This window comes from Mycobacterium simiae (assembly GCF_008370645.1).
GTDB lineage: Bacteria > Actinomycetota > Actinomycetes > Mycobacteriales > Mycobacteriaceae > Mycobacterium > Mycobacterium simiae_A.
This window is the reverse complement of record NZ_VTZN01000006.1, coordinates 1-54,561: the sequence shown is the minus strand read 5'-3', so window position 1 is coordinate 54,561 and position 54,561 is coordinate 1. Positions and strand designations below refer to the sequence as shown.

The following is a 54,561-nucleotide window of genomic DNA, read 5'->3' as shown; positions in this document are numbered from 1 at the left end:
CCTTTCCCACGAAGCTGGAGGGGCTCAATTGGAGTTACTACTACTGACCTCGGAGCTATATCCCGACCCTGTCCTGCCAGCGCTGTCGCTGCTTCCGCATAACGTGCGGACTGCCCCGGCGGAGGCCTCGTCTTTGCTGGAGGCTGGTAACGCGGACGCGGTGCTCGTCGACGCGCGCAACGACCTTTCGGCCGCGCGCGGTCTGTGTCGGCTACTAAGCACGGCAGGCCGGTCCACGCCGGTATTGGCCGTGGTGAGCGAAGGCGGGCTGGTAGCGGTGAGCCCCGACTGGGGGCTGGACGAGATCCTGCTGCCCACCACCGGGCCCGCTGAAATCGACGCCAGACTGCGCCTGGTGGTTGGCCGTCGCGGTGGCCTGGCCGACCAGGATAGCGTCGGCAAAGTCAGCCTGGGTGAGCTAGTTATCGACGAAGGTACCTACACCGCTCGGCTGCGCGGACGACCGCTCGACCTCACCTACAAAGAATTCGAGCTGCTCAAATACCTGGCCCAGCACGCCGGGCGGGTGTTTACGCGCGCGCAGCTACTGCACGAGGTGTGGGGATACGACTTCTTCGGAGGCACTCGCACCGTCGATGTGCACGTACGTCGATTACGGGCCAAGCTCGGCCCCGAGCACGAAGCGTTGATCGGCACGGTACGTAACGTGGGGTACAAGGCGGTGCGGCCCGCGCGCGGCCGGGCCCCAGTCGCCGAGCCCCATACTGACGAGCCGGAACCTGATAGCTACCAGGAACCGCTGGTTGATCCGCTGCGCAGTCAGTGACGTCGCCGCAGTGGCGCTTAGCACTGACTGCCGACGAGCAGCGAGCCGTGCGCCAAATTATCTCGGCTGCAACAAGATTCGACGCGATAGCACCTGTGGGCGAACAAGTGCTGCGTGAGTTGAGTCAACAAAGCACCCGTCATTTGGTGATCACTGAGCCGGCCGGTGACGCGATCGTCGGCTACCTCAACCTCAGCCAGGAACGTGGCGCCGATCCAGCGATGGCGGAGATGGTGGTGCACCCGCAGGCCCGACGTCGTGGTGCGGGCACCGCGATGGCAGCCGCCGCATTGGCAATCACTCATGGGAACAACCGATTCTGGGCGCACGGCACACTGCCAGCTGCTCGTGCGCTGGCGGCCGGGCTGGGTCTGGCCCCGGTGCGCGAATTGGTGCAGATGCGGCGATCGCTACGCGATCTCGGTGACTCCACGATCCCCGACGACCTGCGGATCCGCACCTACGCCGGCTCATCTGATGACGCCGAGCTGTTGCGGGTCAACAACGCCGCTTTCGCGTACCACCCGGAGCAGGGCGGATGGACCGAATTACAGCTGGCTGAGCGGCGACGCGAACCGTGGTTTGATCCGGCGGGCTTGTTCTTGGCGTTCGACGCTGCGCCAAACGCCGCGGCGCGGCTGCTTGGTTTCCATTGGACCAAGGTCCACCCGGACCACCCCGGGCTGGGAGAGGTTTATGTCCTGGGTGTCGATCCGTCTGTCCAGGGCCGCGGTCTCGGCAAGGTCTTGACGTCGGTTGGTCTGCACTGGTTGGCGCAGCGGCTGGCCGGCCCGCAGGTCGTCGAACCTACCGTGATGCTGTATGTGGAGTCCGACAACACCGCTGCGATACGGACCTACCAGAACCTGGGCTTCGCTATCTTCAGCATCGATACTGCCTACGCGCTCGCTGCCTCCGCTTAGCGGTTGCGAGCAGCTCATCGCAGGCCGGGTTGACGTCGCCGGGTCGGACTCGCCTCAGGTCGCCGAACAAATCGGGCCGCCGCTGACCGCTGCAACGGGAATCCAGCTTGGGGCCTGCCACTGGTTTTCGGGCCAATTGCGTTGGTGTACAACCTGCTTGCCGTCGAAAAAATTGGTCCTCGATGCCGATGCGTTGGCAAAGATCTTCAGCGGCTTGATCCGGACTTGGGACGACCCAGTATAGAGTCAAGGAGCGCCCGGTCGCCGCTATCAACGCCCTGGACTGACCAGCTGGCCGTCGAAACACTGACTGAGTCGACGAAGAGGCTGAAGCGGCTGCGAGACAAGATATTTCGACGACTGCTTTACGGGGTGCTCGATTTGATGACGGTGACCGTGTGTGGCGGTTTCGCTCTGGGCTTGGCGATGCGGGCGGGCCCGGGGCGTCGCGATCTTCCAGCATCAGAACGCGGCGGACGGGTTGCCGGGCTGGCGGGAACAGCTTTCTGCGCGGACTCGTTTACTTCATGGGTGCGGGCGAGACACCCCGCTGCGGATACTTGGTTATGCACAAACGATGAACTTCACCGTACTCAGCGAGTTCATGGGCTCGCTTGCCGGCATGATGTATGACCGGACAACGTTCAAGTGCCGGCATCGACCGGGTCGACACTGATCTTGATAGTGGTGATGATCAATATCGGCGCCGGAGTAGTCGCCAGGATCGTCGTCCCCAGGAAGTCGTAGGAGCACGAAGTGGCTAAGCGGTTAGACCTCAAGGACGTCAACATCTACTACGGTGTGTTTCATGCCGTCGCTGATGTCTGTTTGTCTATCCTGCCCCGCAGCGTGACGGCATTCATCGGTCCCTCGGGCTGTGGCAAGACCACGGTGCTGCGTACGTTGAACCGGATGCACGAGGTGGTGCCCGGTGGCCGGGTCGAGGGCACCGTCCTGCTTGACGACGAAAACATTTACGGCCCCGGCATCGACCCGGTCGGGGTGCGCCGGGCAATCGGAATGGTTTTCCAGCGGCCTAACCCGTTTCCCGCGATGTCGATTCGAGACAACGTGGTCGCCGGGCTGAAGTTGCAGGGCGTGCGCAACCGCAAGACGCTCGACGAAACCGCCGAATACTCGCTGCGGGGTGCCAACCTGTGGGATGAGGTCAAAGACAGGTTAGACAAGCCCGGCGGCGGATTATCCGGTGGGCAGCAGCAGCGGTTGTGTATCGCGCGGGCCATCGCGGTGCAACCCGACGTGTTGCTGATGGACGAGCCGTGCTCGGCGCTGGATCCCATTTCTACGATGGCGATCGAGGATCTGATCAGCGAATTGAAGCAGGACTACACCATCGTCATCGTCACCCACAACATGCAGCAGGCCGCGCGGGTGAGCGATCAGACGGCGTTCTTCAACCTGGAATCGGTGGGCAAGCCGGGCCGCCTGATCGAGATCGACGACACCGAGAAGATCTTTTCTAATCCGACCGAGAAGGCCACCGAGGACTATATCTCCGGTCGCTTTGGCTAACCGCTATCGCGACTGTGGCGTTGTATCGTCGTCCGGGAACCTCCCGGTCGCCTGAAAGATTACGCGCCGTGCCACCTCGACGGCGTGGTCGGCGAAGCGTTCGTAGAAGCGGCCTAGCAGCGTCACGTCGACCGCGGCTGCCACCCCGTGCTTCCACTCACGGTCCATCAGCACCGAGAACAAGTGTCGGTGCAGATCGTCCATCGCGTCGTCTTCCTCGCGGATCCGGGCGGCTTTCTCCGGGTCGCGGGACAACACAACTTCCTGCGCGCTGTTGCCCAATTCGACTGCGACTCTGCCCATTTCGGCAAAATATCCATTGACTTCTTCCGGCAAGGCATGCTGCGGATGCCGGCGCCGGGCGATCTTGGCGACGTGCAGGGCCAGCGCACCCATCCGGTCGATATCCGCGACCATCTGGATAGCGCTCACAATCGATCTCAGGTCACCGGCGACCGGCGCCTGCAGCGCCAGCAGAACGAACGCGCTCTCCTCGGCCCGGGCACTCATCGTCGCGATTTTCTCGTGGTCGGAGATCACCTCTTCGGCCAGCACCAAGTCGGCCTGCAGCAGGGCCTGGGTGGCCCGCTCCATGGCAATGCCTGCCAGTCCGCACATCTCACCAAGCCGCTCGGATAATTCCGAAAGTTGGCCATGGTAGGCGGTGCGCATGTGCTATAGCTTACGTTCTCGGTGCTGGATACGCCGGCAAGCGTTGCCTGAAGCCCCTACTCGCAGGTGGTGTCGGCAGCGTTGGTGACCGTCAGGTCCTCAGGCAGCTTGGTCGGCGGGGTCGTGGAGTTGCGGCTGATTTGCATGTTTACCGAGGATCCGCTGGGCGGGGGAGCGGTTACCGCACGGAAGTCTGGGCCAATGACCACCTGAACCACGTGTCCGATCCCGGTGACCCGCTCGACTCGTGAGGTGCCGAACGCTGTGGCAACGGTGGCGGCGGCTTGTTCATTGCCGGGGGAAAAGAACACCGTCGTGGTCGGTAACGCATTAGGGTAGTCGTCCGGCGTCATCACGTTGAAGCCGTTTCGCGTCAGCTGACTGGCGGCGGTGTTGGCCAGACCGGTGGTGCTGGTCCCATTGGAGACCTGGACTGTGACCTCCTGCGGCGAGGTGGTGATCACCTGCTCGTGCTGGACATCGCTGGTTGGGTTGGCTGGGGGCGCCTTCTTGGTCGTGGATGGCGCCGTCGTAGGGGTGTTCCCCAGAGTCTGAGCGTTCTGGTCGTTCTCCAGTGGCAGCGGGTCGTCGTTGATGATGGCCGAAAAGAGTGCCTTCATGTCGGTCGTTCGGGGCGGCTCGTCGCCGTTCTGGTCGGTTACGCCGGTGGGCACGGTGACGAATGTGACGTGGCCGGCCGCCATATGCTGCAGCGATTGGCCGAGTTGGACCAAATCTTTGGTTTTGACGTTGTCCACGTAGCTGTTCCCGATGAACATGTTGACGACGTTGTTCAGCTTGTTCAGATTCAACAACGTGTCTGCGGAGATCAACGACCGCAGCAGCGAGGACAAGAACAATTGCTGGCGTTTGATGCGGCCGTAGTCACCATTGCTTTCGGTGGTGACCTGCCGGGCTCGCACGTAGTTGAGCGCGGTTTGCCCGTCGATGACCTGGCGTCCGGTGTGAGCCAGCACCGTGCCCAGTTCGTAGTCGCGTAGCGGCGTGGTGGTGCATACCTCGACGCCGCCGAGGGCCTCGACCATCCGCGCGAAGCCGACGAAGTCGACGGCGATGAACCGGTTGATGCTCAGCCCGGACAATTTCTGGATCACCTTGACCAGACATTTCGGGCCCCCGAAGGAAAACGCCGAGTTCAGCTTGGTCTCGGTGTAGACCATCCGAGAACCCCACGTCCCCCTCTTCTCGTCGTAGATAGGCCCGTACTTGCCGGTGTCGGGGTTCCAGGCCTCGCACTGGATCGGAGTGATCGCCAGGTCGCGGGGAAACGACACTGCGACCACCCGTTTGCGGCTCGCCGGGATGTTGACCAGCATCACCGTGTCCGAACGTGCGCCGCCGGCATCCGCGGTGTCGCCGGCTCCGATGTCGGCGTTGGCGCCCGCGCGCGAGTCCATGCCGACGAGCAGAAAATTTTCGTCGCCGTACTGCGCGGTGGGGTCGACGATGTCACCCGATTGCGGGTCGAGTGCACTTACCGTGTTCAGCCGGTCGTTCTTGGATGCGCTCCACTGCCACGCCGCGCCGGTCAGGGTCAGCGCCAGCACCGCAAATAGTGCCGCCAGTGACCGCCCGGCCAGTAACATCGGGCGTCGGCCTGATTTCCGGGCCTGTTTGGGGGCCTTAGGGGCCTTGAACGCTGTAGGGGTTGATGCCTTCCGGCGCGGCTGGCGCTGCATCTGCTTCGGCGCAGCTGACTCGCTGTCGGGTTGCCCGTAGCCTGACCCAAGGTCGGGAATTTCCGAGAGAAGCTCTAACGCGTAGGCCGGCGTAGCGATGACCTCGGTGTCCAGCAGGTCCTCGGCGTCGTCGGGGACTTCGAGGTGGTGGTCGGAGGCGGGCTCCGGCGCGCTGTGGTGTTGTGCGGGATGGGCGGGCGCGGGAGCGCCCAGTTTGGCGATGAGGTCGGCGACGCTGACACCGCCGTTAACGTGACAGCCGACGCGCACGGGGCGGTCGGTGTCGTCGGTGCCATCATCGGTTCTGCGGGCTGCCGTCAGGTCGCCGCGGGATGGACCACGTGACCATCCGAGCAGCCCATCGTCAGTCGACGGCGCGGCGCCTAGCGCCGGTGGCACGTCAACGGTAGGCCGTTGATCGTCGCTGCCTATGTCGGACGCGCGCCGATGAGTGGCGTCTTTGTCGCCGTCACTCATGTCCTACCGGCCTCCGTAGGTTTGATCCGGGCGTCAGCTGCCCGCGCGCACATCAGCGCAGCGCAGCAAAGGTCAGCGCCGCGCAGTGCAGTAAGGCCCACATCGTACTTACTTATCGGCGGAGACGCGATTTCAAGAACGTCTCGGTTCAACCACCAGAATGCGCGATGTCCGCGCCGTGCGGCACCTGGCAGTCGTCGGGGTCGTCCAGCCATCCTTCGGGAAGCGCCACTCGCGCGGGTGAACCCTGCCGACCGCGCGGGCCATTGCCCGCGTGGGGGAACGGGATACTGCGGTCCAGCCGGCCCAGCAGCTCATCAAGTTGTTTCAATGTGGTGACCAGCGCTAATGCTCGTCGCAGCTCGGATCCAGCCGGGAAACCATGCAGGTACCAGGCGATGTGCTTACGGATATCCCGCATGCCCTTGTCTTCGCCGAAATGGGCTGCCAACAGTTCGCCGTGCCGGCGAATGATGTCGCAGACCTCGCCGAGCGTGGGCGGGGTGGGCGCCGGGCTGTCGGTAAAGGCGGCCGACAGCTCGGCAAATAGCCATGGCCGCCCCAGACACCCGCGGCCGATGACAACCCCGTCGCACCCGGTGGTGGCCATCATGGCCAGTGCGTCACTGGCGTCGTAGATGTCGCCGTTGCCGAGTACCGGAATCGTCGTGACGTGGCGCTTGAGCGTGGCGATCTGCTCCCAATCGGCGCAGCCGGAATAGCGCTGCGCCGCCGTGCGGGCGTGCAGCGCGATCGCGGCGGCGCCTTCGGCCTCGGCGATGCGGCCGGCATCCAGATGGGTGGGATGGGTGGCGTCGATGCCGATCCGGAACTTGACTGTCACCGGAATGTCGGTGTCTTCGGTGCCGCGCACGGCCGCGGCAACGATCTGGCCGAACAGCCGACGCTTGTACGGCAGGGCCGCCCCGCCGCCGCGCTTGGTCACCTTGGGTACCGGGCAGCCGAAATTCATGTCGATGTGATCGGCTAGACCTGCGTCGGCGATCATCCGCGCGGCCAGGTAGGTGGTGTCAGGGTCGACGGTGTAGAGCTGCAGCGAGCGCGGCGACTCGGCTGCGGCAAACGTCGTCATGTGCATGGTGACCGGATGGCGCTCGACGAGTGCGCGTGCGGTCACCATTTCGCAGACGTATAGTCCGCTGACCGTGCCGACCTTGGATTGCTCTAATTCACGACACAGGGTTCGGAACGCGACGTTCGTCACACCGGCCATCGGAGCCAGCACAACCGGGCTGGCGAGCTCGATCGGGCCGATGCGCAACGACCACTACCGCCCGGTCATCTTCAACGTGCCCTTGGTGCTGAGCACCTTACGGGCTGTCATCCGGTCCGCCATGCGGGCCTGGCGCTGCAGGTAGCGCTGCTTGGACTCCTCGAACTTGTCGCACTCGGCTTCGAGCTCCTCCATCAGGACGGCGAGGTCGTCGCGCATCCAGGCTGCCTCGCCGGTGAAATCCTCGCGCTCGAAAATGCGCCATTTCTTCAGCACTGGCTTGACGACCTCGTCGAGGTGGATGCGGATGTCATACACGCCGCCGACGGCGATGATTACGGCCTTGCGGCGGAATTCGGGAACCAGGAAGCCGGGCATCTTGAAGTGCCGCAGAATCAGATGCAGCGACTTCATCGCCTGGTTGGGTGCGAGGTCAAACGCGGCCTCGCTGACGTCGCGGTAGAAGATCATGTGTAGGTTCTCGTCGGCCGAGATCTTGGCCATAAGCTGGTCGGCCACGCTCTCGTTGCAGGCCTTGCCGGTGTTGCGGTGCGAAACCCGGGTTGCCAGCTCCTGGAAACTCACGTAGATGACCGAGTCGGTCACGCTTTCGGCGAAGTACTCGCCCTGATGGTTCTGGCCCGGGCTGAAACCCCGGTTGACCACTTCCAGACGAAGCTTCTCCAGCTCCACGGGGTCAACAGATCGGGTTACCACCAGGTAGTCGCGCAACGCGATGCCGTGCCGGTTCTCCTCGGCGGTCCAGCGGTTGACCCACTGACCCCAGGCGCCGTCCATGCCCATGTTCATCGCGATCTCGCGGTGATACGACGGCAGGTTGTCCTCGGTGACCAGGTTTTGCACCATCGCGACCTGGGCGACGTCGGAAAGCTTGCTCTGCTCGGGGTCCCAATCCTGGCCGCCGAGGGCGTAGAAGTTCTTTCCGTCCGACCAAGGGATGTAGTCGTGCGGGTTCCAGTCCTTATGCATGCTGATGTGGCGGTTGAGGTATTTCTCAACGACCGGTTCAAGTTCGTGCAACAGCTGTAGGTCCGTCAGCAGGGCTGACATGGCACCCTCCAGTATCTGTGTCTAATAGTTGCAGTCAATATATCTGTGTCCCTCGGTATCAACAAGTTTGCGCACGGCGCGCTGGCTTTTGACTGCCTAAAGTTGGGGCAACGTCAATCGTGCGGCCCGGCCGCAACCGGCTGCTGGGGCTCGCGCGCTTCGCGGTGTGGCACGTAGGTGGCGGCCGTGCTGAGCAGCATGTCGACGCAGTAGTCGATGAATTGCTTGCGGGTGGCTCCTAGCTGCCCATTCAAGTACGCGGTGAACAGGCCGGTCAGGGCTCCGATCAAGCTGGTGGCGACTAGTTTTTGCAGCACCGGGTCGGCTATTCGGGACAACTTCTGCTGCAGCAGTTCGATGAAACTGGGCATCCACTCGGCGCCGGATCGGGTCAACACCGGTTCGACCGTTGGTGCCAGGAGTAGCACGCGCCCGCGCACCGGGTCGTCGACCATCAGCGCGACGAATCGTTCGACGGCCTCGCGGGGAGTGTGAGCCGACATGAGCGTCTGCATCGCCCGGGTACACACGTCGTCATATACCGCGCGCACGAAATGGTCCCGGTCAGTGAAGCTTTCGTAGAAGTAGCGCTCGGTGAGTGCGGCCTTGCGGCAGACCGCGCGCACGGTCAACGCCGTTCCGTTCTCCGCGCCGAGTAACTGCACTCCGGCGGCGATGAGATGGTCCCGACGTACGGCGTGGCGATCTTCTAGTGGGACGCCGATCCAGCGACCCCTTTTTTGACCGGCCTGCACATCGCTCCTAAGCTCAAAGTGACAACGCGTGTAGTCAGAATTGCTGACGTCGCCCTAGCTGCCGGGAAAGCACCAGTGACTCAAGATACGTCTGCTTCGTGCCCCATGACCAGCACTGAGGTGTGGCCTCCTGGCCGCACCGAGGTGGCCAGCGGCTGTCCGGTTTCGCCGCTGGGCTATCGAGCACCGCCCGAGCCGCTCGGTCCGGATTCCCTGACGTGGCGGTATTTCGGTGATTGGCGCGGCATGTTGCAGGGACCGTGGGCGGGATCGATGCAAAACATGCACCCCCAACTGGGTGCGGCGGTCGAAGAGCACTCGACTTTCTTTCGGGAGCGTTGGCCGAGGCTGCTGCGCTCGCTGTACCCCATCGCCGGCGTTGTCTTCGACGGTGAGCGGGCCGCAAGCACCGGCGCCGAGGTACGCGACTATCACGTGGACATCAAGGGGGTCGACGCACAGGGGCGTCGTTATCACGCGCTGAACCCGGATGTTTTCTACTGGGCGCATGCCACGTTCTTTGTCGGGACGTTGCACGTCGCCGAGCGGTTTTGTGGTGGCTTGACCGACGCGCAGAAACGGCAACTCTTCGACGAGCACGTCGCGTGGTATCGGATGTACGGCATGAGCATGCGGCCTGTCCCGGCATCCTGGGAGGAGTTTCAGGCTTACTGGGATCACATGTGCCGCAACGTGCTGGAAAACAATTTCGCGGCCCGCGCTGTGCTGGATTTGACGCAACTACCGAAACCTCCATTTGCCCAATGGATTCCAGATAGGTTGTGGGCCGCGCAGCGCAAGCTATTGGCCCCGTTCTTCGTCTGGCTCACGGTCGGCCTCTATGATCCGCCGGTCCGAGAGCTGATGGGTTACCAGTGGTCGCGCCGGGACGAGTGGCTGCACCGCCGCTTCGGCAACGTCATTCGTCTCGTGTTTGCCGTGGTGCCGCGCCGATACCGCAAGCACCCGCGCGCCCGGGCCGGGTGGGACCGTGCGCACGGGCGTATCCCGCGGGAGACCCCGCTGGTGCACACTCCGGCGCGCAACCTGCCCCCACTGGACGAACGCGACAACCCCGCGCACTACTGTCCCGCGGTTTGACGCGAAGCGTCAGCCGTGGGCGTGGCTGTGTACCTCTTCAAGTCCACGCTGATGTACGTGCCCGTGGGCGTGCTGGGTGCCGTCGTCGTGTGAGTGCGCGTGTTCGTGTGTGACGTGCTCGTGCTCATGGCTGGTGTGTGCGTGGCTATGGGTCAGGTCGCCGTGCGTGTGGTCGTGGACGTGGGGCGTGTCGTGGCTGTGGTTGTCTGGCATGATCGTTGCCTCCTGGGTTGTGGTGTTGTATTTGCTATCCAGCGTCTGAAGCCTCGACAACCGCCTTTAGTTCACCGTCGCCGCGGTGGTGTCGAGGCACCCCGGGACCGGCGTGCTCGGCGTTGCAGACGGCGTCGATCACAAGCTGACGAATGTGGTCGTTTTCCAGGCTGTAGAAGATCGTGGTTCCGTCCCTGCGGGTGCGCACCAAACGCGCCATCCGCAGCTTGGCGAGGTGCTGGGAGACTGACGGGGCCGCCTTGCATATGTGCTCGGCCAGTTCGTTGACCGACATTTCGCGGTTGGCCAGCGACCACAGAATTTGTATGCGGGTGGCGTCGGCAAGCATCCGGAACACTTCGACCACCAGACCAGCCTGGTCGTCCGGCAACCTCGTTGGTTGATTAGTTGCGTTCATACGCAGGTATTAGCCCAGACTATTGGTGGGTTGTCAAGATGCGAGCTGAGCTATCCGGCGGTGCCGGCGGCCGCCCGGCGATCTCCGCCGTTGCGCTGCTGCCATAGCCGGTAAACGTCCACGGCGGCAGGGCGCGGGTCGTAGCGCATCGGCAGCCGCCGTTGCTGCCAGTCTTTGGCGAACTCGTCGTAGAAGGTGGCGAGCTCGAAGTACTTGCGGTCGTCGACGTAGTGCGGTTCGTAGTCGTCGCGCGTCGTCAGGAACACCACTTCGTCGGGTGAGCAGTAGTACAACGAGCCCAGGCACATCGGGCACGGGTGGGCTAGCACATAGATGGTAGTGCCAACCAAGTGCTCGGTGCCGAGCTTTAGGCATGCCGCGCGGATGGCAAGGATCTCAGCGTGGGCGGTGGGATCGTTGGTTTGGGCTACCTTGTTGGCGCTCTCGGCGAGTATCTGGCCGTTCTTGACGATGACGGTGGCAAACGGGCGACCACCCTCGACGACGTTGTGGCGGGCAAGATCGATGGTGTGTTGGGCGAAGTCGGTCACGCTTGGCAACAGTAGACCGGAAGCGGCCGTGGATCTTGTGGTAGTAACTAGGTTAGCTATCTTTTCGTTCGACGAAGGAGCAGTGTGCGTGCGCACCGACGGTGATCGATGGGATCTTGCGACGAGCGTCGGAGCGACGGCAACCATGGTGGCAGCTCAGCGGGCGTTGGCTGCCAGCCCGGAGTTCGCGTTGATCGATGACCCGTATGCGGCGGCGCTGGTGCGCGCGGTCGGTATGGATATCTATACCCGGCTGGTCGATGGACAGATTCCGGTCGCGGCGGATTCCGAATTCATTCCAGAGCGGATGGCCCGTGGGATGGCTTGCCGGACCAGATTCTACGACCAGTTCTTCCTGGACGCCGCCCGCGGTGGGATCGCCCAGGTGGTCATCCTGGCATCCGGGTTGGACGCGCGCGCTTACCGGCTACCGTGGCCGACAGGCACTGTTGTCTACGAGGTTGACATGCCGCAGGTGATCGAGTTTAAGACCTCGACGCTGAGCAGTCTCGGCGCCGAGCCGACCGCCGAGCGCCGCACCGTTGCGGTCGACTTGCGCGACGACTGGGCTGCCGGGCTGCAGGAGGCGGGATTTGACCGGCGGGCGTCCTCGGCATGGAGCGCCGAAGGGTTGCTGGTCTACCTGCCCAATGATGCCCAGGACGCGCTGTTCGACCGCATCACCGAGTTAAGCGCGCCGCGCAGCCGGCTGGCGTTCGAATTCGTGCCGGATACCGCGATTTTCACCGATGAGCGGTGGCGCTCCCATCATGACCGGATGCGTGAACTCGGGTTCGAAATCGACCTCAACGAGCTGGTGTATCACGGTCAACGCAGCCACATCACCGACTATCTGTCTCGCGCGGGCTGGCAGATCTCGTCGCAGACCATCGCGGAGGTGTACAAAGCCAATGGCTTTGACTATCCCGACGACGAACTCTCACGCGCCATCGCGGATCTGACGTATATCAGCGCCGTCTTGGGGCGCTACTGACGCAGCAGCTCTTCTTTGAGGCGGCTGGTGATCAGGTCCTGGAACACTTCGCGAGCGGGGCCGTACAGATCCTTGAAGGTTGATACCAGCGCATCGCGATTGTATTCGGGAATGGAGCCCCCGACGGGTGTCCAGAAGCTGTCGATGTCCATGAGGAAGAAGGGTCCGGTCTGGGCCGGCGTGACGCGGCGCAGGTGATAGTTGGCGTCAAGCGCCTGGCCCACACCTGGGCCGTAGCGCACGATCAGCGACTTCCCCGGTTGGGCTTCTCGGTAGACCGCGGCACCTTGCCACTCCGTCATCGACAGGCCGCCCGGGGCAATGCGGTAGGGCCCGAGTAGCTGCTCGTCGATCCAGTTGGTCCAGTTAATCCGGCCGTCGATACCGGCCGGGACGCGAATCTCGAGGACGTACCGCAGGCCGATTCGTTCCACCCCCACGATCGACGAAACCTGCGCGCGGGCATCCGCTACCCGCAGCACGGTGTCGCAGAAGGTCTCGAAGTCGCTGTAAGCGCTGGTCTCGACAACGATGGCCTGGTTCTTCAGTGAGGCGGAAATCGTGTTGTCGCGGTTGCCGTAGCGGATGAAGCGGTCCGCGATGGGGGTCGGAGCGGCTCCAGGTGCAGTCATTCCCCAACTCACGTCTTGCGCCTGCCGTTCGATCGGCAAGTCGTCGATGAGCAGGTGCTTGAGTTCCCGATTCGCTGATTCGGTGAGGGAATCCGTTGCCGGGTGCCGGATTTCCATTGTCACCAGGGCGACGGGTGCGTTGGGTTGGATTCCATCCTGGTTCATCTCGGGAAGCATAGCCGGAGCATAGCCAAGTGGTGTGCGGTTCTAAACGGGGCCTAGCAGTGCGTCGAGTACGGCTGTATGGCCGGGGCCCGAGGGCAGCGGTCGGCCGGTAGGGCACAAAGGCAGCCTTGGCCAACCAGCTCTCGAGCGTCCGCCGCGGCAATGTCGCGTTTCGGTGCCCCCAGTAGGACTCGAACCTACGACCTGCGGATTAAAAGTCCGTAGCTCTACCAACTGAGCTATAGGGGCAGCGGAGACCCAGGATACTGCGTTGCCAGGTGGCGCTCGTTTGAGGATTCGGCCCGCGGTGACCTAAGCTGGCGTGGCTCCCAATGATGATCACGTTGCGAGTGCCCCGGAGAGATTCGGTTCTGGCCCCCTTCGTCTAGACGGCCTAGGACGCCGCCCTTTCAAGGCGGTAACGCGGGTTCGAATCCCGTAGGGGGTACCTGCTGCGCGGTACCGTGGAGCCAGCAGCACAGCAAGGCCCTGTGGCGCAGTTGGTTAGCGCGCCGCCCTGTCACGGCGGAGGTCGCGGGTTCGAGTCCCGTCAGGGTCGCCAGCACGGCGAGGCACATGCTGCCTGCCGGCTTCCGGCCAGGTAGCTCAGTCGGTATGAGCGTCCGCCTGAAAAGCGGAAGGTCGGCGGTTCGATCCCGCCCCTGGCCACCACGTTTGACCTGCATAGACACGGATTATGCACTCGTTGGTTGGTTAGATTCGTCCGGTTCTTGTCCGGTCTTCGGTGGTTGAATCTCAGTTGCGTGAAGCTGATCGAGGTTGGTTGCCACTTGGTCTAGTTCGTCGGCGTACAGATCGCTATAAATATTCGCGGTGACGGTGGGCGTGGAATGACCCATTGTTTTCTGGACGTAACGCAGGTCTGCCCCCGATTTACGGGCCAGGCTGGCATACGTGTGGCGTAGCTCATGGATAGTTAGCGGAGCCAGGTCGGTCTTCTCAAGGGCTTTGTTCCAGTGCGTGTGTCTGCGCCAATTGTTGGAGCGCAGCATTGCGCCGTTGGGTGAGGTGACGGCGGGCTCGTCAGGTCCCCGCCCGGTGATGCGCCCCTTGAAGATCTCGACGACGACTTGGGGGAGCGGGACGGTTCGGATGCCGGCTCGGGTCTTGGGCGGCCCGATGACAATGCGGCCCTCAACCTCGGGTGCGGCCCTTCGGACGAAGAGACGGCGGGCGCCAAGGTTGATGTCCTTGACGCGGAGGCCGACGAGTTCGGACCAGCGCAGGCCGGTGTAGGCGAGGATGGTCACGACGTCCCCCTGATCGCCGCAGGCGCTGGCTAGTCTCTGGACCTCCTGTGCGGTCAGGTAGCGATGACGATCCCGCTCGGGAATGCGGCCCGCTGAGACGCCAAGAACGGGGTTGCGGTGGATGCGGCCGTCCTGGTGGGCGACGTCGAGAATCGAGCGCATGAGACGCAGGGTGGACACTTTCGCCCACGGGCCGACCGTGAGGCCGTCAACGAACGCTTGCACGTCGGCGCGGGTGATTTCATCGACGGCGATGTGGCCGAACCGCGGGTTGATACGCAGTTCCCAGTGCTGGGTGTAGCCGCTCCAGGTCTTGGGCGACACCGCCGGTTTCTTGGAGTCGGAGAACTGCGTCCAGATCCGCTGCAGCGGTGTGCGACCGAGGCGAGGGTCGAACCGACGGGCACCGAGGGCGGCTTCGTTGTCGCGTTCGGATTTGAACGCCTTGGCTTCGCGCAGCGTCGGGAACGTGGCCGATGTTTCGACCCAGCCGGATAGGGCGTCGGGGTCGCGGATTAGATAGCGGACTTGGTAGCGAGGCTCCCCGGCGGCGTTCAGCCGTTTACGGATGCCACGTGGCGTGTTTCCGGACATTAACGGCGCACCTGCTTGAGCCAGGATCGGACTTCGGCGCAATCCCAGCGGCGCACCCGCTCTGACAATGTGTAGCAGGGCGGCCCGATCTGTTCTCCAGTCGTTTCGCGGAGTGCAGCCCAGCGATTGAGCGTCGCGGCTGACACGCCGAGGAGCGCTGACACCTGATCCGCGGTCAGCAGCTCAGGAAAGTTGCCTGCGGCGACGAGTGCCTCCCTTAGGCCTTGAGTGACCATCGCTTCACCTCGCTGCGCGGATCGAGTCGAACCAGGCTCGTGTACGCGGCAATCCGGCATCGGTGTCGGCTTGGCCGCCGGTGATTCCCCACAGGTCGAATGCCCACCGCTTCATGGCGGAGATCTTGGTCTCACCGCAGTGGTGGAGTTCGGCGTCGTCGCCCAGGATCAGGGCGGTGCCGATGACTTCGCCGCACGACCATCGATGCCGATACTCGTCCCACCCGTGTCTGCCGACGAGGTAGGCACGGTGGATCAGATCATCGGCATGCCGCGCCAGCTGATCCTTATCGGGTGGTTCGAAGATGGACCAGCCGTCACTCATCGCGCTTACCTCCGGCAGTCTGCTTCCGCCCGTACTGCCTTGCAGTGGAGCGGATTTGGTCATCGCTCCAGAAGTCGGAGCGCACCTTGGTTACTTGGCCGTCCTCAGCGATCACGTAGCCGGTGCCCGGTCGCTCGGGGCTGATCCGGTGTGCGGGGGCCTTGTCAGCCATCCCGTCGCCGAGGACCATCGTCACTTCGTCGCGGGAACGCAGTCGGAGCGCGATGGTCTGCGTGAATAGCCCCCGCATCGGAAGGACTTCTTTTCGTGGGTCTTGTAGAAACGCCGCCACGACGATTCCCAGCGCACGGCCCTTGGTGAGGATCCGTGACAACGAGGCGACGGCTTCTTTGCGCAGGGCCGGGTCACTCATGTACGCGGTCACTCCGGCCAGTTCATCGATCAGTACCACCACAAGGGGCGAGGCTTTGGTGGGAATGTGGTCGCGTACGCGACCGGCCATTGCGTTGCCACGCTTGTCCATCAATTTCTCCAACGACGCAAGGGTTTTCACGGCGTCGGCTTCCGTGGTGGCGACCTTGATGAACAGATCGGACCCCACTGACAATTCGATGCCGTACTTCAGATCGATTCCCACCGGGCGAACCACGCCGGCGGCGACAGCAGGACTGAGCCCAGCGGCAATGCTCCAGAACACGGAACCTTTGCCGGCTCCGGAGCAGCCCACGGTGAGGGTGTGTCGGCCGCTCAAGGGCAGCGTCCAGACTGACCCGTTTTCGCATCGGCCGAGCGTGACTCGCGTCGTCGCAACAGCTGTCGGGAGAGTGGCGTTACCCACCGTCGACAACTGTTCCCGCATGACCAGTTCGATCCGAAGCGTCCCGGGGGAGATGACAACCGACCGCGCCGAGTGTGCGCCCGCAGCGTCGCGGATCGCTGGAACCGCGCGCTCCAAGTCGTCGACCGTCTGTCCCATTCTTGCCCGTACCGTCAGATGCAGAATGTTTCGAGACACGCTTGTTCCCAACAGCTTTGGATGAAACCACCGTGTCGACGCGACTTGCCGTCCTTCCTTGTCGCGCCGGGTGACCTGCTCGGAGGCTGACAAGCCGCAGCGCTTGCACAGCCGCTGCCATGAAATGTGTGCCCAGAGTTGCCAGCGCAGCAGCCGGGCAGGTGTTGCGAAGCGTTCCTCGTAGGTCTCCGGTGAGTGCAGCCGCCAGTAGATCTGGGCTATTTCGGCAATGATGACGACGACCGCCATGCAAAGGGCGAAGCTGGTCAGTAAGTGCAGCAGGTGGTCGAACCGCAGCGGGGTATCGGGATCGATGGGTGTGTACGGGTCGGGGTTCATGCGGACTCCCGACCTGAGTTGGATGTCGTGGACGCCGCGGATGGCTTGCCCGGCGCCTTCATGTCCGTGGCTCGAAACGACCATGCGATCCGCGAGAAGGCGCCCGACTTTTCGATGTATGGCAGGGCGGTCAGTCCTTCGAAAACCACAGGGGTGAAAGGTGTTCCGCTGGAATTGGTGGGTGCAATGGGTTGCACCGATGCGGCGAACTTCACCGTCACCGTGCGACTGCGCTTTGGTGCTGTTGGATCTCCGTCGAGCACTTCGACCTGCCACATCGGTATACCCGTGTCGCGGTCCCTCGCCTGTATGCGGTTCTCGCCCGAAGACTTGTCGAAGTCGATCATCGGCGTCACCTCGGACACGACGAACGCACCGCATGAGAACACCTGATCGTGCCCGATCTGGAGCCATTTGGGGATGGCCATGTTTCACTCCCTTGTATGCATGCTTTGGACCGTCACCGGCCTGGGGTCGGTTCTTATGGCTAGACATTAGCTAGTCATAAACTAGACAATAGCAGTCCGCTTGACTAGGCGCAGCAGTTTCGCCGTCAGGTGGGATAACGCGGCAATGTCCAGTAAGAAGTCACCGTGATGGCTGCGAACACACAGAATTCGCTCCCGCCAATGTGCGGGGCGGCGTCTTGGATGCTGGGATCAGAGCGGACGGTAGTGTTTAGTACGGTCTAGCTTTTGACTAGCCCAGCGCTGGTCCGAGGAGGGCTTATGTTGCAGTTTGGCCAGATTGACCGCCAGGTGGATACGCCTCCGTTCGAACAGATCGCGCAGATGTTGCGACGTGCAATTACGTCGCGCCAACTGGCGCCTGGTGAGCGCCTGCCTACAGAGACGAAACTCGCTGAGCAATTTGGCGTCGCGAGGATGACCGTCAGGCGAGCAGTGCAGGAACTTCGTGATGAGGGCCTTCTAGTGCCGGCCTCACGCCGTGGACTCGCTGTCAGGGCGATGCCGTCGATCAGGGAACCGTGGCCTCAGGAACCCGGTTACCCCACCGAAGCGACAATGCCAAATTTCAATCTCTGGGGAGATGTCGCACCGCTGATCGCCCAGACCGAGAATATCCGTACACGGATGTACGTCTTGTCCGGCGATCTCCACACCGACGTTGGATGGCTGGCGGGTGATCCGGTAGTAGCGGCCGCTCTCCTTGGAACTCTTGCCGGTATCGGATTGGCAGAAGCGGACGTACTAGGTGCTCTGGCGGCGCGCCTCCACTTGCATATCCCCGATCTCGATCAGGCTAACGAACTCGCCAGCGCAGTAAAGGCTGCCGGGCAAGCGTTTACAGAGGCTTGCGGTGCTGCGCAATCTGCAGCGGACGCAATACGGCGCTACGGGTTGGCAAACTCGGACTTGCCCACTGCGAAAACACGTGAACCGTCGTCGCAGGTCGACGGCGAGCCTGACCTGCGGTCAGGAGGAGTCTGAGTTCCGGTCTACGACTCGCGTGCATGTCCCAGTCGATCGGCGAGTCAGCGATCTCCGGGAGGCCGATCCGCTGAACCGGGATGGTCTGATCCTCAAGGGCGTCCTCGGCGTTCTTTCCCCACCGGTCGGTTGTCGAGATAATGATCCGGTTGGCGAACGGGTTCTTACCCGACGCGGTGAATAACGAGTCGATGTCCTCTTTGCGTAGCGTGTGCGTCGCCTCGTAGAACTTGCACTGGATCGCCGTGTATTCACCACTGTCACGCTAACGGGCAACGAGATCAATTCCGGTGTCGGGCTTACCTTTCCGGCCAGGCCAATCTATCCACCGCCACACTTCGTCGTACTGCTGCGACGACAACGGGTCCAGGTCGAAGTAGCGGACCATCAGTTTCTCGAACTTGGTCCCGCGTTCTGAGTTCGACGGGGCCTCGCGGAACGCCTCCATCACCTCGTGGATCGACCCCATGCTGTGTGCTCCCTCGGCTATCGACGTGTGCGTCAGAGAGCCTAGGGGGCGGAGGCGATCGAGACTGACGGTTCAAGGGGCACGCGTGTCGCAAGGTATGTCGGCGCAGATCGCTAGCCTGCTGCGATGGCAGCCAGCAGCATCGTACCGTTCGGTCACGGGTCGATCGAGAACATCGCGAGGATCATCGGAGAGTTGTACTCCGGCCCTGAGTTGACACGGCTCCTCGCTTCGGTGGGGATGCCGGACTCTCTCGGCGAGGGCCAGACGAAGTGGAAGCGCCTTGCCGCGAGCATGCAGGAGCAGCAGTACTCGCAGGGTGACGGCCGACCGGTCCTGGCTGTCGTCATCGCGGCGATGAAGCCCGAGATTGTCTGGGACCGCCAGGCCAAAGCCGCGGTGGCCCGAGACGAGCTGAACCAGGTGCTGTCGCTCTCGGGCTACCGGGTGCGCGCAAGCGGGACCATCGGCCCCGCTGAGAAGGCCACCACGGCATCGGAGGCATCCGCCCGGAGCGGGCGCCTTCGCACGCTCCTAACAGAACGCGGCGCACACCCGGAGGTTCTCCTCCACTGCCGGACCGAGCTGCTCAAGACCGACTACTACGAGGCCGTGTTCGAGGCCGTCAAGGGACTCGGTGCACGGCTGCGGGAGAAGTCCGGACTCGATGAGGATGGGCGTCCGCTGGTGCAGGCGGCGCTCCGCGGAAAGCAGCCGCGCGTCATGCTCACGGACTGCTCCACCGTCACCGAGCGCAACGAGCAGGAGAGTGTCGCGCTGTTGGCCGAAGGTGTCTTCGCCGCGTTCCGGAACCCGGCCGCCCACGAGCCCAAACTCGTCTGGGAGGTGAGCGAACAGGACGCGCTCGACGTGCTGGGAACCCTGTCGATGATCCACCGCCGCCTCGACGGTGCACGCAGCAGAACCCGCTGACCTCGCAGCATGGACGTCGGAGCAGTGTCCCACCCAAGCGGATCTCCGGTGACGGCGCGTCGCCCGGTGAAGTCCGGTGTGCGGCATAGGCTTCTAGACGCGTATCCATGGGTTGAGAGGGCAGGGCGCAATGACTGCATCGACACGATCTTCGGGATCGACGGCCACTTCACCCGGACCGGAAGCTAGCGGCTTCTGCTCAAGCTGTACGCGGCGCTGATCGTCCCGGGCAACCACGATGGCGACCGGAACAGATGCTGGATTGCTGGAAAGCCCTAGACCGCAGTCTGTCTACAAGCACGCGATCCTCGAGCAATACGTCATCAGGTTCGCGACGATGACGGCGAGCAGGCTGAATCCGAAGCGGTCGGTACTCTTCGATGGGTTCGCTGGCCGTGGTCGCTTCGAAACCGGCGAAGCAGGTTCCGCAGAGCACATGATGCTCGCCTCGCAAAAGGTCAAGGCCACGACCCGGATCGATCTTCTCCTGGTTGAGAAAGATCCGAAGGACTACGAATCTCTCAACACGGTGGCCGACGAGTACCGCGCCCGCGGTATCCACATCGACGGCTACAACGGTGACTGTGGGGATCACATCGACGAGGCTTTGCAGCTGGCCGCCGCGGCCAGTCTGTTCGTCTTCCTCGACCCTTGCGGCGCCGTGCTTCCGATGGACTCCATCAGGGGCATCCTCCACAAGCGGGGCAACTGGCCGCGGACAGAGGTGTTGCTGAACTTCAGCGCGGACCTGATCCGACGAGCAGGTGGCCAACTGAAGAAGGGCCAACTAGACCTCGGCGGAGTCGCGAAGGCAGATGCCGTGTGCGGCGGCGAGTGGTGGCGAGACGTCGCGTTGCAGGCCTACGCCGCCTGCAACGGGAAGAACTGGGAATCAGCCGCAGAGGCCGTAGCCATGGAGTACGCTGGGCGGCTCGCCGGCGGAACGGGGTACGGGTTCGTCGTCGCACCGGTGCGGCGGCAGGTCCACCACCAGCCGGTCTACTACCTGATCTTTCTCACCCAGGATCCCCACGGCTTCTGGGTCTTCGGTGTCGCCGCTGCCAAAGCTCGCGAGAAGTGGATCGACTTCCTCGGGCCGGACCCAGACGAACGAGAAGGGATGCTGTGGGACACCGTGGCCGACCAGATCGAGAGGGAACACTCCAAGGCGATCGCACACATCACCGACAACCTGCGGCGACTGACGGAGGACGGTAAGCCGAAGGCAGTCGTCCGTCACGTCAAGGGGGTGTTCGGGGATTTCTACGGGGAGGCCAAGGAGACCGCGTTCACGGCAGCGGTTCGGGCGCTGGTGAAGTCTGGTGAGATCGAATTCGAAACGAAGGGTCAGAAGCCCCACCAGCACGTCATCCGCAAGGTGGTGTGATCTACCCCGTAGCGGCCTCGGGCATCTCGTCCCACAGCTGGCCTTCGAGTTCTCGACCGGCAGCCTTCGGGGTGCGGCCGCCCCACTGCTTGAAGAAGAACGGGACCTCGGCCTCGGTGCACGCATCACGGATGCCCTGCGCCCACGACAGCTGCATGGGCCTGTACCTGGGTCCCGACTCGCCGCCGGCGATCACCCAGCCGATGCCGGTGAGGTCGATTCCGTCGAGCGGCCCGAGCAGCGGCTCGCACGACAGGAACCGGACGGCGGCTGGCACCTCGCGGAGATGATTGACGCGCGGCAGCGCCTCGGCGTTCTCCACCGACACGCCCATCCAGAGGTTGTCCGGCCAGTCCAGCTTGTCGGCCACCCGCCGCAATCGGAGACTGCGCTTCGTGAGCACCTGGTAGGTGTTCTGCGGGGTTTCTCGGCAGACGTCGAACACGTCGCGGATGAAGTCGATCGGCACCCGAGCATGGAAGAGGTCGCTCATCGAGTTCACGAACACCACTCGGGAGTTGCGCCAGCGCCGCGGCTCGTCGAGGGCCTGCGGGTGCACCGTCACGCCGAAGCCGGGGCCGGAGGTGCGCGGGTCGCCGTCCTGCTGGTACTTCGCCGAGCCCATCGCCTTGAGGCGCTTGGCCAGCGTCATTGCGTAGCAATGGTCGCAGCCTGTAGACACGCGGTCGCAGCCGGTGACGGGGTTCCAGGTGGCCTCGGTCCACTCGATCGCCGAACGGTCCGCCATCGCACGCTCCCCTCAGCTGCGGCTCCAGTCGTTGCCGCCACTCTATGGTGTGGTACCGATGTGTCGGGCGAGACCATTGTGGCCGGTGTGTCGCACGTGACTCCGGCCGGGGTCTACCGGGCCGGTTGGATGAACAGCGGCCGGTGGAACTGCTCACCGTCGGGGTGGTCGAACCGCTCCCAGCCGAGTGACTCCCAGAACTCGTTCGACTCCTCGCTGTAGGCGAACAGTCGTCGGTCCGGGTGCCGGTCTTCCAACGCCTGCACCGCCCTGGTACCGACACCACGGCCACGGGCGGCGGTGGCCACCTCGAAGAACTGGATCTCCAGGCGCTCCGGACCAAGCTTCGGGACGCCGAGGTACTGCGGGTTCACACCGCCGGGATCGTCGAGCTCGGCGCGGGCGACTTCGGAGCCGCCTTCCAGCACCTGCACGAACCACGGCTCATCAACGGCGTAGTACCGCGGTTCATCCCACCAGCGCTCGTTCTCGTAGGGCACCTCGAAGTCGAACGGAGGGAGCCAGGAGTACTTGCTTGCACCACCGCGGCGATGATCGACCAGCGTCAGAGTCACGGCTGTCAGTCCTGCAGCTCGTAGGGGACCGAGGAGTAGTACCGGTCGAACTCGTCGTACTCCGCGATCCCGCTGAGCAGCCGCGCCACCGCGAGGCCGTACTGCGTGATGCGCAGGCCCTGGTGCCCACTGCCGAGCGGCACGATTCCTCGGCCGCCGTCGACGTGCACGTAGTTCACCCGGTCCACCAGCGAGCCGCGCCAGAAGAAGTCGGCGATGCTGATCTCCCGGATCTCGGAGTCGGGGAAGTTCTCCGACCACTCGAACTTGAGCTTGTGCTCGTGCTGGCTCTCCGGCATCCCGTACGCCACCGTGAGGTCGATGTCCGCGCGGTACACGGCCACCTCGACGTGGCTGTCGTGGTCGATGCCCGAGGTGCCGTCGGCGGGACTGCTCCACGCGCCGAAGCGGTCACGGTACGTCGGCCCCGACAACTTGATGCGCTGCCACTCGGCGGGGCGCGAGCTGGCGATGAGCGTCTGCAGTTCGTCGAGCCTCATGGGTTCCTCCCTGGGTGTAGCGGTGTTGTCGGCGTCACAGTAGGCCGGGGCACCGACAACCCCACCGGGCTCGCGCGGCGGGCCGGATGTGGCGCGAGAAGCGCCTCCGGATCGAACTGCCGCCCAACGGCAGGCTGTATGTGGTGTTCCGTGTCTCGGCGCGGATCGGGCTGCCGCCGGAGGAGCCGGAGAAGAAGCCGAAGCGCAAACCGGAGGACTGAACGGCTACTTTCGGCTCCGCTGGTTCCCACTCCGGCGAGCGCTACGTCCTCGACCTGTGCGACGAGGCGCTTGGCGTACCCGGGACCCCGCAGGCGAGGTTCGACTGGCTGCGCGGTGACCCCTCGCCGTCGCGGCCGCGCGGAACGCCGCTGCCCGTCGACGGGTACTGGCCGGACCTCGGGCTCGTCGTCGAGTTCCAGGAGGAGCAGCACTCGCAGCCATCTCTGTTCTTCGACCGTTGGCAGACCGTCTCCGGGGTCGGCCGTGCCGAGCAGCGGCGCCGCTACGACGAGCGCTAGCGCACCGAGATCTCGGACCACGGGCTGCGCCTCGTGCTGATCGAAAAGTCCGCCTTCACCGTGAAGTCGAAGCGGATTGCCCGTGACCGTGCACGGAACCTCGCGGTCGTCTGTGGGCACCTCGGACCGGGTTGAGTTTGAGTTCGTACCCGCTTCGATCCCGGCTCTGGCCAACACGTTCTACCTGCATAGACGCGGGTCATGCACTCGGTGGATAGTTCGATTCGTTCGGTTCTTGTCGGCCTTCGGTGTGTGAATTTCAGTCGCGTGAAGTTGATCGAGGTGCTCAGCCTGGTCACCGGGACTCTTCTGTCAGCAGCGGCAGCAGGATCTCGGCGGCCTCGGTCATGTTGTGCCGTGTCACAAGCAGCGCGAGGATCTGTTCCGGCGTCTGCGGCGGGTTGGTCCGGCGATTCGACATCTCTCGCAACGCACGCACTCCTGCATGCGGGTGCGCCGACACCGTGTTGGCGGCGAACTGATGTGGGTGCACGGTCTCGATATCGGCTTCCACGAGAACGGTTGCGGTGCTGAAGCCGGCCCGGCGATCGTCGGTGACGATGGCGTCAGCTTTGCCGATGATCGCGGCGTGGGCGACGTGGCCGTCATCGGGATCGTTGAGCCCGTAGCTGTACTCCCGGTCTTTGGGGGCTTGGATCTCCGAGCCTGGAAACGCCTGCTTCAGCTGATCGAAAAGGTGCTGTCGGCGACCGGCGCTATCGCTGATCCCGCGCTTGTCGTGCAGGCCGGCGAGTACGTAGTCCAGCTCGAAGAGAATCCCGGACCCCCATACGGGTGAGTACGCCTCCTCAGTGGCCAGCTGCAGCAGGAAGTCGCGCTGAAGGTTCGGCACAAGGGCGCAGGTGTCGAGGACGGCGCGATACACGTTGGCGAGTCTTTCAGACTTCGCGGACGGTCAACGCTTGCGCTTGGCCTCGGCGAGCAACTCGGCGACCTCGTCGGCGTCGGCATCCGCGAACTCCGCCGAGCTCTCGGTGATGAACCGGTTGCGCCGGGTGTGAAGCTCCTCGCGGTAGGCAAAAACATCGGCAAGCCGCAGCTTGCGCCGGACCGCGCCGGGCACGTGCGCGTGCAATTCTCCGTTCTCGATGAGGCGAACTACCGTGGGACGGCTCAGGCCGAGGATCTCGGCGGCCTGCTGGGTGGAGATTTCCTGGTCGCGGGTCAGGATGCTGATCGACTGACCGTGGCTGAGGGCGTGGGCGGCACGCTTGAGGACCTCGTGAAGCTGTTTGGTCAGTTCGACGCGGTCGTGTTCGCTCGCACCGGACAGAAAGAAGGCAGGCTCAGGAGAGGTCCCATGACGGGCCTCGTGCGCCTCGATGAAGCTGAGGATATCGGCGAGCCCATTGGCATCGGCCGGAACCGGGTTAACAATCTCCGCGGAGGCGCTGCTCATGGGTCTCACTTCCTTTCATCTCACCGCTGGAACTCGACCAAAGAGTAGCAGAGTTACGAAAGTTACGAAAGGATGAGGTGTCGGCCTATGTCCGGTCGGTCTGCAGGCTATGTCTGGTGGGTCTGCAACGCAGCGGCAAGCTGCACGGCAAATTCCGGCCCGTTGTTTACGAGTGCGTACCCGCCGGCCAGCCCACCTTGGTTGCAGAGCGTTTGTCGTCGCCGAACACGCCGATGCACGACAGCTCCGGTTTTATAAGCGACGCGCGGGACCACGCGAACGGCCGTGCGCGGCACCACAGCAGTGGGGAAGCGGATCGTCGAGTCGCCGTAAATCGCCTGGCTGCGTGACCACCGCCGCATGATTCGGCGGGCAGCCAGGTATGCGTCCTGGGCGACCTCGACGACGGCAAGGGCTTTCTTGAGTCCGTACACACCCCAGAACCGGCCGGGTCCGCGTCCAGGATGCCGCCACAGTTCGGGAACTGTGTGCTGATATTCCTTGTCGCCGTGCAGGTTTGGCGACGAGTGCTTGGTGAAGTAGATCGCCAACCGTTTCGGGTCGCAGGCCCGCAGCCCGCTGCGCACGTCGATGGCGGTGCCGGCCAGTCGGTGCCGCGCCTTCTGCTCGGTGTCGGGATGGTCGACAACCTGAGCCCACGCATCAGACAACCACTGCGCGAAACCTCGCCCCGAGCGTCCCGGCGACATCGGCGGCGCCATCCACAGGTGAATGTGCGGAGCGCCCCGGCGCTGGAACTCCAACTTCCAGATGTATCGGGCCGGCTCACTGTATTCTCGTTGAAAGCGTTTGCGCCACAACACCATATGCCGCTTGACGCTGGCGCCATCGGGCGCGACGACCTCCCAGTGTCCGGGGTAGGTGAGTGTCACCATGGCCGGGACACGGCCGGACTCGACGAGAGGGCTGTAGTCGAGCTCGGCGAAGGTGCGGCACATTGCCGACCGCGATTTGCGGGACCACTCGGTGATGACAGCGCCAGTGCAGCGGTGGTCGGTCGCCGAATTGCTCCGTCGTGTCGAAGACACGACGGCCTGATCATCGTTCCCGCCTATGCGGGCGATGTCATCCCTGATCTGCAGCTTCGCGTCGTCAACGTCACGTTGGTGACGACCGACGGCCCGCTCGGCGGCTTTCTCGGCCCGCACGGGATTGGTCCACCCGAGCCGCACTACGCCGGGACCGACGGTGATGCGAAAACGTCCCGATTCGGGTTCGGTGCCTCGACGGTCAGGACCGGAAGCCCACGGCGCTGCCGGCTCGAACAGTGCCGCAGCCGTGGTGACCATCTCGGGACTTGGAAACCGCAGCCCCAATGCGTCGATCGCCCGTAGCTCGCCGGCCGCGACCCCCTCGGCAAGCGGGTCGCGGACACTTTCGGCACATATAACAAGCCCGCCCGGCGCGGCGGGATTGAGGCCTGTGCCGCGGTCGACGTCCGGCCGACCACTGCCGCTCTCGCGCCCTGCGGCCTGGGCGGCCTCGGGCGCTCGCGACCTACCGTCAACCGAGGCACCGGCAGTACCGTGCCGCAAAGGCGGGTGTTGTGATGCCGATGTCGAGTCCCGCGTCGAGGGCGTCGGTACGGCGGCTGACGATGCGATGCTGGGCATCGGGATGCCTGCTCCCCGGAGCCCACGACGCTGCCCACAACGCAAGTGGCAGCGCGGAAGCTCCTGATAGGGAGTGCAAGCACCGTGTCCGGTTTATGTCCGTTCGTCGGACAGACTGAAAACGTCAGCCCTGCTCAACGCGGCGCATAGGGCACACGGAAGCAGTTAAACCGCAGGTCAGCGGCTAATCCGTCCGCCTGAAAAGCGGAAGGTCGGCGGTTCGATCCCGCCCCTGGCCACGGGGAAAACCCCTTCTGAACGGCGTTTTCAGATTATTACCCCGTAGGGGTATTGGGCTTCTGCTCATCCGATGTGTCACGCGATGTCACAAGACCGCCGAGCGTCGCCGCGGCCTCCGCGAGCATCGAAGGGGAGGAGTGGGCGTAGGTGCGAAGGGTGAAGCTGGCGTCGGTGTGTCCCAGCCAAGCCGCGATCACGGCCAACGGAACGCCGCGCTGGTGCATCAACGTCGCGCACGAGTGCCGAGCGTCGTGCAGTCGGACGTGAGGGAGACCGGCCGCCTTAAGAGTGCGCGACCAATACTTGTAAAGCGTATCCGGGTGATACGGGCTCCCGAACTCGTCGGCGACCACGTGGCCCTGACCGATCCACTTGCTGCCCGCCGCCAACTGCTCTTCCCGGCTGCGCTGCCGTGCCCGGCGAAGGATCGGCAGCAGCTCGTTGGGGACCGGCAGCACCCGCCGGCCTGCGTCGGTCTTGGGATCGGACTCAGCCGCTCCACCGGACACGGCCACCCGATTCGCGGCCACCGCTAGGGTCGGCGGCGTGGAGCCCAGATCAATTCCCGACCACCGCAGCGCCGCGATCTCGCCGCGCCGCAAGCCGAGAAGGGCTAAGTGCACGAACAACTCCAGTCGTTGCCCGGACATGTTGGCGAACAACGTCTCGACCTGCTTGACGGACAGCGTGTGCATCTCAGGCTTCACGGTCGGCAATGGGCGGACCAGTGCGGGCACGTTGCGGCTGACCACTCCCTGATCCACTAAGTCCTGCCAGACCGACCGCAGCCGTGCCAGCATGGGGTTGATACTGGTCGCCGCCCACGCACTACGGGTCTTCTTGCCCTTGAGCTTCGTCGGTGCGTTCCAGGTGCCCGTCTCGCTGGTGCCTTCGACCAAACTGCGGACCACCGTCTCGATATCGGACTTCGTGATCTGCTGTACGGGTTTGGCGCCCAGCGCGTCGACGGCCGGGCGTAGCGCCGTGATGTAGGCACTGCGAGTCTTGGAGCGCAGACGCTGGTCTACACCGAACTGGTGGCGCTGTTCCGTGAGGCTCGGTTGCGACGCCAGGTCATCATCGTCACCCACAACGCCAACTTGGTCGTGAACGCCGACGTCGATCAAGTGATCGTCGCCTCCTGCACCAAGCACGGGGGCGGCACGCCACCCGAGTTCTCCTATGTCAGTGGCGGCCTCGAAGACAAGGTGATTCGGGATCACGTCTGCAAAATCCTTGAGGGTGGCGAGACCGCCTTCAAGGAGCGGGCGCGGCGCTTGCGCGTATCGCTGAGCCGCTAGTGTCGTGAAAGCTACGGAAATGGAGTTCCCCCGGGAACTCGGCTAGGCCGTGGCCCGCGAAAAGTCGGTGCGGCGTGCGACCCATGTCCGAATACGGACCGATGCTGGCTCTGTCTATTCGGGGCCGAGGGCAAAGATGGGATCTAGATAGGAGGATACCAGGTTGATCTGGTCGTCGAGGTTCTCGTCGCAGACGGATTCCAGATTCTCCTTGCGGCGCCATGCGGCCCATTTGGCTTGTGCGACTGCGCCGTAACCGGCCAGGTGTGGTGCGACGGGTTCGAGGGTGACGCCGCGGTGGCGCGCGACGGCTCGAGCCGAGCGGAGCAGCTCTTCGGGGTCGATGCTTTGGCGAGCCAGTGCGACGATGTCGACGTAGTCTCGCCAGCGAGTGCTGGTGATGCCGCGTTCGAGGATGGTGACGCCCTTCTCGGCGACGGTGGTCTCCGGGGCGTAACCGAAGAGCGTGATTGGCTCGCCAAGGATCCGCTCGATGGTCACCTGCCGCGGTGGTGGCACTATCGGATCGCCGGTGGATACGTCCCAAACTGCGATACCTTTCCACTGGCCGATGGAGGCGGCGACTCGTACGCGCAAGCCGGGGTAATCGGCGTGCTCGCGGATCTCCTGCACGTTGATCGTGTCGATGTCGAACACCACCCCGTCATCGACATCGATCGCGGCGATGTCACGGACCACCTTGGCGAGATGCTCGGCAGTGACGTCCGCCGCGACGGCGTTCGCGTCGGTGTCCTTGGTGGGTCGCCGTACCCCGTAGGCGGCCAGCAGAATTCCGCCTTTGAGGACGAAGTCGCCGGCATGCGAGGTACGGGTGAGTCGATCCAGGAACGATTCGAGGGTGTGCCGGATTAGGTACTCCTGCGTAGGAGCTCCGGGTCCGATCTTCGCCGCTGTGGCTCGACGAGCAAGGGCCTGGATCTGGCGGAACACCCCGTCGCTGGAGGTCACCCCAGGATCTCCAATGCCTGAAGGACAGGAGATTTCGCTCGGGGTAGTCGGGATGCGATCTCGATCAGCCGGGCCGGTTTGCCGCCGCGACGTAGCCACTCCCGCAGCGCATCGCGCGCTAGTTCGTATCCGACTTCACCGCGCAGGCGGAATGCGTCGGCAATCGACCGTTCGGGGGAGTAGATCCCGATCGTCTGATCTGATCCGGGGATGGCGATATCTTCGCGTCCGATCTCAAACGTGGCCCGGTCGAATTGATGCCACGCGATCGCGCCCGTGCTGACCGGTGTCCTCGCTCCGCGGTTGATGGCGACATCCAGCTTGGCGGGTATCGCATCGGTCAGATCATGATAGGCGAGCGCGGAGGTCAGGCAGATCGTCGCCTCCGGGCGACGTGTCGCGGCCTCGATCTGGTCCCAGTCGGTGGCTGACGCCTTTGCAGGAAGGTAGATGCCGCGGGCGATGCGGTCCAACCGGCCCGCGCGTGCACCGCGGTAGAGTCCGCTGCGTGACAGGCCGGCCTGGCTGGCAGTGCTCGGCGTCAGGGCTTCCACGACACCACCTCCTTTACCTCGGAACCTTTGATACGGAACGTTTACAGATAATGTTACCTGTAGACGGTTCGTGTCGGCGTGAGTCAGGGACCAGCTTGGGACCACACGCTATGCGCGATACGGAGCGATCTGCGCTTTCGTGAACGATGAGGAGCCGTTGAAGCCCGATGTGTCACAAAGATGTCACTAGAGCGGCACCCCCACCGATAGTCCAACGCACTGAAATCACAGGTCAGAGGAGTGGGGCACAGTTCGGCGACCTGGGGAAACGTGTCCGCCTGCGAACTGAAAAGCGGAAGGTCGACGGTTCGATCCCGCCCCTGGCCACCGGTTCTGAGCCGCGGCGGTACGCCTCCGACGCCGGGCAGTGTGCCCGATTCGGGCCGGTCACCGTCGCCGACGCGGATCGCCGGCTTGCCGCCCTGGCGTGCTTGTTACAGCCAAAAAGCGCGGTAGGCGGCCCTGAGCCGTTACGGCGGGGCTCGCCCACTGGAGTGGTTCGGCGTAAATCCGATCGAGGTCCGCCCCGCGGTCTGTTGCGCCAAGCGATGGCGAAGCGCCGCACGGTCTGTTTCGTCTGCGGTGTTAGCAGCTCAGCAGAGGACATCGAGCAATCTCCCTCGGCTAATCATCACCAGCTCGACTATGAAGCGGCGCGTAAGGTCGGACAACCCCGGGGCGGCGGAAACCAGATCCCTAACGGACTTAGACTCCACCGCCAAGATCCGCTCACGCCGGTAGTCGCGGGTGCTTGGCTCGCACAGTGCCACCGCAGATCCGGCCAGTTCGACCAGCGTCTGCCATCGGGTGCCTAGGCGATGCTCGAACCGGCCCGCGTAGCCGTATCTCGCCCAATCTGCGATCGTTCCCCCGTGCAGGTGTTGAGCACGCGCCGTGTCGGTCAGCGTGAACCCGAGGCTGGCCGCGTGATCAAACGACGGACACAACGCTTCCGTTTCCATCGCTCCCGGCGGCGGCACGACGACAGCCCAGTTGCGATCATGACGGTCGCCGTGAGCGATCAACGCATCGAATACGAAATATCCGGCAAACGCGTCGAACGCGCCGAACTGATTCGGCATCGCTGACTCTGGCGGCACGGTGAACCGCCTGAGGGCGTGCCGAATGTTGTGAACGCTGTGCCACGCTGTCCTGGATCATGCGGGTCATAGTCGGGCACGACCTCGGGCAGCAACACCTGCCCTGCCTGCAGCTCCCAATTCGACAACCGCTCGTCCTCAGCCAGAGCTCCACGGACGCCGTTTCGGACAGCCAGTTCGACCGGGGCCGCCGGCACTCCAATCAGCCGCGCCACCTCGCTGCCAAGCTTCTCCACGATGTCTGCGCTGAGCGAGCGGTCGCGTTCGGGCCGGGCCGGCTTGAACAGCCAGGTGCGCTCTCGCCATGGATGCTTGAGCCAGTCGGGTGGATACTGACCCTGACTTTAAAGACCCGGGATGGACCAGTCATCGGCAGAGATGACTGACCAAGGAGCGAGCATGGGGTCATTGTGCCTCGCGTGAGCCTGGAGACCGGTCGCTGTCTCCGGCGGTGTTCACTAACGGTTAAGTCGGTGTCAGTGACGTGGTCGGCACCAGCGGCTGACAACACCCGTTACTCCGCTCGAGGTCCCTGCCGCCGAAGCCGCAAGCTGGGATGCGAGCGCTGGGCCGTCGTTCACGAGCAGGTAGCTAGCCGCAAGTCCTGCTACGACCGCGGTGGGAAGCGACGGGTGCAATCGCCCTAGCCAGCCTTGGACCTTGACCAGCGGCGCACGATCCGCCGAGTTAAGCGGTACCCGTCTTGAGCGACAACTACAATCGCGGTGGCCCGCTGCATCCGTGCACGCCCCAGAACCGGCCTGGGCCCCGGCCCGCCCGCCGCCAGGCGTCGGGGATGATGTGCTGGATTCCTTGTCGCCCAATTGATTCGGTGATGAATGTTTGGTGAAGTAGATCGCAAGCCGTTTGGGGTCGCAGGTGCGCAATCCGTTGCGGATGTCGACGGCCGTGCCGGCGAGTTCGTGCCGTGCGCGTTGCTCGGGGTCGGGATGGGCCGCGATCTTGGCCCAAACGTGCGAAAGCCACTCCCGGAGCGGGCGACCCAATCGGCCGACGGCATGCCGAGGAGCCATCCACAGGTGAATGTGCGGGGCGCCCGCGGCGCCGGAACTCCAGCTTCCAGATGTATCGCGCGGTTCACCCCATTCGCGTTGGAATCGCTTGCGCCACAGCACCATGTGCCGCTTCACACTGGCCCCGTTAGGGGCGACGCTTTCCCGGTCGCCGGGGTAGGTCAGCGTGACCATCGGCCAGTGGGTCAGACATGTCACGGCTGGCCTTGATGCATGAGCCAGTCGGACACCCCGGATCGTCCTACAGATCGTGCCGTCGTCAAACTAGCTTAGTAGCGGTTTCAGCATCGGTGCGACGGCCGTGCCGTTGAAACCCTGGGATGAGTATTGGCACCTGGCGGCGGTACTGGCGGTACTGATCGCCGAGCGCCGCGATTAGATCATGTTCTTCTAGTTGTAGTGCAATGAGGATGTAGCCGGTTGTCGCGAGCGCGAAGAGCAGGTGCCCTGCGGTCATCCTGGGCGCGGCCCAGAAAGCGATAATGAACCCCAGCATGAGAGGGTGCCGCACGACTCGGTATAGCAGGGGGGCCCGAAATGCAATGTGGGTGTACGGCTTTGCGTGCCACGCCAGATATACGTGTCGAAGTCCGAATAGATCGAAGTGATTGATCATGAATGTCGACGCCAGGACCGTGGCCCAACCCAGCCAGAACAGCACCTGTAGTCCGATCCGCCCCGGTGGCCACGTCACGTTCCAGACGACCGCGGGCATCGTCCGCCACTGCCAGAACAAGATGAACAGGACCAGACTCGACGCCAACACGTAGGTGCTGCGTTCAACGGTTGTGGGCACGAACCGTGTCCATCGACGCTTGAACGCCGGTCGTGCCATCACGCTGTGCTGAACGGCAAACAGCGCGAGCAGGACTACGTTGACGACAACCGCCTGCCCGGTCGACGCTGCGACACCGTTGTCGATGCTGCGCGGCACAACAAGGTTGCCCACGAAGCCAATGGCGTATAGGAACGCCGCCAAGAAGATGAGATAGCAGGTGGCGCCGTAAGCGATGGTGAGTAAGCGCTTCATCATGTCCTCCGTTTTCCGTTTCCTACGGTTTCGGGCTGCGACCACTGCCGCGTCGATGTCTTCGGATGGCCTAGCGAACGTTCCAGCGCGCCAGCCAATCTCGCTCCTCTTGCGCCTTCTCAGCGTGATACGTCGGTGATGGGTCACGCAAAGCGATGTGGGGTGCGGGCGGGGTGAGGAAATTGCCTTCGCCCTTAGCGGCCAGACCGCCGCCGATCTCCACGTAACAGGCGCCCTCGCCGGTGAAGCGGATGTCGGGCGCGTCGTAACCCAGATGCCGGGCCACCTGGTGCGCGACTACTTCGGATTGGGCTTGCGCGAAGACCGCCGCCTTCGGTAGCGGTTTGCCGTTGGGCAACATGAGTGCGGTGGTGTCGCCGATCGCCCACACACTCGGCATGCTGGTGGCGAGGGTTTGCGGATCGACAGGGATCCAGCCGGTAGGGCCGAGTCCGGTCGACATCACCGCTGCTGCTGGGGACTGGTGTGGCGGAACCACCGCGAGATGATCGAACAATTCGGTAGTACCGTCGGCGAATTCCACGACGCGGGTATCCGGGAGGATGCGAGTCGCGGACTTACCACCATGGAAACCAATACCTTTCGCTTCCATCATGGCGACTAGAGCGTTGCCGACATCGGGACCGGCGACCGGCATCGGGAGCGCATCCGGGGTGAATGCGTCAACTCGCACCGCGCCGCTGGAGTACTTAGCGCCAAGTTGGTCGGCGATCAGGAACGCTGCCTCGAATGGTGCGGCCGGGCATTTGAACGGCACTCCGACGACCAGCACGATTACTCGCCCTGATTCCAGTGCCCCAATCCTGCGGTGCAGATCCGCGGCGCCGTCGAGGGTGTAGAACTGACCCGCTACACCCGATTCGAAGGCCTCCGATAGGCCTGGCAAGGCCGAGGCGTCGAGGGCGGCGCCGAGGGCAATCACCAGAGCGTCATAGCGGATCGGGCTCGCATGCTGGCAATGCACCGTCTGTTCAGCGTCGTCGATGCGATCGACTTCCGCGGTCACCATCTCCACACCGGGAAGCGCGGCCGCCGTGGGTCGTACCCGCACCTGGTCAGGGGTGCGCCAGCCGCGCATCACCCACAGCAGCGACAACCCCAGGCTGCCGGTAAAGCTGCGGTCGATCAGCACGATTCGATCTTGGGCGGGCAGTACCTTGCGCAGCCCCGCGGCCGCGCTCAAACCTCCCACGCCGGCGCCCAGGACGACAACTGTCTTGCTCATGGATGGTCACTTCCTGCTGAAGTTGGTCAAACGTTGATGATCTGGTGGGACCGTTCCTCGTGGTACGATCTATACACTATTCCAAAGATTATTGGAGAAGCAAGATGGGAATGCCACCCAGTTCTAAGGCGGCACTGTTCGACGAAATCGCGCGGGTCGGTAAGGCGCTAGGCAACGGGCGGCGGCTGCAGATCCTCGACCTGCTCGCTCAGGGCGAGCGCCCGGTCGAATCGATCGCCAACGCGACGGGGATGAACCTGACCACTGCGTCGGCGAACCTGCAGGCGCTCAAGACCGGCGGTCTGGTCGAAGCCCGCCGCGATGGCACCCGCCAGTACTACCGGCTCGCCGGAGACGATGTGGCCCGGCTTTTTTCACTGGTGCAGACCGTCGCCGAGGCGCACCTGGCCGATGTGGCCGTCGCCGCCGGTGCGGTGCTTGGTTCTCCCGAAGACGCGATCACCCGGGAGGAACTGATCCGCCGCCTCGACGCCGGCGAGGTCACGCTGATCGATGTGCGACCGCATGAAGAGTACTTGGCCGGGCACATTCCCGGCGCGATCAGCATGCCCCTCGCCGAGCTGGCGGACCGACTAGCCGAACTACCAGCCGGTCACGAGATCGTCGCCTACTGCCGTGGCGCATACTGCGTCATGGCACCCGAGGCCACTCGCATTGTGAAAAGCTCCGGACGCGGGGTCAAACGCCTCGGCGAAGGCATGCTCGAATGGCGCCTTGCCGGACTGCCGGTAGAGGAACCCAACGGGTGGGCAAGCTGACACGTCATCCCTCGGCTAGGATCACCGAACGACGACGCGGGTTGACCACGTCAAGCACGAAGTGCCCCGGGGGATTCCGGTGGGGATACTGCTCAGCGAGGTTTCGTCATGGTGACTCGCCAGAGACGACGCGGCAGGGCTCCTTCTGCGAAGGCATGCACGTCGTTGAGCGTCCAGCCCTCGGTCAAAGCATCGACCAGTTGTCGGGAGAAGAAGTGCACAACGAAGCCACCGTGCTCGAAAACATCGTCTCCGTGCGCATTTCCGGCACCATGGTGGGCGTCGCCGGTGTGGCGCACGGTGTAAACGAATGTCCCGCCCGGCCGAATCACGCGCCGGACCTCGCTGACAAGGGCGTGTATCTCCTTCGTCGACAGGGCCATGCACAACGCCATGTGCGCGAACACCGCATCGACGGCCTCGCTTTCCAGGGGAACGGGTTCGCGCAGGTCGTGCACGATGGTCAACAATTGCCCCGCTAAGCTTTGAGTTTCAGCAACTCGGCGGATTCGTTCGATCGCAACATCACTGAAGTCTATGGCCAGCACCGTGAAGCCCTGTCTAGCGAAAAATAGGGCGTCACGGCCGTGACCGGCCGCCAACTCTAGGATCCGCTTGGCGCCAGCCGCCTTGAACAGGTTCGCTGCATACACCGCCGGCGCTGACGGCGCAGACCCGTATATGTCGGGGTGTGCTCGATAAGTGTCTTGCCAGTGTTGGCGTTGAAGTGCGCATAGATCGGACTGTTCGTGCGGCATGCGGTGGGACCTCCCCTCGTGTGACGCATCAACGGTTGGCCGTGTAAAGACAACAGCCAATAACTGTCCGGTGCGTGGGCGATGTCGGCGATGAGGTCGTCGGCATCTTTCCAAACCAACCGGCAAGCGGATCATGCGGTCACTGATGCCCCGCTGAGCATGGTCTGGAGTTCCGGACTGCTATTATCCAACTATCATTGGAATATTGTAGAATCTAGTGTACCGGCTCCCACGAATGCAACTTGGATGGCCAGCCTGGCATGCGGGATGACAACTAACTGGTGCAGTCAGTGCGACGAGGCAACGCCAAACGGCAGCCGCTAGTCGCTTGCCAGCGCGATCGGTATCGGGCCGCTGTTCGTGCCCGGTGGGTAGTGGCGGCGTCTGGGCTAGTCGCGAACGCTCTTAGGCGCGACCATGCGCTCGATCAGACCGAGCTTGAAGCTTGCTGAGCATTCGATGACGAATGGGCGATCGGCCACTTTGGTGAGCGGCCGTTGCGGAAATGCTCGTTTGCCATCGGCACCGTTACCACTTCGAGCGCGTGCTGCACACCGCTGGCGATGCGAGATGAGCTGGCGATGTGGGCCACCAGGATCAACTTTCCGCCGGGCATCCATACCGGGGCCATGTATTGCGCACAACCCGAAGGTGCACACCACCGTGCCGAAGGTGGCGTCGGTGAACGGCAGACGGCACGCATCGCCTTGTCGCAACTCGATTTCGCGGTCTAGGTCGCGTGCACGGACTGCGGATTGCCGAAGAGCATGCGCTGCCGAACCGCATTTCGCGGCCATAAGAGCGGGATTTCTTGTCTCAGTATCGATGCCACCGCTCGGTGCGATCATGCGTGTTGACCACTCCGTTTCCCCTATCGCTCGTGTTGATGGGTATTTCGCAGCAGCGCCGGTAGATAGTGTTGGGCGACTCGAACTCTCCGGGCGATGGTAATGCGAGCCCCGTGCTTCGGCACGTTGGTGATGTTGCGTACTCGCCCGCGTTCTGCCCGGTTGCCGACAGCTGGCGTAAGGGTGTAGCGGGTGAGGATTTCGCGTAGCACGGTGGTGCCCTCCATGAGTGAGAACCCGGCACCGATGCAGCGGCGGACCCCGCCCCCAAACGGCAGCCAGGTGTTGGGTTCGACCTCGTTGTCAAGGAATCGCTCGGGCCGGTAGATGCCCGTGTCCAGGTAGCTGTCCGGGCGCTGGTGGGCCAGCAGGATGGAGGTGTTGACGACGGTGCCCGCGGGTAGGTCCCAGCCGCCAATGACTTGGTCGCGGGTGAGTTTGCGTGCGGTGGAAGCTATTACGGGGTGCAGCCGCATGGCTTCTTTCAGCACGGCTTCCAGATATGTGTCGTCGTTGTCACGGGCTGCCAGATAGGCGCGGTGCTGGATATCGGGATGGCGGGCTAGCTCATGCAGCGTCCACGCCAGGGCTGCCGCGGTGGTTTCGTGTCCTGCCAGCAGTAGCGTCACCAGCTGATCGCGCAGCTCGGCGTCGGTGAGGGGCGCGTCATCGCCTTGGTGACCGGCTTGCAGCAGCCTGGAGAGCACGTCGCTTCGCTGGCTCAGGTCGGCCGCTCGGCGGCGGCGGCCAATTTCGGTGTACAGCACCGCATCGATCTCGTTCTGGTTGTCGCGGAACCGCTTCCACGGTCCGAAACGGCCCAGCATCGGGAACACCCAGCCCAGCAGCATGATTGGGCTAACATCGACGATCCGGTTCAGCCTCGGCGCAAGCTGATGACGAGTGCGAGCATCGGTAACACCGAACACGACGCGCATGATGACCTCGAGGGTCAGTGCGTTCATCCGATCCAGCGCGCGAAGTGCGGTGTTGGGCTGCCACTGGTCGACCTCGGCGCGAGCCAGGCTTGCGACCAGGCTGCGGTAGCCACGCAGCGACGCACCGTTGAACGCCGGCATCAGCAGCCGACGCGCACGGGCATGCTCCGCTTCGTCGGTGAGCAGCACCGAATGCTCACCCATCACCGGTCCAAGGATCTGGTTGCCTTCACCGGCGTGGAGGTCACGCGGGTCGGCCGCGAAGATCTCTTTGATGTGTTCGGGCCGGTTGAACACCACCAGGTGGTCGGCATAGGGGGGAACGCGCAGCGAGAAAACATCTCCGTAGCGACCGGCCATAGCCGGAAGAAACCACGCACGATGGCGCTGGAACAGCACGCTTTGCACGGCCGCGGGCCATCGCGGACCGGGCGGATACAGCGATCCCATCGATGCCTCCCTGGGTCTACTGCGCCCAACACGTAAACGAATGTTTTATTCAAACGTTTGTTTACCAGGTAGGCTAGCGACATGCAAGATGCCGCCGATGACACGAGTAGCAAGGACCGCCTACTCAGGGGCGCTCTGACGTGCATTGCGGAGCAAGGCTATGCCGCAACCTCGTCACGCGACATCGCAAGAGCGGCGGGGGCGAACGTGGCCTCGATCAACTACCACTTCGGCAGCAAGGAAGCACTCGTCAATGCGGCGTTGAGCCAGTGTTTTGGGATGTGGAACCAGCGCGTCGAGCAGGCCTTCGAGGCGGCAGCGGGTCTGGCACCGCGTGATCAATTGGGCGCCATCTTGCATGCCGCGATCGATTCGTTCGCCGATCTGCGGTCGTCGGTGCACACGTGCGTTGAGTCGTATGCGCCGGCGCTGCGGTCACAGGAATTGCGAGAACGGCTCGCGGCGGGATATGCGGGAGTGCGTGATTCTGCTGTTCGGCTTGCGACCCAGCACAGGGGCGATGCGAGTATGTCGGCGCCACAGAACTTGGCCGCCATCGCGTCGGTGCTGATGGCGGTTTGCGACGGCCTGATGTTGCAATGGGTCGCGGACCCAGCGGCCACTCCGAATGCGGCCGAGACACTCGATGCGCTCAGTGCGCTAGGAATGCTGGCATCGATGGGTGCCAGTCAGTCTGCGGATTAGGACGCCGCCGCGCTGTGTGACGAGATGCAGTTCGCCCTCCGTGGCGGTTTGACGAACTGGTCAAGAGCGAAACAGGCTCGGTCTGCCACGCTCCCAGTGCGTCGTAATGGTCCTGCGTCATCTCAATGTCCACACCCGGGAGCGAGCTCGGGAATCAACCCGAGATTCAGCGCCACGTTCATGGTGTTGCCATAGCTGCGGCCAGGGTGGGTGTCAACGGCAAGGACGCCGTCGTGGATGTGGTTCCGCAACTGCTTGCAAAGCCACGCATACGCTCGCAGCCGCTTCACGTCCGCCAGGAGTGGCTCGTGGTACTGCGTTCGGACTGCGTTGTCGACGAAGGTCCGCGAGTCGAGTCAGCCCGAGCCTTTCCGAACCACGGACAGGTCGATCATCGCTTGCTAAGCACCTCCGCAGATATCGAAAACTGCCGCAAGATAGAGCAATTCACGGTCGAACGCTTCAGCGGCGGTCTCGGCAACAGCTTCCTTGCGCGTCCAGTCCAGAGGGTTCCCCAGTCATAGAGATTGACGATGGTCGCAGTCTGACTCCGTCGTCTCCCAGGTTCCGCCACAGTCCTCAGTTCTCGACCAGGTCAGGCAAAGGCTCGGCACCCGTCAGCCAATGGCGGCCAGCCTGGCGGGCCGCCGACCACTTGGGCACGCTCACCGCATCGTCTTGGCCCAACTCCGCCGGGGTAGGGCCGATGCGCTCGGCCAGCGCAGCCAGGGCGCCCACATCGAAGTTGTACACCTCGGCCGCTGCCAGGCCCAGAATCTTCCGGGTCTCGTCGACGGGAATGTCCCAAAACGAGCGCCGCAGCCATTCGCGGGTGTGCGGCCAGGTCCCTTCCGGATGCGGAAAGTCATTGCCCCACAACATATTGGACACGCCGATCTCGTAGCGCCGCGCCAGCTCCCGGCGCTCGGTGGTGGTTGCCCCAATGAAGCAATTGCGGTCGAAGTAGGCCGAGGGCGGCATCGTCAGATCGCCCTCCATCAGATGGCTCATCTTCTTGGCCGAGTGCGCACGCAGGTACCGCGTGTCCATCAGCCACAGCAAGTCGTTGGCCCAAAACGCACCGCACTCGGTGGCCCCCCAGCGCAGCCGGGGGAAGCGTTCGAACACCCCGGACCACAAGGCGAACCACAATGGCCGGGCCCCCCACCAGCGCACCTCGGTGACATAGATGCCGAGATGCCCTCCGTACTCCTCCTGCGGGGCGGAGCCGACGTGGGTGTGCACCGGCATCTGCAGGTCCTGGCAAGCGGCCCAAACCTTGTCGTAGCGACGGTCGTGATACGGCGGGTAGCCGACCCAGCGCGCCGGGATCATGATCCCGCCCCGCAGCCCGGACTCCGCCGCACGGGTGATCTCGGCAACCGCGGCATCGACGTCGGCCAGTATCGGCACCACCGCCACCCCGGCCCGCCGCTCGGGGCTGTGGCTACAGAGCTCGGCCAACCAACGGTTGTGGGCTCGCGCCCCGGCCATCGCCCGGCCCGGGTCGAGGTCGCCCGACTGGCCCAAGCCGGCACCGAACGGAGCCCCGGCGACCCCGGTTACGGCGTCGGCGTCGGGGAAGATCACCTCGCCGACCACCCCGTCGCCGTCGAGCTCCTTGTCCCGAAGACCGACATCCCAGCCGCCGGCGATGCCGTCGCCATGCTCGGAAAACCACTGCTGCGCGAACTGCTCGTCGATGAACCCGCCGACCTGCGACGCGGCTGCCTTCTCGGCCAGGTAGGCCGCGAATTCCTCCCGGTATTCCGGATCGACGTAGTCGCGGTACTGCTCGGTGGGCAGCTCCGCGTGGCAATCGGCGGAGATGACGACATAGTGCTCGAGGGGCTCCACAGTGGTCCTTTCGCTACCAGGCACGGATCGGGTCGGGCTCGAAGGCGGTGCTGGTGGCGTCGGCGGGCACGGTCGTCAGCGGCTCGGCGACCTCGGCCACGGTTGGGCCGATTCGGTCGGCCAGCGGTGCCAGCGTGTCGAGGTCGAAGCCGTAGACGGCCGCCGCGGTCCCGCCCACCATGGCCGCCACCTCGTCGGTCGGCACTCCGCTGAAGGTGTGGCGCAGCGCCTCCCGGGTATAGGGAGCGGTTCCCTCTAGGTGCGGGTAGTCGCTTCCCCACATGATCCGGTCGACGCCGATTCGATGGCGCTGGGCGCACTCGACCGGGCGCAGGAAGCTGGCACCGACGTAACACTGCCGGGCCCAGTACTGGCTGGGCTTGAGGGTCAGCGAGCCGGCGCTGGGCCCGGCGAAGCGGGCGATCGCCGAGTTCGGCCGCGCGTACCGGGCTGCTGCCACATCGAGCGAGTCGAGGGTCGCCGGTACCCACCCGGCGCCCTGCTCGGTGAAGACCAGGGTGAGGTCGGGATGCCGATCGAGTACACCGCTCAAGATCAGATGCCACAGCGCCCGGTGCGCCCACCAGTGCGACTCGTACACCCATACCGCCAACGAGCTGCCCCACCCGTCGGTCGGGCTGGGTCCGGCGCCGCCACCGTGGTGGTTGACCACCAGGCCGGCCTCCTCGCACGCCGCCCACAGCGGCTCCCAGTGCTCGGCATACAGCGGGGGAATGCCGGTGCCGGGGACCACCCCGGGCAACAGCACACCTCCGCGCAGCCCTAGCTGGGCGATATGTGCCACTTCGGCTACGGCTTTGTCGAGGTCCCCGAGCAGGATCTGGCCCACTCCGGCGCGCCGCTGCGGCGACAGGGCACAGAAGTCGGCCAGCCAACGATTGTGCGCCCGCAGCCCGGCCCAGCGCAGCTGCAGCTCCCGGGCAGTCTGCGGCGCGGAGGCGGCCAGGCTGCCCTGAGGAAAGAACGGCGGCACAGTATTGGGGAAAAGGACTTCCCCCGCTATGCCGTCTTGATCCAGCTCGGCGTTGCGCAAATCGCTGTTCCAGTTGTGCTCGGCGTCGGCCTCGGCAAGATCGCCGAACGGGTTAACGAACGTCGTTGCCCAGCCGTCGAACTCGTCGCGGTACTGCGGATCGAGATACTCGCGGTAGTCGAGCAGGTCGGCGCCGCCATGGCAGTCGGCCGAGATGATCGTGTACCGGTCCATCGCTATACCCGTACCGGCTCAGGGCCGGGGGCCGCGGACACGGCCGGGTCGTCGTAGCGCTGGTGCACGTAGGGCAGCAGCCACTCCTGGGGCACCCGCGCGGCGATCCGCCCGACCTGCACGGTGCGCCGACGGCACCAGGTGATCGACCTGATCTGGCGGATCACGATGTCGGCCACCGGGTCCAGCGGCGACTCGCTCAACTCCAGCGTGCCGTCGATGCTCTCCAGCAACTCGTAGTGCCGGTGGTACTCGCCGTAGACCAGGTGGGGGTCGGTGAGGCCGTTGCCGTCGGGGGCACGCAGGAACTTGAAGTAGAACTCGGTGTTCACCTGGTCGGGCGGCAGCTCCCCCGGACCGGTGATTCGGCCGTTCACTCGGATGAGCTCATAGCCCAGCCGGTCAACGGAGGCGGTGATGCGGTCGCTGTCGCGCTCCACGTGTATGTGGGCCAATTTCTTGGGCTCGCCGAATGTCTCGCGCCCACCCGTGACCGACTGTTCGGTGGACTGGGGCATGAAGAGGGGATAGTCGCCGCTGCGCTCGCCGTGCCGGGCGGCCACCGAAAACACCGCCGACCCGAACGGCGGCCTGGCCGCTATCCGTACCCGCTGCAGCTGCACCCGCACCAATGGCTCGTCGGCCGGCCGCAACGGCTGGGGCAGCACCGCCGCGACGATCTCCGGGTCGGTGAGGTAGGTGACCGTCACCGCCTCGGTGGCGATGGGCGCCTTGGTGGCGTCGACCTCGTGGTCGCCTTGCGCCTCGGGTGGGCGGGGACCGTAGCGAACTGCGGTGGTGATCAACGTTGCGCTCCTTCGGATTCGGGTTCCTGCCCGGCATGCCGGCCGAGGACGTCGACTAGGTAGTCCGGGTTGGCGCGAGCCAGGATCGATGCCGCCTTGCGGCTCACCACCTCATCGGCGGATGTGGGAGGACCCATCATCCAGAAGCGGTCCGCCCGGATACCCCGCACCACCTGGTCAGCGACCGTCTTGAGGGGGGTGAACTCGACGCGGCCGCCGGCCGCCTCGAAGCGCGCCACCACCTGTGCCAGCGTGTGCTCGGGTGTCCGACGCTCCTGGGTCGCGGCATAGCGCTGCGGCCGGTGCCGCCAGGACTCCCAGATTCCGGTGTCCAAGAAGCCGGTAGGAAATAGGACATGCGCCCGCACCCGCGTGCCGGTCATCTGCAGGTGGGTGTAGAGGCTCTCGGTGAGGCAGAGCACGGCGGCCTTGGTCATCGGGTAGACCGCGGTGGCCGGCCCGCCCATGGCGCCCCGGGCGATCGGGGCGAACCCGCCGTTGCCCGAGCAGGTGTTGACCACGTGTCCCTCGCCCTGCTCGAGCAGGATGGGTACGAAGGCCTTGATCCCGTGGATGACGCCCAGCACGTTGACGTCGATTCCCCAGCGCCAGTCGGCGAGGTCGTGTTCCCACAAATAGCCCTCGGAGACCCCGCCGGTGCCGGCGTTGTTGCACACCACGTGCACCGCGCCAAAGCGGCGCAGCGCCTCCTTGGCCAGCGACTCCACCGAGGAATAGTCGGTGACGTCGGTGATCACACCAACCACCTCGATGCCCTCGCCCGCAAGTTCTCGCGTCGCCTCGTCCAGCGGTGCGGCGAGGACGTCGGCCAGCACCACCCTCATGCCCTCCTGGCCGAAACGGCGGCCCATGGCCCGGCCGATGCCTCCGGCTCCGCCGGTGACGACCGCGACCTTGCGCTGGAGGTCCTTCATTGCGGCCATCGTCACATGGTCGCGCATATCGCTTCAAGGGGTCGCGATATTCGACCGGGATAGATTACGTACGGCGACCCGGCGCGACCCTCGGTCGACATGACCTACGATTGGCCAACCTGACCGTCCTAAGGTGACGCTTCACCACGGCCGTTGGCCGGCGGTGTGCGGCGATCGCATCGGCGAGGGGTTGAGGACGGTTGATGCCAGCGAACATCAAAGCTAGCGGGGCGGGTGCCGCCGGCGACATCGGCCAGCACCGGCCGGATGAGGTGACCGTCGGCTGTCACGACGTCGTGGTGCGCGCCGGGATCGAAACCGCTCCGCTGGACGTCGGGCGCTATCAGCACTTTGTGGATGACCCGGCCGCGGGCGCGTTGGTGACATTTGTCGGTGCGGTGCGTGACCATGACCGGGGTCAGCGTGTGGTGGCGCTGGAGTACAGCGCGCACCCGATCGCCGAGGCCGTGTTAGGCCGTCTCGCAGGCGATGTGGCGCACGTGCATCGGGGCGTGCGTGGGATCGCGGCCGGTCATCGGGTCGGTCGGCTGGACGTTGGGGAGGTGGCGTTGTGTGTTGTGGTGGCCGCCGAGCACCGCCGTCAGGCGTTCGATGCGTGCGGCGCGTTGGTTGAGGCAGTCAAACGTGACCTGCCGGTGTGGAAGCTTCAGGTCTTCACCGACGGCGAACGGCAGTGGGTCGGTGCGCCATGACGGTGATAAGCCTTGGCACGCCTCGCATTACGGTGCGGCCAAGCTACGACCGCCCGGAGAGCCGGTACTTGGTCGATAGATTCGGACGGCGGGCCGTGGACCTGCGGGTGTCGCTGACCGACCGGTGCAACCTGCGCTGCTCGTATTGCATGCCCGCCGGTGGCCTTGACTGGATGGCTGATTTCGATCGGCTCACCGATGACGAAGTGGTGCGCCTGGTTGCCATAGCGGTAGCACAGCTTGGCATCCGTGAAGTCCGATTCACTGGCGGTGAGCCGCTGCTGCGTCGCGGCTTGGAGTCCATTGTCGCTCGGGTCGCGCGATTGCGTCCCAGACCGCGAATCTCGTTGACCAGCAACGGTATCGGTTTGACTCGGCGGGCCGCCCCGCTGGCTGCGGCCGGTGTGGACCGGGTCAATGTGTCACTGGACACGCTGCGACCCGACCGCTACCAACGGATCACCCGCCGCGACCGGTTGCGTGATGTGCTGGCCGGTTTGGCTGCGGCCAAAGACGCCGGGCTGGGTCCGGTGAAAATCAACTCGGTTCTGCTGCGCGGTGTCAATCACGACGAGGCGACCTCGCTGTTGGGTTTTGCGTTGGCTCACGACTATGAGCTGCGATTCATCGAACAGATGCCGTTGGATGCCCAGCATGGCTGGGATCGCGGGACAATGGTTGAGGCCGAGGAGATTTTGAGCAGTCTGCAGGCCGAATTCGAACTCACGGCCGACCGCGAAGAACGCGGCCCGGCGCCGGCCGAGCTGTGGCTGGTAAACGGCGGGCCCGGCAAAGTCGGAGTCATCGCGTCGGTGACCAAACCTTTTTGCGCCGGCTGCGACCGTACCCGGCTCACCGCCGACGGGCAGCTTCGGTCGTGTCTGTTCAGCAGCGCAGAAACCGACCTGCGATCGATGCTGCGCACCGGCGCCACCGACAGCGACATTGCCCAATGCTGGCGAGACGCCATGTGGGCCAAAGCTCCCGGACACGCGATCAACACGCGCGGCTTTCTTCAGCCCAGCCGGCCGATGAGCGCGATCGGCGGGTGATCGCGATGCCGACCGTCACCGTCCGCTATTTCGGCGCCGCGCGCGCTACGGCCGGACAGCTGCAGGAGGCGGTGGCGGTCCAGGCGGGCGATACCGTCGCGCAGCTGGTGAGCGCGATCGAGCAGCGCCACGGCAAGCGGATGGCAGAGCTGTTGCAGCGCTGTAGCTTTCTGCTCGACGAGGTGGCCGTCACCTCCGAGCTGCGCGAGGTCACGCACGGCTCGACGCTTGACGTTCTGCCGCCATTCGCTGGAGGCTGACCGTGCGAAACATGCTGCGGCTGGCTGACACTCAAGTGCCCATTAACCCGACGATCGCGCGGCGATGGAGTCCCCGGGCGTTCGACCCGCGGGCCGTTGTCACAGCAGACCAAGTCATTGCGTTGCTAGAGGCGGCCCGCTGGGCGGCCACCTGGGGACGGCGCCAGCCGGTCCGTTTCGTGGTGGGAATCCGCGGCGACGCGACGTTCGTTGCGCTCGCCGGACTGCTCAACCCGGGAAACAGCTATGCCAAAGCCGCCAGCGCGCTGATCCTGGTGTGTGCCGACCAAGGCGATAACGACCGGACCGCAACATATTCGGCGTTGGATGCCGGTGCGGCCATCGCGCAACTGAGCATCGAGGCCCAGTCACGATCGCTCGTCGTTCACCCGATGGCCGGCTTCGACGTTGCGGCCGCCCACCGCGAGTTCGACATCCCCAACCGAGCGCGTCCGCTGGCGATCGTTGCAGCCGGATTCCTCGGCGACTACACCGACGTCGATCCGGAGATCGCTCGCCGGGACGGGGCGCCACGGCGGCGGCTGCCGTTGCGCCAAATAGCCTTCGCTCGCCGGTGGGGCCAAGCGTTCGAGCCGGCACCGGGCACCCACAACCGGGGCAGCGCAGGGCCGCCCCAACCGGGGGCATTGGCAGGCTCGTGAACCTAGGCCATGCCATCCCGCTAGTGAACTCATCGGGCGCACAACGTCAGCAACTTTTCATTTGCGCGGTGCGCATTCTTGTCCCCGGTGTACTGTAGGGCCGCCCGCGACACCCTATCCTTCGGCGCGCAGGAGTGACCATGATTCCATCGACGGCGCTGTCTGCGCTGGACAGCGCAGTTCTCGGCGGCTTGCACACCACCGACGAGCTGCGCGCGATCCTCGGCGAGCGAGGGTTACTGGCCCGTTACCTGCAGGTTGAGGCGGAGCTGGCGGCGGCGCAAGCCGACCTGGACATGGTCCCAGCCGAAGTTGCGCCAGCGCTGCGCGCCGTGACGCCCGACGACCTCGACATCGCACGCCTTGCCAGCCGCACGAACGCGGCCGGGTATCCGATCGTGGGCCTCGTCGAACAACTCGCGGCGATCCTGCCCGACGGTCTTGGGCAGTACGCCCACTGGGGGGCCACCACCCAGGACATCATGGACACCGCTGTGGTCCTGCAGGTCGTCGCGGCGCTGGACGTCATCGAGCGGGACCTGCTGCACACGTTGGCCGCGCTAACGAGTCTGGACACTCAGCATGGCGGCGCGGTGATGGTCGGTCGCAGCCAACTGCAGCAGGCCCTCCCGATCACCTTCGGGTACCGCGTGGCGTGCTGGACCGCGCCGCTGCTACGCCATCTGGACCGGCTCGCCGAGCTGCGGCCCCGGGTCGCGGTGGTTCAACTCGGCGGCGCTGTCGGCAGTCTCGCCTCCATGGCGCCGCACGGTCTGGACGTTCGCCGCGAGCTGGCCCGGCGTCTCGGCTTGGCCGCGCCGTCGATCAGCTGGCACGCCACCCGTGATTGCTTGGTCGAGGTCGTCGCCTGGGCCGCACAAGTGGCGGCCTCGTTGGGCAAGATCGGGCTCGACATCGTCGTCGGTTCCCAGACCGAACTCGCCGAGCTGAGCGAGCCCAGCGCACCCGGTCGCGGCGTCAGCAGCACCATGCCGCAGAAACGCAATCCCATCGGCTCACAACAGCTCATCCGAGCCGCGCGGCTGACCCGCACCTACCTGGACCTTGCCCTGGACGGCGCCGTGGCCGATTGTGAACGAGCGACGGCCGTCTGGTCGCTGGAGTGGCACTCGGTGGCCCCGGCGCTGGCCGTCTGCGGCGGCGCCGTTCGCGCCGCGGCCGACGTGCTGGCCGGGCTGCACGTGGACGCCGCGGCAATGGCGGCCAATCTCGACCGGACCCACGGGATGCTCATGGCCGAATCGGTGATGATGCGGTTGGCGCCGGAACTCGGCCGCCAGGCCGCCCACGACCAGTTGGAAACCCTGGTCACCGCCTCCCTCGAGAGCGGCGAGTCGTTCGCCACCCTGGTTGCGCGCCGCGACCCGAAGCTGGCCGACGCCGTAACGCCGGCCGCCTACCTCGGACACGTCAAGGAACAAACCGCCGCCGTCATGGAGGCGGCCGCGCGGCGGCGGACAGACATCGACGCAGGACAACGCGACATGACCTCGATCGCCGCTGCGGAACTTGTCAGCAGAGGTTCGATGCGGTGACCCGGGCGTCGGCCGCTGGTGCTGACGCGGGCCGCTGTGGTGCTGCTGCCCGCAGTGCCCGGCCGGTCAGCACCCGCAGCAGGATGCCGTAGCCGATCACGAGTGCCCCCACCGCGCTGAGCAACGGCGCGAACACGGTCAGCGGTGGCCAGTTCGTGTCGACGATCACGTAGTTGGGCTGTTGGCGCTGCAACGCGGGGATGACGTCGTCGCGAAAGTAGTCCCTGATCAGCGGGACTGAGCGGGCCGGTGCACCGGAAAAGCGGGTCAGCCCGTCGGTGCCGGGCACCTGCGCCCAGCCGTCGGTGACCCGCCGCAGGTTGGTGACCACCTGGTACACCTTCGGCACTGCCGCGCGCAGGGCCGCCCACATCTGCGCCGGCGTCACGTGGGTCGCGGCGGCCAGCTGGTCGACCAGCCTGGCGGCATCGGCGGCGGACGCCGAGAACGGCACTCCGTCGAGCAGGCTGGCGGTGTGCGGAAAATCCAGTGCCACCAGGGCGCGCACGTCGCCGGGGGGAACGCCCACCTGGTGTGCGACGTAGTCGAGCAGCTTGGGGTACTCCTGCATGACGCCGCCGTCGGGCAGCACCGCCGGCCCCAGCGCATTGACGAAGATCGACACGAACTCGATGCCGGCGCGATCGCCCGCGATGCGGTCGGCCGCGAAGACCGGGCGGGTGTCGTCGAGCAGCTGCTGCCCACCGATCAGGCGCGGGAACAGGTTGAGTCCGAGCACCAGCCCGATCACGGCCACCCCGACCACCGGGACCACCGCCCACGCCTGCCGTAGCGCAGTGCGCGGCGCCCCTGCTCGGGTCACGACCAGCATCGCCGCGCCGAACGCGATCACCACGATCCCCAGCGCCAGCAGTAGCGGAGCCAGGAAGCCGACACCGCCGCGGGTGCCCAACGGTCGAAAGTTGTCCTGCTGACGCTCGACGGGGGCGACCACCTCTTGGCTGAGGTAGTCACGCAGCTGCGGCATGGTGCGCACCGGCCGGCCGTCGAATCGGGTCAAGTGCTCGGTGCCGGGTATGGCGGACCAGCCCGCGGTCAGCTGCGGCAGGTTGACGATCACCTGGTAGATCATCGGGTAGTCGGTCGCCAGCAGCTGGGTGACCCGCTCGGGTGGCAGGAACAAGACGGTGCCCAGGTAGTGGACGAGCTTGGGCAGCTCGGCGCTGACCGCGGTAAGCGGCAGCGAGGTGAGGAACCCGTCGATGTAGGGGTAATCCTGGCGCAGCATCGCCTGCACGTCGGCGGCGGGACGGCCGGTCTGCGTTGCGACGAACTCGACCAGCCTGGGCACCTCGGCGGCCGCGCCGTCGGGGTACATCATCGCGTCGGCGGCGTCGGTGGCTGCGGAAACGATCTCGACGCCGCCGCGGTCGCCGGTGACCCGGTCCGCGGTGAACGCGGGATTGAGATCGTCCACCATGGACTGGGCGGCGGTTAGTCGCGGGAACAGCTGCCAGGACACCACGAGGATGACCACGACGACGCCGAGCAGGCTCACGCCGGCCCACGCGACCACCAGCCGCCGCGCGGCCTCCGCCGTCAGCTCGTGGGCCCCAGCATCCTTTTCCATCCGTCGTCTCCTGTGTCGCGGGAGTTTTCGACGACGTAGCGCACGCCGTCGGCCCCGGTGATCTCGCCGCTTTGGGTGGCCAGGCCCGCGCTGGGCGGCCCGGCCGGTGTGTAGCGACACGGGTTGGGTTGCTGTCCGTCGCACACCACGGCGCCCGCGCCTGGCCGCGACAGCGGGTCGCTGAGCGGCGGGGGCGTTCCCGGCACGCGATCGGCGGGGGCCGGATTGAGCCCGGTGTCGATCGTCGGCGCGGGGATGACCAGGCCCGGCTTCACCGGCTGATCGCAGCGCGCCGCCGGCGCCGGGCAGGTCAGGATCTGGTTGGGGTCGCCGTACCACGGGTTGGTGCCCGCCGGAACGTAGGGCTGGCCGCCGCGGCAGTCCAGCGGGGAGGCGGCCCGCGTGCCGGGCGCGTCGACGCACGCAAGGTTGCGGGCCCCGCGCACGGCGTTGGCCGGGGTGTCCTGCGGGATCTTGCAGTAGCTGCCCGACGGCAGCGGCGCAATGCTGGTATCGGCGGGGGAACGCCACTGGGACGCCGGGACGAAACCGGTCAGGCAGGGCGGCGGCTGGTTGATCGCCAGCCCCAGATTGATGCTGGCCTCGCCGGGGAAGGCCAGCGTCGTCGTCTGGGCGACGGAGCCGACCTGCGGCAGCAGCACCAGCACCTGCTCGAGGCCCGGGTGGTAGCGCAGCAGCAGCCCGGTCAGCACCTCGAGGTTGGCCAGCGTCTGCGGCAGCGGCTCGGCCACGCCGGCGACCGTGTCGGTGGCGGTGTCGAGGGTCGGCGCGGCCGCGGCGAGCAGGCTTTGCAGCTGCGGGTCTTGCTGCGCGGTCTGCGTCGCCACCAGGTTGAGGTTGTGCACCCATCGCCGGATGTCGTCGCCGGTGGCGACTTGGCTGTCGAGCAGCGGCCCGGCCCGCGCGATGATGTCGTCGATGTCGGCGGTGTTGGCCGCGAAGTCGCCGGCGAGCGCCTGCGTCGAATCGACCAGCCGGTGCAGCGCCGGGCCCAAGCCGCCGACCGCCCGCGCCGTTTCGTCGAGTAGCGCCGGGATTTTGTCTTTCGGCAACGCCGCCAGGCTGCGGTCCAGCGCGTCCAGCGCGGTGCCGATGTCTCCGGGCACCGTGCCCCGGGTGATGGTTTGCCCGGGTGCCAGGAACGTGCCGGGCTTGCCGTCGGACACCGCACTGTCGGACACCGCACTGTCGGACACCAGGTCCAGATACTGCTCGCCGACGGCCGACACCGAGTGCACGTTGGCGGTGGCGTCGACCGGGATCCGGTAGCGCTGGTCGATGCTCATGGTGACTTGCGCGCCGGTGTGGGTCGGCTCGACGGCGGTGACCTTGCCGATGGTGGCGCCGCGGTAGGTCACGTTGGCGGTCCGGTACAGACCGCCGGAGGCCGGCAGATCCGCCTTGAGGGTGTACTGCCCGATGCCGGCCAGCGCCGGCAGGCGCAGGTAGTAGCCGCCCAGCACCGTCATGGTGATCACGGTCAACAGGGCGAACAGCGTCAGCTGACGGCGGATGTATCCGGTGACCATGTCATTGGCCTCGTTCGACCAGCGGCCCGCCGGGCGCGTCGTTGGGGTTGGGGGTGAACCGGACGTCGGGGATCATGGTCGCCGGGTCGCGCCCCCAGGACTGCTCGAGCGCCCGCAGCGCCCCCGAGAAGCCGGTTCCGGTGAGCAGTCCGTTGTCCAGCGCGCTGAGCGTCAGATCGACGTCGAGTGAGACGTTGATGTAGTCGCCGCGGAATGTCTTGGGCACAGCGTCGATGTCGAACGGCGCGGTCAACGCCAGTTTCAACGCGGGGATCAGATCCGGCGCGGCCCGAACCAGCTGCGCCAGCGGCCGCTGCAGGGACACCAGATCCCGATACAGGCTGGTCTGGGACAGCCCCACCGTCCGGGCGGTGATATCGCTGAACCGTCCGAGCGCCTCAACGGCGTCGATGACGCGACCGCGCGAGTCGGTCAGGTACTTCACCAACGGGGGCAGTTCACTCAGCGCCCGGTTCAGCGTGGCGTGGTGTGCGGCAGCCATGGCCAAGACCCGGTCGGCCGAGTCGATGACGTGGGTGATGTCGCCGATCTGCTCGTCCAGCTTGGCGGTGAAGGTGTCCAGCTTGTCCAGCAACGCGCGGATCTGGTCACCGCGACCGTTGACGATGTCGTAGACCTCGTTCTGGATCGCCTCCAGATTGGCCACCCCGCCGCCGCGCAGCAGCGCGGCGATGCTGGCCAGCGTCTGCTCGGTGGTGGGGAACGCCGACGAGTGCTTTAGGTCGATGGTGTCGCCATCGTGCAGCGGGGTGGGCGAGGGATGCTCGGGCGGGGCGGCCAGCTCCAGGTGCTGGGTGCCCAGCAAACTGGTCTGGCCGATCTTGGCGGTGGCGTTGCGCGGCAGCCGGACACCCTGGCGTAGCCGGATCGTCAACGTGGCGACCCAGTTCCGTACTCGAATATCGCGCACCTGGCCGACGTAGACATCGGCGACCATGACCTTGCTGTTGGGGGTGAGCCCCAGGGTGTCGGGCAGCTGCACGTAGACGGTGTAGGCGCCGGGCCCGTCGCCGGGGCCGCCGGGGATGGGCACGTTGGCGATGCCGCGCCACTGCCCGCAGGAGTTCAGCGCCAGCGCGCTCATCAGCAGGATCACCGCGCGTCGCAGGCCGCGGGTCATCGGCCCGCTCCGGGCTGCGCGTATGCGGGTGAGGCGGCGGCCGGCGTCGGCGGCACCGGACCCGGGATCACGTCCGGCCCGGGAGCCGGCGGCGGACCGGGCTGCGGATACCAGGGCGGCGGCAGCGGGCTGGACTCGTCGTAGGCGTTGGGTGGACCGGCCATGTTCTGGCCCGCGGCAGGGGGTTCGGCGTCCGGCCCACCCAGCAGCTCAGCCAGCGACTGGGGCGTCAGTAGCCGCTCGGTGGCCGGGGCCACCCGCACGCCCTGCATGCCGGGCGCCGTGGCCCATCCCGCCCCGACATTGCCGCGGGAGAACAACGTGTCCGGCGCGAAGAGGCCCGGCACGGTGGTGTCTTTGTACCCGGGTGGTGGCTGTAGCCGCGGCTCGGAGTAGGCGATTTCTTTGGGCTGGGTCTCCGCGGTGGTGAACGGCATCAGACCGAACGGCAGGTAGTTGAACTTCATGGCGTCCAGCACGGGTGTGAGGTACTGCGCGCACAGCTCGGCGGAATCCTGGTAGCCCAGCCGGCTGCCGGCCTGGATCGCGCTGCAGATCAGCGTCAGCGGGTTGGCGAAGTTGACGACCGCGGGGATCAGGGTCAGCGCGCCGTGGCTGGGGTGATAGGCGTTGCTGGCGTTGGCGGCGAAGGTAGGGAACACGTGCAGGAAGGTCTCCAGGGCGGTGGCGGTGTCGGGTTGGGCCAGCGGGGTGCTCGCCGCGGCGAGATTGTCGACGTCGCGGGTCAGGGTGGGGCCGTTGGTGTCGAGGAAGTTGCGCAGCACGGGCAGCAGGGTGTTGAGGTGTTCCACGGCGTCGGCGACCTCGTGGTCGTTGGGGGTCAGGCTGGAGGTGATTTGCGCCAGGTTGGTGTTCAGCGACGCCAGCTGCTGCTCGTTGATTTTCAGGGCGGTCAGGAAGGCGGCCAGCCCGCGCAGCACGGCGAACGTTTCGCCGCGGCTCTCGTTGAGGGCGGTCAGCGCGGTCGACACGCTGTTCAGCGAGTCGTTGATCGCTGCGCCCTTGCCGGCCAGTCCGTCGGCGAGTGATTCGATCGTCTTTCCGAGCGGCCCGGTGGGCTGCTCGGGGGTGGGGCCCAGCGCGGACACCGTAGTGCTGATGCTGTCGCGCAGCTCGTCCCATTCCACCGGCACCTGGGTGCGTTCGATCGGGATGACGGCGTGGTTGGGCAGCACCGGTCCGCCGTTGTAGGGCGGCTCCAGTTGGATGCTGCGGGAGGCGACCAGGGTGGGGTTGAGGATCACCGCGGCCGCCTGGGCGGGCACCTTGTATTTGCTGGGATAGTGAAACGTCACCTTCATCGTGTTGCCGGCCGGCTCGACCTGGTCGACGGCCCCCACCGGCACGCCCATGATGTCGACCTCGTCGCCCGGATACAGGGCGTTGGCGTGCGCGAAGTAGGCGATCACCGTGGTGGTGGTGGCCAGGCGATACACGTGCACCCCCGAATAAGCGGCGGTCAGGGCCGCCGCGACCGTCAGCGCCGCGACGATGACGGACTTGCGCGGCCGGCGCCGCAGCTTGATCACCGGCCGCTGCCTTCAGTGCGGCCGCCGGGCGGCGCGGGCGGTAGCGGCACCGGGGTCCCGGGAAGGGCCGGCGGTGGCGCACCGGGCAGGCCGGCCACCGGGATGCCAGCGGCCGGCGGTGGGCCGCCGGGATGGGGTGGCGAGGTCTGCACGTCGACCGGCGCCGGGAATCCCGGACCGCCGAACGGGCCGACGGTCAGGCCGGCGCAGGGCAGCGGAGTGCCCGGGTTGGGCAGGCCGTCGGCGGCGGGAGTGTAGGAGCAGGGCGATCCGGGCGGGACGGCGGGGCCGGGGTGCTCTGGGGTGCCTTCGTGCACCGGAGGCGCGGGCGGCGGCGCGCCGTTGGGCAGCCGGGTCCCGTTGGGATCGGGCCACTGAAACGCCGGGAGCCCGGCGCCGCGCCAGAAGTCCTGCGGATCGATGCCGCGTTTCTTGAAGGCGGCGTCGAGCCACGGTTGCAGCACCTGGGATGGGAGCAGATTGAAGATCGCCGCCTTCACGTACGGCCCCGACGAGACGATTTCGGACAGCGACGCCACGAACTTGCCGAGTTGGGTGACCGTACCGGCCAAATCGTCGCGGCGTCTGAGAAGCACGTCGCTGATGGTGCCCACCTGTTGGAGCACCGTCGAGAGGTTCGGGTTGTCGTGCAGCAGCCCCTGCACCTGGGTGGTGACGGCTGTGACGTTGCTCAGCAGGGAATTCACGGCCTGGGCGCGCTGGTTGACGGCGGCCAGCAGCAGCTGCGCGTTGACCAGCAGCCGGTTGATCTGTTCGCCGTGGATCCCGAGCACTCCGGCCACCTTGCTGACCTCGCCGAGCAGGTGCTTGACCCGCTCGTCGCGTTTGCCGACGGTGTCGGCGAAGCGCTGCAGCCCGTCGAGGGTGGCCCGCAGGTGCGGGTGGGTCTGGCTGACCGTGTCGGACAGGACATGCAGCGACCGCTTGACGGTGTCGATGTCCCAGCCGGTCGCGGCCTTCGTTGCGTCGAGGAACGCGTCGTAAATCTGGTAGGGGGTGCTGGTCTGGCCCATCGGCAGGGTGCCGTTGGGCCGCAGCGCCTGCTCGCCGCGCGGTTCGATGTCCAGCACCTTTTTGCCCAG

55 protein-coding genes, 6 tRNA genes and 3 pseudogenes are annotated in these 54,561 nt (G+C 65.3%); 24 read left to right on the top strand and 40 right to left on the bottom strand.

The annotated features are described in order from the left end of the window. Window positions 1-28 precede the first annotated feature (28 nt). The 4 genes and pseudogenes from F0Q45_RS02370 (at window position 29) to pstB (ending at window position 3,243) form a co-directional block, all read left to right on the top strand. The gene (locus F0Q45_RS02370; protein WP_149652374.1) at window positions 29-787 is read left to right on the top strand and encodes a winged helix-turn-helix transcriptional regulator; all 759 of its coding nucleotides are present in this window, start codon (window positions 29-31) and stop codon (window positions 785-787) included. After that, window positions 784-1,710: a mycothiol synthase gene (gene mshD, locus F0Q45_RS02365; RefSeq protein ID WP_149652373.1), complete on the top strand. Its 927-nt coding sequence runs from the start codon at window positions 784-786 to the stop codon at window positions 1,708-1,710. The genes F0Q45_RS02370 and mshD overlap by 4 nt, the downstream gene beginning before the upstream one ends. A 1-nt stretch (window position 1,711) precedes the next feature. Continuing rightward, window positions 1,712-1,951, top strand: a pseudogene (locus tag F0Q45_RS28950) (substrate-binding domain-containing protein); the annotation flags it as partial. A gap of 515 nt (window positions 1,952-2,466) precedes the next feature. Next, a complete protein-coding gene (pstB, locus tag F0Q45_RS02355; RefSeq protein WP_149652372.1) occupies window positions 2,467-3,243 on the top strand; it encodes a phosphate ABC transporter ATP-binding protein PstB in 777 nt (258 codons plus the stop codon). A gap of 3 nt (window positions 3,244-3,246) precedes the next feature. Here the strand turns inward: pstB and phoU are convergent, their stop codons facing one another. The 5 genes from phoU to F0Q45_RS02330 all read right to left on the bottom strand — a co-directional run bounded on the left by phoU (window position 3,247) and on the right by F0Q45_RS02330 (window position 9,152). Beyond that, window positions 3,247-3,915: a phosphate signaling complex protein PhoU gene (gene phoU / locus F0Q45_RS02350; RefSeq protein ID WP_149652371.1), complete on the bottom strand. Its 669-nt coding sequence runs from the start codon at window positions 3,913-3,915 to the stop codon at window positions 3,247-3,249. A gap of 56 nt (window positions 3,916-3,971) precedes the next feature. Continuing rightward, window positions 3,972-6,092 (bottom strand): LCP family protein, encoded by a 2,121-nt coding sequence (locus F0Q45_RS02345; RefSeq protein WP_149652370.1) that lies wholly within the window; start codon window positions 6,090-6,092, stop codon window positions 3,972-3,974. A 148-nt stretch (window positions 6,093-6,240) separates the two neighbouring features. Next, window positions 6,241-7,374, bottom strand: a complete 1,134-nt coding sequence (gene dusB, locus F0Q45_RS02340) for a tRNA dihydrouridine synthase DusB (protein WP_149652369.1) — start codon at window positions 7,372-7,374, stop codon at window positions 6,241-6,243. 6 nt (window positions 7,375-7,380) lie between these two features. Next, window positions 7,381-8,397, bottom strand: a complete 1,017-nt coding sequence (locus F0Q45_RS02335; RefSeq protein WP_149652368.1) for an acyl-ACP desaturase — start codon at window positions 8,395-8,397, stop codon at window positions 7,381-7,383. 113 nt (window positions 8,398-8,510) lie between these two features. Further along, window positions 8,511-9,152, bottom strand: coding sequence for a TetR/AcrR family transcriptional regulator (locus F0Q45_RS02330; RefSeq protein ID WP_149652367.1), 642 nt, complete (start codon window positions 9,150-9,152; stop codon window positions 8,511-8,513). A 75-nt stretch (window positions 9,153-9,227) separates the two neighbouring features. On the opposite strand from F0Q45_RS02330, the gene F0Q45_RS02325 reads away from it, so the two are divergent. Further along, on the top strand, window positions 9,228-10,253 hold the full coding sequence (locus F0Q45_RS02325) for an oxygenase MpaB family protein (protein ID WP_149652366.1): 1,026 nt from the start codon (window positions 9,228-9,230) through the stop codon (window positions 10,251-10,253). Window positions 10,254-10,262: 9 nt separating this feature from the next. Here the strand turns inward: F0Q45_RS02325 and F0Q45_RS02320 are convergent, their stop codons facing one another. From F0Q45_RS02320 to F0Q45_RS02310, 3 genes are read right to left on the bottom strand one after another with little or no spacing between them, the layout of a single operon-like run. After that, window positions 10,263-10,466: a zinc transporter Slc39a7 gene (locus F0Q45_RS02320; protein ID WP_149652365.1), complete on the bottom strand. Its 204-nt coding sequence runs from the start codon at window positions 10,464-10,466 to the stop codon at window positions 10,263-10,265. A 34-nt stretch (window positions 10,467-10,500) separates the two neighbouring features. After that, the gene (locus tag F0Q45_RS02315) at window positions 10,501-10,884 is read right to left on the bottom strand and encodes an ArsR/SmtB family transcription factor (protein ID WP_149652364.1); all 384 of its coding nucleotides are present in this window, start codon (window positions 10,882-10,884) and stop codon (window positions 10,501-10,503) included. A gap of 50 nt (window positions 10,885-10,934) precedes the next feature. Next, on the bottom strand, window positions 10,935-11,435 hold the full coding sequence (locus tag F0Q45_RS02310) for a nucleoside deaminase (protein ID WP_262490833.1): 501 nt from the start codon (window positions 11,433-11,435) through the stop codon (window positions 10,935-10,937). 145 nt (window positions 11,436-11,580) lie between these two features. Between F0Q45_RS02310 and F0Q45_RS02305 the strand changes: the two genes are divergently transcribed. After that, a complete protein-coding gene (locus F0Q45_RS02305) occupies window positions 11,581-12,429 on the top strand; it encodes an SAM-dependent methyltransferase (RefSeq protein WP_149652362.1) in 849 nt (282 codons plus the stop codon). On the opposite strand, the gene F0Q45_RS02300 is transcribed toward F0Q45_RS02305, so the two are convergent. Next, window positions 12,423-13,238, bottom strand: coding sequence for a TIGR04255 family protein (locus tag F0Q45_RS02300; protein ID WP_149652361.1), 816 nt, complete (start codon window positions 13,236-13,238; stop codon window positions 12,423-12,425). The genes F0Q45_RS02305 and F0Q45_RS02300 overlap by 7 nt on opposite strands. Window positions 13,239-13,402: 164 nt before the next feature. Further along, window positions 13,403-13,475 (bottom strand) — tRNA-Lys (locus F0Q45_RS02295). 125 nt (window positions 13,476-13,600) lie between these two features. Here F0Q45_RS02295 and F0Q45_RS02290 point away from each other — a divergent pair. From F0Q45_RS02290 to F0Q45_RS02280, 3 genes are all read left to right on the top strand, one after another. After that, window positions 13,601-13,674 (top strand) — tRNA-Glu (locus tag F0Q45_RS02290). Between the two features lie 37 nt (window positions 13,675-13,711). After that, a tRNA-Asp gene (locus F0Q45_RS02285) sits at window positions 13,712-13,788 on the top strand. Window positions 13,789-13,821: 33 nt separating this feature from the next. Then, window positions 13,822-13,898, top strand: a tRNA-Phe gene (locus tag F0Q45_RS02280). Between the two features lie 23 nt (window positions 13,899-13,921). Here F0Q45_RS02280 and F0Q45_RS02275 read toward each other — a convergent pair. Genes F0Q45_RS02275 through F0Q45_RS02255 form a run of 5 tightly spaced genes read right to left on the bottom strand, consistent with a single transcriptional unit; the run spans window position 13,922 to window position 17,395 of the window. Beyond that, complete coding sequence (locus F0Q45_RS02275) at window positions 13,922-15,091, bottom strand: site-specific integrase (protein WP_149652360.1); 1,170 nt, start codon at window positions 15,089-15,091, stop codon at window positions 13,922-13,924. Beyond that, entirely contained in the window at window positions 15,091-15,327 is a 237-nt protein-coding gene (locus F0Q45_RS02270) for a helix-turn-helix transcriptional regulator (RefSeq protein WP_149652359.1), read from the bottom strand. Before F0Q45_RS02270 ends, F0Q45_RS02275 begins: the two co-directional genes overlap by 1 nt. A gap of 4 nt (window positions 15,328-15,331) precedes the next feature. Further along, window positions 15,332-15,652, bottom strand: coding sequence for a hypothetical protein (locus F0Q45_RS02265; protein WP_149652358.1), 321 nt, complete (start codon window positions 15,650-15,652; stop codon window positions 15,332-15,334). Then, the gene (locus F0Q45_RS02260) at window positions 15,645-16,967 is read right to left on the bottom strand and encodes an FtsK/SpoIIIE domain-containing protein (protein WP_149652357.1); all 1,323 of its coding nucleotides are present in this window, start codon (window positions 16,965-16,967) and stop codon (window positions 15,645-15,647) included. The genes F0Q45_RS02265 and F0Q45_RS02260 overlap by 8 nt, the downstream gene beginning before the upstream one ends. After that, window positions 16,964-17,395: a plasmid replication, integration and excision activator gene (locus tag F0Q45_RS02255; RefSeq protein ID WP_149652356.1), complete on the bottom strand. Its 432-nt coding sequence runs from the start codon at window positions 17,393-17,395 to the stop codon at window positions 16,964-16,966. The genes F0Q45_RS02260 and F0Q45_RS02255 overlap by 4 nt, the downstream gene beginning before the upstream one ends. Before the next feature lie 300 nt (window positions 17,396-17,695). Between F0Q45_RS02255 and F0Q45_RS02250 the strand changes: the two genes are divergently transcribed. After that, window positions 17,696-18,418: a GntR family transcriptional regulator gene (locus F0Q45_RS02250; RefSeq protein WP_149652355.1), complete on the top strand. Its 723-nt coding sequence runs from the start codon at window positions 17,696-17,698 to the stop codon at window positions 18,416-18,418. 22 nt (window positions 18,419-18,440) lie between these two features. On the opposite strand, the pseudogene F0Q45_RS02245 reads toward F0Q45_RS02250, so the two are convergent. Then, a pseudogene (locus F0Q45_RS02245) lies at window positions 18,441-18,887 on the bottom strand (restriction endonuclease); the annotation flags it as partial. A 126-nt stretch (window positions 18,888-19,013) separates the two neighbouring features. Here F0Q45_RS02245 and F0Q45_RS02240 point away from each other — a divergent pair. Both F0Q45_RS02240 and tcmP read left to right on the top strand, forming a co-directional pair. Continuing rightward, window positions 19,014-19,820, top strand: coding sequence for a TIGR02391 family protein (locus F0Q45_RS02240; protein WP_149652354.1), 807 nt, complete (start codon window positions 19,014-19,016; stop codon window positions 19,818-19,820). 238 nt (window positions 19,821-20,058) lie between these two features. After that, window positions 20,059-21,207 (top strand): three-Cys-motif partner protein TcmP, encoded by a 1,149-nt coding sequence (gene tcmP / locus F0Q45_RS02235; protein WP_149652353.1) that lies wholly within the window; start codon window positions 20,059-20,061, stop codon window positions 21,205-21,207. A 1-nt stretch (window position 21,208) separates the two neighbouring features. Here tcmP and F0Q45_RS02230 read toward each other — a convergent pair whose 3' ends face one another. The 3 genes from F0Q45_RS02230 to F0Q45_RS02220 all read right to left on the bottom strand — a co-directional run bounded on the left by F0Q45_RS02230 (window position 21,209) and on the right by F0Q45_RS02220 (window position 23,030). Further along, complete coding sequence (locus F0Q45_RS02230) at window positions 21,209-21,955, bottom strand: DUF5131 family protein (protein WP_149652352.1); 747 nt, start codon at window positions 21,953-21,955, stop codon at window positions 21,209-21,211. 113 nt (window positions 21,956-22,068) lie between these two features. Next, window positions 22,069-22,530 (bottom strand): GNAT family N-acetyltransferase, encoded by a 462-nt coding sequence (locus F0Q45_RS02225; RefSeq protein WP_149652351.1) that lies wholly within the window; start codon window positions 22,528-22,530, stop codon window positions 22,069-22,071. Between the two features lie 5 nt (window positions 22,531-22,535). Beyond that, complete coding sequence (locus tag F0Q45_RS02220) at window positions 22,536-23,030, bottom strand: hypothetical protein (protein WP_149652350.1); 495 nt, start codon at window positions 23,028-23,030, stop codon at window positions 22,536-22,538. Between the two features lie 86 nt (window positions 23,031-23,116). Here F0Q45_RS02220 and F0Q45_RS28945 point away from each other — a divergent pair, with 86 nt between their 5' ends. Beyond that, window positions 23,117-23,251, top strand: coding sequence for a hypothetical protein (locus F0Q45_RS28945; RefSeq protein WP_262490832.1), 135 nt, complete (start codon window positions 23,117-23,119; stop codon window positions 23,249-23,251). A 595-nt stretch (window positions 23,252-23,846) separates the two neighbouring features. Here F0Q45_RS28945 and F0Q45_RS02210 read toward each other — a convergent pair. From F0Q45_RS02210 to F0Q45_RS02200, 3 genes are all read right to left on the bottom strand, one after another. Next, window positions 23,847-24,437 carry a PIN domain-containing protein gene (locus F0Q45_RS02210; protein WP_149652349.1) on the bottom strand — a complete coding sequence of 197 codons (591 nt, stop codon included), beginning with the start codon at window positions 24,435-24,437 and terminating at the stop codon, window positions 23,847-23,849. A gap of 30 nt (window positions 24,438-24,467) precedes the next feature. Beyond that, window positions 24,468-24,971 (bottom strand): helix-turn-helix domain-containing protein, encoded by a 504-nt coding sequence (locus F0Q45_RS02205; RefSeq protein WP_149652348.1) that lies wholly within the window; start codon window positions 24,969-24,971, stop codon window positions 24,468-24,470. A gap of 107 nt (window positions 24,972-25,078) precedes the next feature. Next, window positions 25,079-26,605: a rolling circle replication-associated protein gene (locus F0Q45_RS02200; protein ID WP_149652347.1), complete on the bottom strand. Its 1,527-nt coding sequence runs from the start codon at window positions 26,603-26,605 to the stop codon at window positions 25,079-25,081. A 174-nt stretch (window positions 26,606-26,779) separates the two neighbouring features. On the opposite strand from F0Q45_RS02200, the gene F0Q45_RS02195 reads away from it, so the two are divergent. Beyond that, a tRNA-Phe gene (locus F0Q45_RS02195) sits at window positions 26,780-26,844 on the top strand. A gap of 36 nt (window positions 26,845-26,880) precedes the next feature. Here the strand turns inward: F0Q45_RS02195 and F0Q45_RS02190 are convergent. Beyond that, window positions 26,881-27,936: a tyrosine-type recombinase/integrase gene (locus tag F0Q45_RS02190; RefSeq protein ID WP_149652346.1), complete on the bottom strand. Its 1,056-nt coding sequence runs from the start codon at window positions 27,934-27,936 to the stop codon at window positions 26,881-26,883. Window positions 27,937-27,945: 9 nt separating this feature from the next. On the opposite strand from F0Q45_RS02190, the gene F0Q45_RS02185 reads away from it, so the two are divergent. Next, window positions 27,946-28,146, top strand: coding sequence for a hypothetical protein (locus tag F0Q45_RS02185; RefSeq protein ID WP_149652345.1), 201 nt, complete (start codon window positions 27,946-27,948; stop codon window positions 28,144-28,146). A gap of 114 nt (window positions 28,147-28,260) precedes the next feature. Here the strand turns inward: F0Q45_RS02185 and F0Q45_RS02180 are convergent, their stop codons facing one another. Both F0Q45_RS02180 and F0Q45_RS02175 read right to left on the bottom strand, forming a co-directional pair. Further along, window positions 28,261-29,115 (bottom strand): nucleotidyl transferase AbiEii/AbiGii toxin family protein, encoded by an 855-nt coding sequence (locus F0Q45_RS02180; RefSeq protein ID WP_188112754.1) that lies wholly within the window; start codon window positions 29,113-29,115, stop codon window positions 28,261-28,263. Then, window positions 29,112-29,669 (bottom strand): type IV toxin-antitoxin system AbiEi family antitoxin domain-containing protein, encoded by a 558-nt coding sequence (locus F0Q45_RS02175; protein WP_149652344.1) that lies wholly within the window; start codon window positions 29,667-29,669, stop codon window positions 29,112-29,114. The genes F0Q45_RS02180 and F0Q45_RS02175 overlap by 4 nt, the downstream gene beginning before the upstream one ends. 254 nt (window positions 29,670-29,923) lie before the next feature. On the opposite strand from F0Q45_RS02175, the gene F0Q45_RS02170 reads away from it, so the two are divergent. Beyond that, a tRNA-OTHER gene (locus F0Q45_RS02170) sits at window positions 29,924-29,996 on the top strand. Window positions 29,997-30,262: 266 nt separating this feature from the next. Here the strand turns inward: F0Q45_RS02170 and F0Q45_RS28940 are convergent. From F0Q45_RS28940 to F0Q45_RS02150, 4 genes and pseudogenes are all read right to left on the bottom strand, one after another. Further along, on the bottom strand, window positions 30,263-30,751 hold the full coding sequence (locus F0Q45_RS28940; protein WP_262490831.1) for a hypothetical protein: 489 nt from the start codon (window positions 30,749-30,751) through the stop codon (window positions 30,263-30,265). 494 nt (window positions 30,752-31,245) lie between these two features. Then, window positions 31,246-31,977, bottom strand: a pseudogene (locus tag F0Q45_RS28560) (rolling circle replication-associated protein); the annotation flags it as partial. An 85-nt stretch (window positions 31,978-32,062) separates the two neighbouring features. Beyond that, on the bottom strand, window positions 32,063-32,833 hold the full coding sequence (mddA, locus tag F0Q45_RS02155) for a methanethiol S-methyltransferase (RefSeq protein WP_149652343.1): 771 nt from the start codon (window positions 32,831-32,833) through the stop codon (window positions 32,063-32,065). Between the two features lie 70 nt (window positions 32,834-32,903). After that, a complete protein-coding gene (locus F0Q45_RS02150; protein ID WP_149652342.1) occupies window positions 32,904-34,079 on the bottom strand; it encodes an NAD(P)/FAD-dependent oxidoreductase in 1,176 nt (391 codons plus the stop codon). Window positions 34,080-34,189: 110 nt separating this feature from the next. Here F0Q45_RS02150 and F0Q45_RS02145 point away from each other — a divergent pair, with 110 nt between their 5' ends. Beyond that, a complete protein-coding gene (locus F0Q45_RS02145; protein WP_262490829.1) occupies window positions 34,190-34,858 on the top strand; it encodes an ArsR/SmtB family transcription factor in 669 nt (222 codons plus the stop codon). Between the two features lie 92 nt (window positions 34,859-34,950). Here F0Q45_RS02145 and F0Q45_RS02140 read toward each other — a convergent pair whose 3' ends face one another. Next, window positions 34,951-35,616: a class I SAM-dependent methyltransferase gene (locus tag F0Q45_RS02140; RefSeq protein WP_149652340.1), complete on the bottom strand. Its 666-nt coding sequence runs from the start codon at window positions 35,614-35,616 to the stop codon at window positions 34,951-34,953. 563 nt (window positions 35,617-36,179) lie between these two features. Here F0Q45_RS02140 and F0Q45_RS27460 point away from each other — a divergent pair. Then, complete coding sequence (locus F0Q45_RS27460; protein WP_188112753.1) at window positions 36,180-36,350, top strand: hypothetical protein; 171 nt, start codon at window positions 36,180-36,182, stop codon at window positions 36,348-36,350. Window positions 36,351-36,487: 137 nt separating this feature from the next. Here F0Q45_RS27460 and F0Q45_RS02130 read toward each other — a convergent pair whose 3' ends face one another. Next, the gene (locus F0Q45_RS02130) at window positions 36,488-37,852 is read right to left on the bottom strand and encodes a cytochrome P450 (RefSeq protein WP_149652339.1); all 1,365 of its coding nucleotides are present in this window, start codon (window positions 37,850-37,852) and stop codon (window positions 36,488-36,490) included. Window positions 37,853-37,933: 81 nt separating this feature from the next. On the opposite strand from F0Q45_RS02130, the gene F0Q45_RS02125 reads away from it, so the two are divergent. Continuing rightward, window positions 37,934-38,557, top strand: coding sequence for a TetR/AcrR family transcriptional regulator (locus F0Q45_RS02125; protein ID WP_149652338.1), 624 nt, complete (start codon window positions 37,934-37,936; stop codon window positions 38,555-38,557). Between the two features lie 579 nt (window positions 38,558-39,136). Here F0Q45_RS02125 and F0Q45_RS02115 read toward each other — a convergent pair. Genes F0Q45_RS02115 through F0Q45_RS02100 form a run of 4 tightly spaced genes read right to left on the bottom strand, consistent with a single transcriptional unit; the run spans window position 39,137 to window position 43,383 of the window. Further along, window positions 39,137-40,414, bottom strand: a complete 1,278-nt coding sequence (locus F0Q45_RS02115) for an amidohydrolase family protein (protein WP_149652337.1) — start codon at window positions 40,412-40,414, stop codon at window positions 39,137-39,139. 13 nt (window positions 40,415-40,427) lie between these two features. After that, window positions 40,428-41,642, bottom strand: coding sequence for an amidohydrolase family protein (locus F0Q45_RS02110; RefSeq protein ID WP_149652336.1), 1,215 nt, complete (start codon window positions 41,640-41,642; stop codon window positions 40,428-40,430). A 2-nt stretch (window positions 41,643-41,644) separates the two neighbouring features. Then, window positions 41,645-42,448: an acetoacetate decarboxylase family protein gene (locus F0Q45_RS02105; protein WP_149652335.1), complete on the bottom strand. Its 804-nt coding sequence runs from the start codon at window positions 42,446-42,448 to the stop codon at window positions 41,645-41,647. Next, window positions 42,445-43,383 carry an SDR family NAD(P)-dependent oxidoreductase gene (locus F0Q45_RS02100; RefSeq protein ID WP_149652383.1) on the bottom strand — a complete coding sequence of 313 codons (939 nt, stop codon included), beginning with the start codon at window positions 43,381-43,383 and terminating at the stop codon, window positions 42,445-42,447. The genes F0Q45_RS02105 and F0Q45_RS02100 overlap by 4 nt, the downstream gene beginning before the upstream one ends. 203 nt (window positions 43,384-43,586) lie before the next feature. Here F0Q45_RS02100 and F0Q45_RS02095 point away from each other — a divergent pair, with 203 nt between their 5' ends. The 5 genes from F0Q45_RS02095 to F0Q45_RS02075 all read left to right on the top strand — a co-directional run bounded on the left by F0Q45_RS02095 (window position 43,587) and on the right by F0Q45_RS02075 (window position 47,626). After that, complete coding sequence (locus F0Q45_RS02095; RefSeq protein ID WP_149652334.1) at window positions 43,587-44,096, top strand: molybdenum cofactor biosynthesis protein MoaE; 510 nt, start codon at window positions 43,587-43,589, stop codon at window positions 44,094-44,096. Continuing rightward, complete coding sequence (moaA, locus tag F0Q45_RS02090) at window positions 44,093-45,148, top strand: GTP 3',8-cyclase MoaA (RefSeq protein ID WP_149652333.1); 1,056 nt, start codon at window positions 44,093-44,095, stop codon at window positions 45,146-45,148. The genes F0Q45_RS02095 and moaA overlap by 4 nt, the downstream gene beginning before the upstream one ends. A 5-nt stretch (window positions 45,149-45,153) precedes the next feature. Further along, a complete protein-coding gene (locus F0Q45_RS02085) occupies window positions 45,154-45,408 on the top strand; it encodes a MoaD/ThiS family protein (protein WP_149652332.1) in 255 nt (84 codons plus the stop codon). 11 nt (window positions 45,409-45,419) lie between these two features. After that, window positions 45,420-46,070, top strand: coding sequence for a nitroreductase family protein (locus F0Q45_RS02080; protein WP_149652331.1), 651 nt, complete (start codon window positions 45,420-45,422; stop codon window positions 46,068-46,070). A gap of 140 nt (window positions 46,071-46,210) precedes the next feature. After that, complete coding sequence (locus F0Q45_RS02075; protein ID WP_149652330.1) at window positions 46,211-47,626, top strand: class-II fumarase/aspartase family protein; 1,416 nt, start codon at window positions 46,211-46,213, stop codon at window positions 47,624-47,626. Here F0Q45_RS02075 and F0Q45_RS02070 read toward each other — a convergent pair. The 5 genes from F0Q45_RS02070 to F0Q45_RS02050 all read right to left on the bottom strand — a co-directional run. Continuing rightward, the gene (locus F0Q45_RS02070) at window positions 47,604-49,217 is read right to left on the bottom strand and encodes a hypothetical protein (protein WP_188112751.1); all 1,614 of its coding nucleotides are present in this window, start codon (window positions 49,215-49,217) and stop codon (window positions 47,604-47,606) included. The two genes, F0Q45_RS02075 and F0Q45_RS02070, sit on opposite strands and share 23 nt — an antisense overlap. After that, a complete protein-coding gene (locus F0Q45_RS02065; RefSeq protein WP_149652329.1) occupies window positions 49,187-50,767 on the bottom strand; it encodes an MCE family protein in 1,581 nt (526 codons plus the stop codon). The genes F0Q45_RS02070 and F0Q45_RS02065 overlap by 31 nt, the downstream gene beginning before the upstream one ends. Before the next feature lies 1 nt (window position 50,768). Continuing rightward, complete coding sequence (locus F0Q45_RS02060) at window positions 50,769-51,908, bottom strand: MCE family protein (RefSeq protein ID WP_149652328.1); 1,140 nt, start codon at window positions 51,906-51,908, stop codon at window positions 50,769-50,771. Further along, window positions 51,905-53,458, bottom strand: a complete 1,554-nt coding sequence (locus tag F0Q45_RS02055) for a virulence factor Mce family protein (RefSeq protein ID WP_149652327.1) — start codon at window positions 53,456-53,458, stop codon at window positions 51,905-51,907. The genes F0Q45_RS02060 and F0Q45_RS02055 overlap by 4 nt, the downstream gene beginning before the upstream one ends. Continuing rightward, window positions 53,455-54,561, bottom strand: a 1,107-nt coding sequence (locus tag F0Q45_RS02050; protein WP_149652326.1) for an MCE family protein, incomplete at its 5' end; no start/stop codon positions are given. The genes F0Q45_RS02055 and F0Q45_RS02050, both read right to left, overlap by 4 nt.

Bases quoted from the DNA above. Each gene is read 5' to 3' on its own strand.
- F0Q45_RS02085 (WP_149652332.1), top strand. From the start codon at position 45,154: ATGCCGACCGTCACCGTCCGCTATTTCGGCGCCGCGCGCGCTACGGCC.
- F0Q45_RS02335 (WP_149652368.1), bottom strand. From the start codon at position 8,397: ATGTCAGCCCTGCTGACGGACCTACAGCTGTTGCACGAACTTGAACCG.
- F0Q45_RS02080 (WP_149652331.1), top strand. From the start codon at position 45,420: ATGCTGCGGCTGGCTGACACTCAAGTGCCCATTAACCCGACGATCGCG.
- F0Q45_RS02060 (WP_149652328.1), bottom strand. From the start codon at position 51,908: ATGACCCGCGGCCTGCGACGCGCGGTGATCCTGCTGATGAGCGCGCTG.
- F0Q45_RS02145 (WP_262490829.1), top strand. From the start codon at position 34,190: ATGCCACCCAGTTCTAAGGCGGCACTGTTCGACGAAATCGCGCGGGTC.
- F0Q45_RS02315 (WP_149652364.1), bottom strand. From the start codon at position 10,884: ATGAACGCAACTAATCAACCAACGAGGTTGCCGGACGACCAGGCTGGT.
- mddA (WP_149652343.1), bottom strand. From the start codon at position 32,833: ATGAAGCGCTTACTCACCATCGCTTACGGCGCCACCTGCTATCTCATC.
- F0Q45_RS02110 (WP_149652336.1), bottom strand. From the start codon at position 41,642: ATGGACCGGTACACGATCATCTCGGCCGACTGCCATGGCGGCGCCGAC.
- F0Q45_RS02220 (WP_149652350.1), bottom strand. From the start codon at position 23,030: ATGAGGCTCGACGAACTGCAGACGCTCATCGCCAGCTCGCGCCCCGCC.
- phoU (WP_149652371.1), bottom strand. From the start codon at position 3,915: ATGCGCACCGCCTACCATGGCCAACTTTCGGAATTATCCGAGCGGCTT.
- F0Q45_RS02065 (WP_149652329.1), bottom strand. From the start codon at position 50,767: ATGGTCACCGGATACATCCGCCGTCAGCTGACGCTGTTCGCCCTGTTG.
- moaA (WP_149652333.1), top strand. From the start codon at position 44,093: ATGACGGTGATAAGCCTTGGCACGCCTCGCATTACGGTGCGGCCAAGC.
- F0Q45_RS02240 (WP_149652354.1), top strand. From the start codon at position 19,014: ATGGCAGCCAGCAGCATCGTACCGTTCGGTCACGGGTCGATCGAGAAC.
- F0Q45_RS02140 (WP_149652340.1), bottom strand. From the start codon at position 35,616: ATGCCGCACGAACAGTCCGATCTATGCGCACTTCAACGCCAACACTGG.
- F0Q45_RS02205 (WP_149652348.1), bottom strand. From the start codon at position 24,971: ATGAGCAGCGCCTCCGCGGAGATTGTTAACCCGGTTCCGGCCGATGCC.
- F0Q45_RS28940 (WP_262490831.1), bottom strand. From the start codon at position 30,751: ATGCCGAATCAGTTCGGCGCGTTCGACGCGTTTGCCGGATATTTCGTA.
- F0Q45_RS02070 (WP_188112751.1), bottom strand. From the start codon at position 49,217: ATGGAAAAGGATGCTGGGGCCCACGAGCTGACGGCGGAGGCCGCGCGG.
- F0Q45_RS02255 (WP_149652356.1), bottom strand. From the start codon at position 17,395: ATGGCCATCCCCAAATGGCTCCAGATCGGGCACGATCAGGTGTTCTCA.
- F0Q45_RS02230 (WP_149652352.1), bottom strand. From the start codon at position 21,955: ATGGCGGACCGTTCGGCGATCGAGTGGACCGAGGCCACCTGGAACCCC.
- F0Q45_RS27460 (WP_188112753.1), top strand. From the start codon at position 36,180: ATGCGAGATGAGCTGGCGATGTGGGCCACCAGGATCAACTTTCCGCCG.
- F0Q45_RS02095 (WP_149652334.1), top strand. From the start codon at position 43,587: ATGCCAGCGAACATCAAAGCTAGCGGGGCGGGTGCCGCCGGCGACATC.
- F0Q45_RS02200 (WP_149652347.1), bottom strand. From the start codon at position 26,605: ATGCCCAGCATCGCATCGTCAGCCGCCGTACCGACGCCCTCGACGCGG.
- F0Q45_RS02320 (WP_149652365.1), bottom strand. From the start codon at position 10,466: ATGCCAGACAACCACAGCCACGACACGCCCCACGTCCACGACCACACG.
- F0Q45_RS02265 (WP_149652358.1), bottom strand. From the start codon at position 15,652: ATGAGTGACGGCTGGTCCATCTTCGAACCACCCGATAAGGATCAGCTG.
- F0Q45_RS02305 (WP_149652362.1), top strand. From the start codon at position 11,581: ATGGTGGCAGCTCAGCGGGCGTTGGCTGCCAGCCCGGAGTTCGCGTTG.
- F0Q45_RS28945 (WP_262490832.1), top strand. From the start codon at position 23,117: ATGTGGCGCGAGAAGCGCCTCCGGATCGAACTGCCGCCCAACGGCAGG.
- F0Q45_RS02075 (WP_149652330.1), top strand. From the start codon at position 46,211: ATGATTCCATCGACGGCGCTGTCTGCGCTGGACAGCGCAGTTCTCGGC.
- F0Q45_RS02130 (WP_149652339.1), bottom strand. From the start codon at position 37,852: ATGGGATCGCTGTATCCGCCCGGTCCGCGATGGCCCGCGGCCGTGCAA.
- F0Q45_RS02260 (WP_149652357.1), bottom strand. From the start codon at position 16,967: ATGAACCCCGACCCGTACACACCCATCGATCCCGATACCCCGCTGCGG.
- F0Q45_RS02125 (WP_149652338.1), top strand. From the start codon at position 37,934: ATGCAAGATGCCGCCGATGACACGAGTAGCAAGGACCGCCTACTCAGG.
- F0Q45_RS02345 (WP_149652370.1), bottom strand. From the start codon at position 6,092: ATGAGTGACGGCGACAAAGACGCCACTCATCGGCGCGCGTCCGACATA.
- tcmP (WP_149652353.1), top strand. From the start codon at position 20,059: ATGGCGACCGGAACAGATGCTGGATTGCTGGAAAGCCCTAGACCGCAG.
- F0Q45_RS02300 (WP_149652361.1), bottom strand. From the start codon at position 13,238: ATGCTTCCCGAGATGAACCAGGATGGAATCCAACCCAACGCACCCGTC.
- F0Q45_RS02270 (WP_149652359.1), bottom strand. From the start codon at position 15,327: ATGGTCACTCAAGGCCTAAGGGAGGCACTCGTCGCCGCAGGCAACTTT.
- F0Q45_RS02250 (WP_149652355.1), top strand. From the start codon at position 17,696: ATGTTGCAGTTTGGCCAGATTGACCGCCAGGTGGATACGCCTCCGTTC.
- F0Q45_RS02275 (WP_149652360.1), bottom strand. From the start codon at position 15,091: ATGTCCGGAAACACGCCACGTGGCATCCGTAAACGGCTGAACGCCGCC.
- F0Q45_RS02100 (WP_149652383.1), bottom strand. From the start codon at position 43,383: ATGAAGGACCTCCAGCGCAAGGTCGCGGTCGTCACCGGCGGAGCCGGA.
- F0Q45_RS02150 (WP_149652342.1), bottom strand. From the start codon at position 34,079: ATGAGCAAGACAGTTGTCGTCCTGGGCGCCGGCGTGGGAGGTTTGAGC.